Source organism: Ktedonospora formicarum (genome assembly GCF_016587355.1).
Classification (GTDB): domain Bacteria; phylum Chloroflexota; class Ktedonobacteria; order Ktedonobacterales; family Ktedonobacteraceae; genus Ktedonobacter; species Ktedonobacter formicarum.
In genome coordinates this window covers 2,131,302-2,177,500 of the sequence record NZ_BNJF01000001.1, presented here as the reverse complement: position 1 = coordinate 2,177,500, position 46,199 = coordinate 2,131,302, and the positions used below count along the sequence as shown (strand labels likewise).

Annotated in this window: 35 protein-coding genes, 1 rRNA gene and 3 pseudogenes (2 of these 39 cut by a window edge); 21 read left to right on the top strand and 18 right to left on the bottom strand. The window is 51.5% G+C overall.

The genetic code is table 11. From position 1 onward, the window contains the following. The 3 genes and pseudogenes from K3T82_RS09390 to K3T82_RS09375 all read left to right on the top strand — a co-directional run. Positions 1 to 1,321 (top strand): 23S ribosomal RNA (locus tag K3T82_RS09390); it begins 1,658 nt to the left of the window's first position. A gap of 185 nt (positions 1,322 to 1,506) precedes the next feature. Continuing rightward, positions 1,507 to 2,393: pseudogene (locus K3T82_RS09385) on the top strand (amidohydrolase family protein). A gap of 33 nt (positions 2,394 to 2,426) precedes the next feature. After that, a complete protein-coding gene (locus tag K3T82_RS09375) occupies positions 2,427 to 3,422 on the top strand; it encodes an MBL fold metallo-hydrolase (protein WP_220193213.1) in 996 nt (331 codons plus the stop codon). A gap of 11 nt (positions 3,423 to 3,433) precedes the next feature. Here the strand turns inward: K3T82_RS09375 and K3T82_RS09370 are convergent, their stop codons facing one another. After that, positions 3,434 to 7,276 carry an ATP-binding protein gene (locus K3T82_RS09370; protein ID WP_236031073.1) on the bottom strand — a complete coding sequence of 1,281 codons (3,843 nt, stop codon included), beginning with the start codon at positions 7,274 to 7,276 and terminating at the stop codon, positions 3,434 to 3,436. A 45-nt stretch (positions 7,277 to 7,321) separates the two neighbouring features. Further along, positions 7,322 to 7,459 (bottom strand): annotated as a pseudogene (locus K3T82_RS49835) (zinc-ribbon domain-containing protein); the annotation flags it as partial. A gap of 584 nt (positions 7,460 to 8,043) precedes the next feature. Between K3T82_RS49835 and K3T82_RS09365 the strand changes: the two are divergent. Together K3T82_RS09365 and mce are read left to right on the top strand one after the other, a co-directional pair. Then, positions 8,044 to 8,610 carry a ribonuclease FAU-1 family protein gene (locus K3T82_RS09365; RefSeq protein ID WP_220193211.1) on the top strand — a complete coding sequence of 189 codons (567 nt, stop codon included), beginning with the start codon at positions 8,044 to 8,046 and terminating at the stop codon, positions 8,608 to 8,610. Between the two features lie 26 nt (positions 8,611 to 8,636). Further along, a complete protein-coding gene (gene mce, locus K3T82_RS09360) occupies positions 8,637 to 9,062 on the top strand; it encodes a methylmalonyl-CoA epimerase (RefSeq protein ID WP_220193210.1) in 426 nt (141 codons plus the stop codon). A 95-nt stretch (positions 9,063 to 9,157) separates the two neighbouring features. Here mce and K3T82_RS09355 read toward each other — a convergent pair. Beyond that, positions 9,158 to 10,749: pseudogene (locus K3T82_RS09355) on the bottom strand (acyl-CoA carboxylase subunit beta). A gap of 157 nt (positions 10,750 to 10,906) precedes the next feature. After that, the gene (locus tag K3T82_RS09350) at positions 10,907 to 11,749 is read right to left on the bottom strand and encodes a sulfurtransferase (RefSeq protein ID WP_220193208.1); all 843 of its coding nucleotides are present in this window, start codon (positions 11,747 to 11,749) and stop codon (positions 10,907 to 10,909) included. 345 nt (positions 11,750 to 12,094) lie between these two features. On the opposite strand from K3T82_RS09350, the gene K3T82_RS09345 reads away from it, so the two are divergent. Next, positions 12,095 to 14,152, top strand: coding sequence for a GMC family oxidoreductase (locus tag K3T82_RS09345; protein ID WP_220193207.1), 2,058 nt, complete (start codon positions 12,095 to 12,097; stop codon positions 14,150 to 14,152). Between the two features lie 2 nt (positions 14,153 to 14,154). On the opposite strand, the gene K3T82_RS09340 is transcribed toward K3T82_RS09345, so the two are convergent. From K3T82_RS09340 to K3T82_RS09315, 6 genes are all read right to left on the bottom strand, one after another. Beyond that, on the bottom strand, positions 14,155 to 16,911 hold the full coding sequence (locus tag K3T82_RS09340; RefSeq protein WP_220193206.1) for a peptidase domain-containing ABC transporter: 2,757 nt from the start codon (positions 16,909 to 16,911) through the stop codon (positions 14,155 to 14,157). A 125-nt stretch (positions 16,912 to 17,036) separates the two neighbouring features. Further along, positions 17,037 to 17,609 carry a hypothetical protein gene (locus K3T82_RS09335; RefSeq protein ID WP_220193205.1) on the bottom strand — a complete coding sequence of 191 codons (573 nt, stop codon included), beginning with the start codon at positions 17,607 to 17,609 and terminating at the stop codon, positions 17,037 to 17,039. A gap of 281 nt (positions 17,610 to 17,890) precedes the next feature. Next, on the bottom strand, positions 17,891 to 18,130 hold the full coding sequence (locus K3T82_RS09330; RefSeq protein ID WP_220193204.1) for a bacteriocin: 240 nt from the start codon (positions 18,128 to 18,130) through the stop codon (positions 17,891 to 17,893). A 595-nt stretch (positions 18,131 to 18,725) separates the two neighbouring features. Beyond that, positions 18,726 to 19,799 (bottom strand): dipeptide epimerase, encoded by a 1,074-nt coding sequence (locus K3T82_RS09325; protein WP_220193203.1) that lies wholly within the window; start codon positions 19,797 to 19,799, stop codon positions 18,726 to 18,728. A 69-nt stretch (positions 19,800 to 19,868) separates the two neighbouring features. Continuing rightward, positions 19,869 to 21,014, bottom strand: a complete 1,146-nt coding sequence (locus K3T82_RS09320; RefSeq protein WP_220193202.1) for a D-alanine--D-alanine ligase — start codon at positions 21,012 to 21,014, stop codon at positions 19,869 to 19,871. Between the two features lie 84 nt (positions 21,015 to 21,098). Next, the gene (locus tag K3T82_RS09315) at positions 21,099 to 22,484 is read right to left on the bottom strand and encodes a UDP-N-acetylmuramoyl-tripeptide--D-alanyl-D-alanine ligase (RefSeq protein WP_236031072.1); all 1,386 of its coding nucleotides are present in this window, start codon (positions 22,482 to 22,484) and stop codon (positions 21,099 to 21,101) included. 344 nt (positions 22,485 to 22,828) lie between these two features. Between K3T82_RS09315 and K3T82_RS09310 the strand changes: the two genes are divergently transcribed. Together K3T82_RS09310 and K3T82_RS09305 are read left to right on the top strand one after the other, a co-directional pair. Further along, on the top strand, positions 22,829 to 23,350 hold the full coding sequence (locus K3T82_RS09310; RefSeq protein WP_220193200.1) for a YceI family protein: 522 nt from the start codon (positions 22,829 to 22,831) through the stop codon (positions 23,348 to 23,350). A 315-nt stretch (positions 23,351 to 23,665) separates the two neighbouring features. Beyond that, positions 23,666 to 24,643 carry an NAD(P)H-quinone oxidoreductase gene (locus tag K3T82_RS09305; RefSeq protein WP_220193199.1) on the top strand — a complete coding sequence of 326 codons (978 nt, stop codon included), beginning with the start codon at positions 23,666 to 23,668 and terminating at the stop codon, positions 24,641 to 24,643. A gap of 77 nt (positions 24,644 to 24,720) precedes the next feature. On the opposite strand, the gene K3T82_RS09300 is transcribed toward K3T82_RS09305, so the two are convergent. After that, positions 24,721 to 24,933, bottom strand: a complete 213-nt coding sequence (locus K3T82_RS09300) for a 2-phosphosulfolactate phosphatase (RefSeq protein ID WP_220193198.1) — start codon at positions 24,931 to 24,933, stop codon at positions 24,721 to 24,723. A gap of 86 nt (positions 24,934 to 25,019) precedes the next feature. Here K3T82_RS09300 and K3T82_RS09295 point away from each other — a divergent pair, with 86 nt between their 5' ends. Then, a complete protein-coding gene (locus tag K3T82_RS09295; protein WP_220193197.1) occupies positions 25,020 to 25,451 on the top strand; it encodes a DUF983 domain-containing protein in 432 nt (143 codons plus the stop codon). Positions 25,452 to 25,466: 15 nt separating this feature from the next. Here the strand turns inward: K3T82_RS09295 and K3T82_RS09290 are convergent, their stop codons facing one another. From K3T82_RS09290 to K3T82_RS09275, 4 genes are all read right to left on the bottom strand, one after another. Then, positions 25,467 to 27,968, bottom strand: coding sequence for a protein kinase domain-containing protein (locus K3T82_RS09290; RefSeq protein ID WP_220193196.1), 2,502 nt, complete (start codon positions 27,966 to 27,968; stop codon positions 25,467 to 25,469). Between the two features lie 99 nt (positions 27,969 to 28,067). After that, on the bottom strand, positions 28,068 to 28,613 hold the full coding sequence (locus tag K3T82_RS09285; protein ID WP_220193195.1) for an O-acetyl-ADP-ribose deacetylase: 546 nt from the start codon (positions 28,611 to 28,613) through the stop codon (positions 28,068 to 28,070). Positions 28,614 to 28,953: 340 nt separating this feature from the next. Then, positions 28,954 to 29,265 (bottom strand): HU family DNA-binding protein, encoded by a 312-nt coding sequence (locus K3T82_RS09280; RefSeq protein WP_220193194.1) that lies wholly within the window; start codon positions 29,263 to 29,265, stop codon positions 28,954 to 28,956. A gap of 307 nt (positions 29,266 to 29,572) precedes the next feature. Continuing rightward, positions 29,573 to 30,607, bottom strand: coding sequence for an MBL fold metallo-hydrolase (locus K3T82_RS09275; RefSeq protein WP_220193193.1), 1,035 nt, complete (start codon positions 30,605 to 30,607; stop codon positions 29,573 to 29,575). Between the two features lie 436 nt (positions 30,608 to 31,043). On the opposite strand from K3T82_RS09275, the gene mraZ reads away from it, so the two are divergent. The 12 genes from mraZ (at position 31,044) to ftsZ (ending at position 44,985) form a co-directional block, all read left to right on the top strand. Next, positions 31,044 to 31,451 carry a division/cell wall cluster transcriptional repressor MraZ gene (gene mraZ / locus K3T82_RS09270; protein ID WP_220193192.1) on the top strand — a complete coding sequence of 136 codons (408 nt, stop codon included), beginning with the start codon at positions 31,044 to 31,046 and terminating at the stop codon, positions 31,449 to 31,451. 75 nt (positions 31,452 to 31,526) lie between these two features. Then, on the top strand, positions 31,527 to 32,486 hold the full coding sequence (rsmH, locus tag K3T82_RS09265) for a 16S rRNA (cytosine(1402)-N(4))-methyltransferase RsmH (protein ID WP_220193191.1): 960 nt from the start codon (positions 31,527 to 31,529) through the stop codon (positions 32,484 to 32,486). An 11-nt stretch (positions 32,487 to 32,497) separates the two neighbouring features. Next, entirely contained in the window at positions 32,498 to 32,893 is a 396-nt protein-coding gene (locus K3T82_RS09260) for a hypothetical protein (RefSeq protein ID WP_220193190.1), read from the top strand. A gap of 161 nt (positions 32,894 to 33,054) precedes the next feature. After that, the gene (locus K3T82_RS09255) at positions 33,055 to 34,800 is read left to right on the top strand and encodes a peptidoglycan D,D-transpeptidase FtsI family protein (protein WP_220193189.1); all 1,746 of its coding nucleotides are present in this window, start codon (positions 33,055 to 33,057) and stop codon (positions 34,798 to 34,800) included. Positions 34,801 to 34,851: 51 nt separating this feature from the next. After that, a complete protein-coding gene (locus K3T82_RS09250) occupies positions 34,852 to 35,193 on the top strand; it encodes a hypothetical protein (protein WP_220193188.1) in 342 nt (113 codons plus the stop codon). Between the two features lie 191 nt (positions 35,194 to 35,384). Continuing rightward, a complete protein-coding gene (gene ftsW / locus K3T82_RS09245; RefSeq protein ID WP_220193187.1) occupies positions 35,385 to 37,037 on the top strand; it encodes a putative lipid II flippase FtsW in 1,653 nt (550 codons plus the stop codon). A 47-nt stretch (positions 37,038 to 37,084) separates the two neighbouring features. Next, entirely contained in the window at positions 37,085 to 38,245 is a 1,161-nt protein-coding gene (murG, locus tag K3T82_RS09240) for an undecaprenyldiphospho-muramoylpentapeptide beta-N-acetylglucosaminyltransferase (RefSeq protein WP_220193186.1), read from the top strand. Next, the gene (gene murC, locus K3T82_RS09235; RefSeq protein WP_220193185.1) at positions 38,242 to 39,735 is read left to right on the top strand and encodes a UDP-N-acetylmuramate--L-alanine ligase; all 1,494 of its coding nucleotides are present in this window, start codon (positions 38,242 to 38,244) and stop codon (positions 39,733 to 39,735) included. Before murG ends, murC begins: the two co-directional genes overlap by 4 nt. 131 nt (positions 39,736 to 39,866) lie before the next feature. Further along, entirely contained in the window at positions 39,867 to 40,892 is a 1,026-nt protein-coding gene (murB, locus tag K3T82_RS09230) for a UDP-N-acetylmuramate dehydrogenase (protein WP_220193184.1), read from the top strand. Next, positions 40,889 to 42,094: a cell division protein FtsQ/DivIB gene (locus K3T82_RS09225; RefSeq protein WP_220193183.1), complete on the top strand. Its 1,206-nt coding sequence runs from the start codon at positions 40,889 to 40,891 to the stop codon at positions 42,092 to 42,094. Before murB ends, K3T82_RS09225 begins: the two co-directional genes overlap by 4 nt. Positions 42,095 to 42,232: 138 nt before the next feature. After that, complete coding sequence (gene ftsA / locus K3T82_RS09220) at positions 42,233 to 43,477, top strand: cell division protein FtsA (protein ID WP_220193182.1); 1,245 nt, start codon at positions 42,233 to 42,235, stop codon at positions 43,475 to 43,477. 86 nt (positions 43,478 to 43,563) lie between these two features. Then, positions 43,564 to 44,985: a cell division protein FtsZ gene (gene ftsZ, locus K3T82_RS09215; protein WP_220193181.1), complete on the top strand. Its 1,422-nt coding sequence runs from the start codon at positions 43,564 to 43,566 to the stop codon at positions 44,983 to 44,985. A 92-nt stretch (positions 44,986 to 45,077) separates the two neighbouring features. Here ftsZ and K3T82_RS09210 read toward each other — a convergent pair whose 3' ends face one another. From K3T82_RS09210 to K3T82_RS09200, 3 genes are all read right to left on the bottom strand, one after another. Continuing rightward, complete coding sequence (locus K3T82_RS09210) at positions 45,078 to 45,620, bottom strand: BON domain-containing protein (RefSeq protein ID WP_220193180.1); 543 nt, start codon at positions 45,618 to 45,620, stop codon at positions 45,078 to 45,080. Positions 45,621 to 45,679: 59 nt separating this feature from the next. Continuing rightward, positions 45,680 to 45,874, bottom strand: coding sequence for a hypothetical protein (locus K3T82_RS09205; RefSeq protein ID WP_220193179.1), 195 nt, complete (start codon positions 45,872 to 45,874; stop codon positions 45,680 to 45,682). Positions 45,875 to 46,121: 247 nt separating this feature from the next. Further along, positions 46,122 to 46,199: the 3' portion of a GAF domain-containing protein gene (locus tag K3T82_RS09200; RefSeq protein WP_220193178.1), read on the bottom strand. 924 nt of this gene lie beyond the right edge of the window; only the last 78 of its 1,002 coding nucleotides appear in the window; its start codon lies beyond the right edge, outside the window; its stop codon occupies positions 46,122 to 46,124.

Below are 46,199 nucleotides of genomic sequence, written 5' to 3'. Positions count from 1 at the left end.
CGCCAGAAGACTGTGCGCCCGTACCGCAAACCGACACAGGTAGGCAGGGGGAACTCTCCCCAGGTGATCGAGCGACCCTCTGTTAAGGAACTCGGCAAATTGACCCCGTACCTTCGGAAGAAGGGGGCCTGAGTAGCTGTCTCTTGGTAAGACAAGAGGTGGTGAGAAGGCTGCAAAAACGAGGCCCAAGCGACTGTTTACCAAAAACACAGGTCTCTGCGAACGCGAGAGCGGAAGTATAGGGGCTGACTCCTGCCCAGTGCCGGAAGGTTACGAGGAGTGGTGAGCGTAGCCACGAATCTAAGCCCCGGTGAACGGCGGCCGTAACTATAACGGTCCTAAGGTAGCGAAATTCCTTGTCGGGTAAGTTCCGACCCGCACGAAAGGAGAAACGACTTGGGCACTGTCTCGACAGAGGACTCGGCGAAATTGAAGTACCCGTGAAGATACGGGTTACCCACGACAGGACAAAAAGACCCCGTGGAGCTTTACTACAGTTTGGCCTGGAAACGAAGTATGGTGTGCGTAGGATAGGTGGGAGCCGAGGATTTCGCCCTTGTGGGGGCGGAGGAGGCAACAGTGAAATACCACTCTCACCATGGTTTGTGTCTCACACGCATCCGTGAGCCGGAGCGTGAACAGGGCCAGATGGGTAGTTTGACTGGGGCGGTCGCCTCCCAAAGAGTAACGGAGGCGCCCAAAGGTTCCCTCAGGGTGGATGGACATCACCCTCTCAAGAGTGTAAAGGCACAAGGGAGCTTGACTGCGAGGCAGACGCGCCGAGCAGGGACGAAAGTCGGGCTTAGTGATCCCACATTCCCGAGTGGAAGGAGTGTGGCTCAACGGATAAAAGCTACCCCGGGATAACAGGCTTATCTTGCCCAAGAGTTCACATCGACGGCAAGGTTTGGCACCTCGATGTCGGCTCGTCGCATCCTGGGGCTGGAGTAGGTCCCAAGGGTTGGGCTGTTCGCCCATGAAAGCGGCACGCGAGCTGGGTTCAGAACGTCGCGAGACAGTTCGGTCTCTATCCGTCGTGGGCGTAGGAGAAGTGAGGGGAGTCATCTTCAGTACGAGAGGACCGAGATGGCTTGACCGCTGGTGTGCCAGTTGGGGGGCCTCCCCCAGAGCTGGGTAGCTACGTCAAGAAAGGAGAAGCGCTGAAAGCATCTAAGCGCGAAGCCGACCCCAAGACGACTTGTCCCACCTATTCTTCGGAGTAGGTCAAGATCCCAGGAAGAAGACCTGGTAGATAGGCTGCGCGTGGACGACTGGTAACAGGCGAAGCGGAGCAGTACTAATGATCGTACGGCTTGTTGCCACCAACGTGTATGTGTGTGTGTGATCCTGTTGGGAGCGGTTCTCATGGACTGCTGTGAGGGAGAGGCGCACGTGTGGGAGGCAGGCAGGAGCGTGGCTCAGCAAAATTGAGGGAAACATGATTGAGTTAGTTCGAGGAGACAAGAGGGTTCCGAGGTCGCAGCGCGACATCGCGAACTCTTTTTTGTGTGTGAAAAGATATCTCATACAGAGGGATTCCACGTGATTATTGACTTTCACACCCATATATTTCCTCCTCATATCCGCGATTTACGAGCAGCATATTGCCAGCGGGATCCCTGGTTTAACGAACTGTATGGGAATCCCCGAGCGCGAATGGCGACGGCTGAGGATTTAATCGCCGAGATGGATGCTGCTGGTGTGGATGCTTCTGTCACCTTCTCCTTTGGTTGGAGCGATTCAGGTCTGATCGAAGAAACAAATAGCTATGTTCTTGAAGCTATGCGGAGATATCCCGGTCGTCTTTATGGTATGGCTGTGCTACAACCTACCGCTGGTAAACGTGCCTGGCGTGAGCTTGAACGGTGCGCTCAATCTGGCATGATTGGCTTAGGTGAGTTAATGCCACATGGTCAGGGATATCGCCTTTCCGATTCGACTTTGCTCGCTCCTATCATGGATGTCGTACGTCACTATCAATTAGTGGTACTCTCTCATTGTAGCGAACCGGTTGGTCACCGCTATCCTGGGAAGGGTGATGTGTCTGTATCAGATATTATTACTTTTCTGACAGCCTTTCCTGATATTCGCTTTATCGCTGCGCACTGGGGGGAGGCTTGCCTTTTTACGCGCTAATGCCAGAAATCGAGCGCGTAACGGCTAATGTATGGTATGATACAGCCGCAACCCCCTATTTGTATCGCCCCGCAATCTTTAAGGCGGCGGTGAGTATGATAGGTGCTGAGCGAATTCTCTTTGCCAGCGATTATGGTTTGTTACGCCAGCAGCGAGTTATCAATCATATTAGGGAGAGTGGCCTAAACGAGGCTGAAGTAGAGAGAGTGCTGGGTGAGAACGCGCGTGAGCTGTTGCAGCCTAAGAGTACAATATAGCGGCTTCATTAAGATGATAAGGTTTATAGGCTTATGCGTGTGGTTTCATTAGCAAGCGGCAGTAGTGGCAATGCTCTATTTGTTGAGGCTGGCCCTCAGGGGCGAACCAAAATCCTGGTCGATGCTGGATTGGGGGTGCGCGTGCTCCGTGAGCGCCTGCAATTGATTGGTGTTAGCCTTGAACAATTGAGCGGTGTTCTAATTACTCATGAGCATAGCGATCATGTGCTGGCTTTACCTTCCCTTATCCGGCGCTATCGCCTCCCTATTTTTACCAATGCCGAGACTTTTGCTGCCGTTGAGGAGGGCCTTGCCACAGGTGCCTGGCGTAGTGATTCTGGGAAATTGGTGAATTCACCTGCTGATGTTGAGCTAGGGATAACACACCTCATTGAAAGCGAAGTAGCACTTCTTGAAGAGCAGGGAGGAGTACAAGTAACGGCGCATGTGAAAGAAGCCGCTAGTGTTAATCACCCTCCTGATGGCCTTCCCGCGCATTTTCTTACATCTGGCAAGATTCATGTGCTTGGCGATATTGAAATTACCTCTTTTCCTACTTCACATGATGCTGTCTCTCCCTCTGGCTATCTCTTAAATGCTGGTGGCTGCCGTATTTGCGTTGTGACTGATACAGGTGAGGTAACACCTGAGATGCTGACTATGATGCACAAAGCTGATCTGCTGGTATTGGAATCGAATCATGATCGGCAGCGACTTTTGCGTGGCCCCTATCCCTACAAACTCAAGCAACGCATTTTTGGCCCTACTGGCCATCTTTCAAATGACCAGGCTGCGCAAGCTGTACTTCAAACGTGGCATCCCAATGGTGTACGTTGGCTCTGGTTAGCGCATTTAAGCCGAACTAATAATACTCCCACCCTGGCGCTTACCAGTATGCGTGAGCGGCTTCAGCACGCAGGTGCGAACCTCTCACAGGTCCATATTTCTGTACTCCCACCTGGCATGGGAGGTACCTGGGATTCAACCCAGCTGTGGCATGCCCCATCTCTCTGGGATCTTCAGCCTTGAGGAGATTGCTGTTATGTGCGTGAGGTTGTGTATTGAGTAAGTACCACGTTCAAGCGATCAATTTGGGGCCGTGCCTTGAGCGCTTCAAAGAAGCCGAGCGCACGTTCGAAGTGATAGCGAGCACGGCTAAGATATGCGTTGCGCTTCTGCGCTCCTTCTTCGTTGGCTTCAACCTTTTTTGTGTAGAGCATACCCAGATAATAGAGTGTTAAGCCATGTTCCCAGGGAAGATCCAGCACCTCACAACGACTTAGCGCTTGTTTTAAGCAATCTTCAGCAAGCTGCCAGTCATTACGCTCCGTATAGAGACGACCTTTGGCTCGTAGCGCGACAGCTACACTTTTCCGCGCTCCCGATTCTTCTGCGGCTGCGATAGCACGCTCACAAAGTTCCTCTTGCTGTTCTATTTCTTCTCCTGTGGTCACCAGGAGTTCTGCCAGCGTGGAGAGGGTTTCGGGTGTTGGTAGCGGCTCGCTGATACGTAGCTTCTCTCGATAGTCGGCAGTTGCAAGCGTCCAGTCTTCGCGCGCGAGATGAATCGCGTGCAATCGCGTGGCTTGAAGGTTTCGGCCCTGTTCGTCTCCGCGTTGCATCTGCTGCTCTATCAAGCGCTGGCATTGGCGATAGTAGCGCCTTCCCTCCTTATGTTGCCCGCGACGGTAGACAATAGTGGCGAGCGTTTCCAGTGCCCAGAACTGGAATTTTTCGTTTTCTAGCTGGTGCTGCTCCATAAGGGCCAGGATATCATAGGCAACCTGCTCTGCCTCATCCCAGCGATTCCATTGTCGCCAGGCTCGCATACGCCCAACCATACTATCGAGCAGAAGTACGGGGCTCTCCATGGTTTGAGCATTGCTGTAAGCACGCCCGAACCACATTAAGGCTGTGGAATAGTCACCGATCTCTTCATGGATTCGGCCAAGCGAGCTGTAGAGATCGAAAAGCTCCTCTCGATCAGTAATCCTGCTTTCAAGTTGGTAGCGGCGATGCTGAAGCGCGTGCGCCTCGCGGTATTTGTTGTATTGACGATAGATGAAACTGAGCGCGTCTAAGGCGATTGAGAGTGCCCCTGCGTGGTTTAACTCTTCGGCTAGGCTGAGTGCTTCGTGTCCACTGGAGAGCGCTCGCTCGGCTAGATCCGCTTTCTGCGTAAAAGTAGCGGTTTCTAGCTGTCGAATATACCAGAGCGACTGATATGTCAGGAAGTAGACTCGCTCTTTGTGGAGAGATGAGTTTTCATCTATCAAACTCAGACCTCGCTCAATGTACTCAGACACTTCCTGAATAGATGGAGGATTACGGAAAAGTGAGAGCATGCGGGTGGCTAACTCACATAAACGCTCGAGAATATCGATCAGATCCGAGCTATCAATATGTACAGGTTTCTCTGTGTCACCTACTATACGTAGAGCCTTGCGATATTCTTGCCAGGCCTCGTCCGCGTTACCACGTTGCCAGTGCGCGTCTCCTAGTTTGGTGCGCATATGGACCATCTCTAGTGGTTCTATTTCACCTTCAAGCAACAATTCAAAGGCGTCATTATAAGCTTGCAGCGCGCGTAAGGTATAGTAACTATGAAGAGCCTGGTCACCTGCCTGCGTGAGATAGGTGATAGCGCGTTTTCGTAGTTCTGAACGATTGAGTGTATCGCCACTATTTCTCGTTGAATTGAGAGGGCTAAGATTGGCGTTGATCGACCAGTTGAGTAAGGCTTGTTGATAGTGGTATGCCAGCAATTCAATATACGTGTCTCGGTCATTCAGGGCTCTCTCCTCAAGCCAGCGAGCCAGGATTGCATGCTCACGGGAGCGTCGTGAGCGTGGAATATTATTGTAAACAACATCGCGGATAAGCACGTGTTTAAAGACGAACGTGCGATCATCAGGCAATGTCGGATTCGTATTCTTCTCTATGGCTGTGATGAAGTCGCGGTTTAATAGGGCTCTAAGCGCGGCTTCCAGCCCCTCTTGAGAGATATCTGGTGCAAGCTCACGCAATTGAGAGAGCCAGAATGTGCGCCCAATAATTGCCGCGTGTTGTAGTACATGCTTCTCGATGGGTTTGAGCAGGTCCACACGGGCCGCGAGTACTCCTTGAATGGTATCTGGTAGATGCGTTAGAGGCAGCAAGTAGGCCATATTTGATGTATCGTCGGGATGCTCGGAAAGCGAGGCAAACTCACCAAAAGCGAGATCGTTATAGCGCCCAACTCGCCAGCATTCATGGCCGGTTTTCTGGTCCTCCTCTCTGATCAGTGTGCCCTGATCGATGAGCATACGAATGATCTCTTCTACGAAAAAAGGGTTCCCTTCTGTGCGTGCCAGGATAGAGTGGCGTAAGGCTTCGGGAAGCTCCTCGTTATTGAGATAGGCATCTATGAGTTCGTTGCTCTCCTCTGTTGAGAGGGCATCAAGTTCAATCGTAGTAAAGTTACGTCGCCCACCTCCCCATTCGCGGCGACGCTCTAAGAAGTCAGGCCGTGCCGGGCAGAGGAAGAGAATTGGTACATTAACGATGCGGTCTGTCAGGTATTCTAGCAGATCGAGCAATGCTTCGTCGGCCCATTGTAGATCGTCGACAACGATGATGAGAGGTTGCTCTTCGGCTAATGCTTCCAGGAAGATGCGCCATGCACGTAAGAGGGGCGCGGCTGGGCTGCTGATTTGTTTGGTTCCCAGGTCCTTAGATTTCTCTTTGTCGAGATTATCAGGACGCCCGTCTAACCCTCGCCCAACGCTGCGGATAATTGTATTCAAGATATCATCCGCCGACTCGGTACGGCGTGCGCGTTGCAGTATTTGTTTGATAAGATCTGAGAGTCGATCTAGATAGTGTTCGCTGCTCTCTCCTTCATCCATGTTGAGCAATGAGCGTAGAATCTCAATGAGCGGCCAATAGGTGATACCATCCCCATAAGGAGGACAGCGCCCTTTGAGTACGCGTGGTACAACGAGTTTCTTATAAGCTGAGGCGCTCTTCACCTTCTCCTGTTCGCGCTTAATAAACTCGCGTACCAGGCGTGACTTGCCAATACCGGGTGTTCCTAGAATAGTAATCAGGTGAGGCTGGCGTTCGGCGATGACGCGCGCATAATTTGCGTGCATCAGGGTGAGTTCGAGGTTTCGCCCAACCAGGCGTACCTGACGTCCTCTAATGCCGCGAGGATGCTGGTCTCTGGGCGACAGGCCTTTGAGCTCGCCCAGAACGACACTGGCCGCGATGGGCTCAGCCTTACCCTTGAGATGTAGAGGGGCCATTGGATGGAACTCGAAGAGATCACGTGTCGTCAGATACGTACGCTCTCCAATCAGGATGGTGTCTGGAGCGGCGGCCTGCTGTAAACGGGCCGCTACATTAACGGCATCTCCTGTGATCAGAAAGTCCTGGCGTTGATGGGTGGCGGTATTGGGTATGGCTACCTCGCCAGTATTGATACCGATACGCATTTGCAGGCGTGTGGCCTGAGGATCAAGTTTGGTGCGTTGCTCATTGAATTGCGTCAATGCAGCTTGCATGTCTAGAGCCGCGCGAATGGCGCGGTCAGGATCATCTTCATGTGCGATAGGCGAGCCAAAGACCGCCATGACGGCATCCCCAATGTATTTCTCGACCGTGCCACCATGTTTGCGGATTTGTTGTGTCATCAGGTTGAAGTAGCCTGTGAGGATGGCACGCATATCCTCGGGATCCAGGCGATCCGCCAGCGGTGTAGAGCCAGTGATGTCGGCGAACATAATACTGACGACGCGTCGCTCTTCTGGGGGGAGTAGCAGGGATAGTGGGGACGTTGTAATCGCTGGTAACGAGGCTGTTTGGCTCTTTGGGAGACTGGAATCGGCGCGAACGCTAGGCATGGGCGTAGTGTGCCCCCCTGTGCCAGATTGCGAGGTTTGTAGTTTTGTGCCACATTCAATGCAGAATTTGGCGTAGGGAAGGTTGACCGTTTGGCAATTTGGGCAAACGAGAAGACGATTGCCGCATTCGAGACAGAACTTGGCGTTGGCAGGGTTGATTGTTTGACAATTGGGGCAGCGCATGACCTTCTCTATGTCTATATGCTTGTTTCCTCGGCATGCCGGGACGTTGTCTCTCAAAGTTGGAATTTTAGTATGGATAGAAGTGAAAAATAAGTAGACACTCCTATATCTATCAGCTTTATTGTACAACAACAGGGGATCTGAAGAAAGATCTTGAGATCAGTTGCACTGTATTTGACCCCCCTTTTGGGTATGATGTAACCATAAATAGGACATCAATTACTCGCAGCGTACTTTGGGTTAAAAGGGATTATCATGTGGTCACATCCTATGCATAATTTTATATGTTTATGGGAATAAAAAGGGTTTAAAAGGAGTTCTTTTCAAGGGATATGTGATGTTTGTTCATATTTATGGGTAGTAATTAGTGGTAGGATTATGTGTGATGTGTTGAGTCTGGATTGCCTGGATTGAGGGCTGGCGCTACTATAAAGAGATGACACTATTGATTGATTGAGCAAGGGAAGCGAAGACATCATGATAATACATGCTATGTGCTGAATGTTATGGGAAGAATTGCCTTTTTCGCTTGACGTTTCTTTGGAAGTTCCGTACTATGGTGGTCGACGGAAGGGAGAGTTTGTATGCGACAAGATTTTTTAGTCGAATGTCGTAGCTATGATAAACTGTTGCGGGGGTCGTGGAAAGCATATCAGTTAAGCGAAGCTATGCGCCTGGGTGATGAGAAGCCCGAAGAGACTGCTAGGGGGGCTTTGCGGTTATGGTTGCCCGCTGGAACCGAGATGCATTGGGCAAGTGGTACACGTCCTTTACGCTATAACTGTGTTCAGTTTTTCTGGCCGGGGCGCTGGTATATGCTCAGTGCGTTTTTTGATAAAGAAGACTTGATTCACACATACGCGACTATTATCCAGCCTGCAAGCTTGGGCTTTGAGCGCCTCTCCTATGTAGATCTGGATCTGAGCTTGCTGGTCAAGCCCGATCTTTCTTATGAAGTTTTGACTCAGGCCGAGTTTGACCAGGCTGCTGAGATGCTTGGGTATGATGAAGATACACGCATTAGCGCGTTGATGGCGCTGCGCACGATAAGCAGTTCAATTCAAAGGAGTCTGGGAGCCTTCTCGGCTGTGCCATACCATTTGAATCAGGCTGAGCTTCATCTCTCACACTGTGGCGAGAACTATCACTAGCGCTGCTGGAGAAGGAGATCCTTATAGTGTCTAGCCAAATGACGCCTAGCCGCATTGACCACGTCGCTATCATTGTGCGTGATATCGAACAAGCGCTGCTGTTTTATCGTGATACACTGGGTCTTGTGCCGCGCGAAATCAAGGATGTTCCTACTGAGCAAGTTCGTATTGCTTTCTTGCCAGCGGGAGGACCCGGCGGTAGCGAATTGGAACTGATCGAGCCAACTGTGGCCAATACTAGCCTACTGAAGTTTCTTGAGAGGCGTGGTGAGGGGCTACATCATATCTGTATGGAGGTCGAGAATATAGATGCGGCCTTGCATGAGATGCATGAGCATGAGACGCCTGTGCTTGATCAGCAACCTCGCATTGCCGCCGAGGGTCGCGCGATATTTGTTCATCCCAAGGGTACGAACGGCGTGCTTCTAGAATTGCTTGAGAAGAGTAAATAAGTATCGCTTTGATAAGAAGACATTCTCTTGCCGAAGATGACAGAAGTGGAAGTGCTCAGAAAGCATTTCCACTTCTCTTTGTTTGGAACCTGTGGCTACAGGGGAATATTACCATGCTTCTTGGGGGATTGGAGTCGCGTTTGTTTTTGAGCATCTCCAGGGCGTTGATAAGTTTGACGCGTGTGTTACGAGGCTCTATGACCTCGTCTATGTAGCCCCGGCTAGCGGCAATGTAAGGATTGTTGAACTTCTCCGTGTATTCGGCGATAAGTTCCTTGCGGCGTTGCTCCGGATCGCTGGCGCGCTCAATTTCGTCCTTGAAGAGGATATTGACAGCACCCTCGGCTCCCATGACGGCGATCTCGGCAGTGGGCCATGCATAATTGATGTCGCCGCGAATGTGTTTACTACTCATGACATCATAGGCACCACCGTAGGCTTTGCGTGTGATGACTGTCAGCTTGGGGACAGTTGCCTCGCAGTAGGCGTAAAGGAGTTTGGCACCGTGACGAATAATTCCTCCATGCTCCTGACTTACCCCAGGTAAGAAGCCGGGTACATCCACAAAGGTGATGATTGGGATATTAAAGCAGTCACAGAAGCGAACAAAGCGTGCGGCCTTATCCGAGGCATTAATATCGAGGACGCCCGCTAGAGCGCGTGGCTGCTGTGCAACAATACCCACTGAGCGTCCATTGAGGCGCGCGAAGCCAATAATGATATTTTGCGCGAAGTGTTCTTGTACTTCAAAGAAGTTTTCTTCATCAACGATATGTTTAATAATCGTTTTCATATCATAGGGCTTATTGGAGTTATCAGGGATGATGCCGTCCAGCACTTCGTCAACGCGGGTGGGGCTATCGCTGGCCTCAATGCGAGGTGGATCCTCCATGTTGTTCGCTGGTAGATAACTGAGCAACTGGCGAATCTGGCGAATGCATTCTGGCTCACCAGGGCAGGCAAAGTGCGCGACACCGCTGGTACTATTATGGATCTGGGCGCCACCTAACTGCTCAAAAGTGACATCCTCATGCGTGACCGATTTGACGACGTTGGGGCCGGTAACAAACATATAGCTTGTTTCTTCGACCATAAAGATAAAGTCGGTGATGGCAGGCGAGTAGACTGCGCCTCCTGCGCAGGGACCCATGATCGCTGAGATTTGCGGTACGACACCAGATGCCAGAGTGTTCTTGAGAAAGATGTCGGCATAGGCTCCAAGGCTGACAACGCCCTCTTGAATGCGCGCGCCACCTGAGTCATTGAGGCCGATGATGGGGGCTCCGTTCTTCATGGCGAGATCCATGATCTTACAAATCTTTTCGGCATGCGCCTCCGAGAGTGAACCCCCAAATACGGTAAAATCCTGAGAGAAGACGTAGACCAGGCGTCCATCAACCTGCCCATAGCCAGTGACAACACCGTCACCGGGTATCTTCTGTTCATCGAGCCCGAAGTCAGAGGCACGATGGGTCACAAACATATCCAGTTCGTTAAATGTACCTGGGTCGAGCAGCAGATCAATGCGCTCGCGGGCTGTGAGCTTGCCCTTTTTATGTTGTGTCTCAATGCGTTTGGGTCCGCCACCCAGCTTTGAAGCTGCCTGGGCTTCCTGGAGTTCCGCCAGTTTTTCCCGCGTCCCCTTAGTGCTACTTGTTTCTTGTGAACTGCGTTCGCTAGTGGTCATAAGACAATCTCCGTTGATCTAAGGCAAGAATAGAGGGTACGTATGGCAGTATATCACAGGGGACTTTTTTGGGACTAATCCAGCCTTGTCAATAGAGTATTTCAACAAAAAAGAGCGCTCCCAAAGGAGAGCGCTCTCAATCGGACGCAAGAGGAACTCACCGCTCGATGGGGGAGCGGACCAGGCTTCCCCATTCTGTCCAGGAGCCATCGTAGTTACGCACGCTTGAATAGCCCAACAGCTGGGTGAGTATAAACCAGCTATAGGCTGCACGCTCACCAATACGGCAGTAGGTGATGACGTCGTTTTCTGTGGCGATGCCTTTGTCTTCGTAAAGCTTGCGTAGCTCATCCGCTGATTTGAATGTGCCATCTTCGCGGGCGCCAGTGGCCCATGGGATACTCTTTGCGCCAGGAATATGCCCGGCACGCTGCGCACCCTCTTGCGGATAGCTAGGCATGGCAATCAGTTCGCCACTGTATTCCTGGGGTGAGCGAACATCAACCAGGCGCAGGTTTGGAGCCTGGAGTTCCGCTAGCACCTCGTCGCGGAAGGCGCGAATATTTCCATTGGCTTCCTTTGCCTGGTAGTGGGTTCGCTCGTAGCTGGGAACTTCCTGTGTATAGGCTTTCCCGGCGCGCTCCCAGGTCGCTCGACCACCATTGAAGAGGCGCAGATCGGCATGCCCATAGAGGCTAAAGAGCCAGAATGCGTAGGCTGCGTACCAGTTGTTACGGTCACCATAGAGGACGATAGTGGTGTCATTCGAGACTCCCCAACGACTTAGGAGATTTTCGAAGCCCTCTTTATCAATGAAGTCGCGTGTCAGAGGATTCTGGACATCCACGTTCCAATCCAGTTTGACCGCTCCCGAAATATGCCCAACTTCATATAGCTGAACATCCTCATCGGCCTCGATAAAGCGTACGTGAGGATCTTGCAGGTGATCTTCTACCCAATTCACATCGACGAGCACCTCTGGTCGTGCATACTCTGACATCTCACTGGCTCCTTTTAAAAGTTGATTAAATAGATCAACAAAGTATTTTTCTCTTGAGCTAAGTATATGTTCCGATGTGGCGAGATGTCAACCTTAAAACGTGGAATTTTCGTGTTGGCTTGAAATGTTTGGCGGAATAACCATCGAATGCCTGCGTAGGCATATGCTATACTTGCGTAAAGCGATAGGTTGAGCGACTTTTCAAGTATTTTTCTGCGCAAGGTTTCCTAGAGCTTCCAGCGCTTTAAGATGGCGGAAGATGCGACATAGATGATGCCATCACATAAACTCGATGAGCAAACGCATATAGAGAGGACTTCTGTTCTTTCAAGGAAGGAGCGTCATATGCTTGGAACCACGCCCGTTGAAGGGCAGGGTGCATCGAAGCGCAGCGTGGACTGGCTCAGTGAGGAGGCGTTTCGTGTTTTGGAGTCAGTGTGTGAAACACTCTTTCCATCACAACTGCCACCAGAGGGATCTTCTGAGGAGGTTGCAGCCTATTATCAGCGTAGTGCCTCTGATCTCCAGCTTGCCTTGCTGGTTGCCGAAATGCTGGAGCAAGAAGATGCTGAGACCCAGGCGCGTTTTCGCCAATTCTTGACCTTGCTCTCCAGTCCGTTCATAAGCCTCCCGTTAGTCGGGAGGGCTCGTTCTTTCCCAGATCTACCTCCTGCGTCCAGGGAGCGCTATCTATTGAGTCTGGCTAATAGTCCCCTTGCGGCGCTACGTCAGGGCTTTCAAGCGGTGAAGCGCTTGGCTGGCTTCCTCTATTTTTCTATACCTGGCGTTGATGGTCGCAATCCCAATTGGAGAGCGCTGGACTATCAACCAGTGAGTTCCGATAATCCAACTGTAGCTCCTGAGCCACTTAAGATTGAAGCGATTGCTGCGGATTGTACTCTAGAATGCGATGTGGTTGTGGTGGGATCTGGCGCGGGTGGTGGCGTAGTCGCAGGCGAGTTGGCTCTGGCTGGCAAGAGTGTGATTGTGCTCGAGAAGGGTGGTTATTATCGCGACGAAGAGTTGAATATGCCAGAGGCGCAGGGGACGAGCGAACTCTATCTTAAGCGTGGCCTGCTGACCTCGCGTGACCTGGGGGTGGTGCTTCTAGCAGGTTCTACCGTGGGTGGGGGAACGGTGGTCAACTGGACTACATCGCTACATGCGCCATCTCATATCCTTGATGAGTGGGCTGCGTGCTCTGGCTTGGACTTCTTTACACATGACACTCTTCAAGAGAGCTTTAGCGCTGTTGAGCAACGTGTATTGGTCAATAGTGATAATAGTTCGCATAATCGGCAGAATAATCTGCTATTAGAAGGTGCGAACGCGCTAGGTATACAGGCGGGAACATTGCGGCGTAATGCTATGGGCTGTGAACAGCGCTGCGGCTCATGTGGCTATGGATGTCGTTATGGAGCCAAACAATCGACGACGAAGACCTATTTGCATGATGCCTGTGAGCATGGGGCACGTATCGTATCGCGTTGCGATGTGCGTCGGGTCATGATTGAGAATGGTCGGGCCGTGGGTGTAGAGGCGCTGGTACGGGATGTGGAGAGCGGCAATCAGTATCGTGTTGCGGTGCGCGCGAAGGTGGTCGTGGTCGCGGCGGGTGCCCTGAATACGCCTGCTGTCTTGCTGCGTTCGGGAATCGAAAATCAGCATATTGGTCGACACCTACACCTACATCCTACCTCAACGGTCAGTGGCTATTACCGTGAGAAGGTCGAGCCCTGGAATGGAGTAATGCAATCAGCGTATAGCAACCAGTATAGCCATCTGACGGATGGGTATGGTTATATTCTGGAGGTTCCGCCGGCGCATCCAGGACTGTTGGGCCTGTCCGTGCCATGGCGTGGTGCTCGCGAGTATCGTGAGCTCATGGCTCGCGCTGCCTACTTCGCGACCTTTATTGCCATTACACGCGATAAAGGCGCGGGTACTGTGATGATCAACCGTCATGGAGAGGCGGAGATTGAATATGTGACCTCTGTTTTTGATCGTCGCCACCTGTTGCATGGATTGAGGCAAGCCGCGCGTATGCATTGCGCGCTCGGCGCGGAGGGTATTACCTCATTGCAGAATCGCCCGACACTCATGAGGAGCATAGATGGGAAAGCATTGACTGATGAACAGCTTCACGAGTTTGAACGGCGCCTGGAGCGTCATGGTCTGGGGCCAAACCGGATTATGCTTTTCTCCGCGCATCAGATGGGAAGTTGTCGCGCGGGAGCTGACCCGCATAGGGCGGTTGTCGATGAGCGCCAGCAAGTATATGGAGTCAAGAACCTTTATGTTTGTGATAGCAGCGTTTTCCCGAGTGCGCTGGGTGTGAATCCGATGCTAACGATTATGGCGCTGGCCCATCGCGCTGCGCAGGAGATAAAACGCGAATGCTAAATTTACGCAGCTTCAATTTCACCACTCTCAATCTGGCTCTGAATTAAGTGGGCGTAATAGCCATTACGGCGCAGAAGCATCTCATGAGAACCTTGCTCTATGATGCTGCCCTCATCCAGTACGAGAATCACGTCCGAATTGCGAATAGTGCTTAAGCGGTGCGCGATGATGATCTGCGTACAGGAGAAGCGTTCAAGATTTTCTTCCACTGCGCGCTCGGTCGCCACATCAAGAGCGCTGGTCGCCTCATCTAACAGGAGGATTGCTGGCTGGTGAGCGAGCGCGCGAGCCAGCGCCATGCGTTGCCGTTGCCCTCCAGAGAAAGCGCTCCCTCCCTCGGAGACGAGCGTCTCGTATCCCATTGGCATCTTCTCGATATCCTCATGGATAGCAGCCGCCTGGGCCGCCTGTATGACCTGTGCCATATTCATTTCGGGATGATTAAAGGCAATATTTTCACGCACTGAGCCGCTAAAGATAAAAGACTCTTGTAAGACAACACCGAATTGACTACGCACCTCACGATAGTTTAAATCTTGCAAGGATATTTTATCGAACGAGATGGTGCCCTGTGTTGGTGTAATGAGGCCAATTAAGAGTTTTCCCAGTGTGCTCTTGCCTGAACCAGTTCTCCCTACCAGAGCTACCCGCTGCCCAGGAGCAATCTTCACATGTATGTCCTTGAGAATGAGATTTGTTTGTGGCGCGTACTGGAAACTTACATTGTTGACCTCAATACTGCCTGTCAACTTTGGTGGTGTACGTACCTGCTGGAGATCTTGCTCTGGCTCTGCTTCGAGTACATCAGCGATCCGCTCAAAATGCGCGCTAGCGATTTGTAGCTTCTGACCGCCTGATGCCAGAGAACTAAGTGGTGAGAGAAAGAAATTTGCTAGCGTATTCAGCGCAAACATGGTGCCAATAGGCATAGTGCCGTTGATAACCTGTGTTGCTCCTATCCACAGCAAGAGCATAGGGGACAGGCCAAACAAGAGCTCGAACACAATGCCGATGAAAGACACAAGATAATTGCGACGAGTCGAAATATTCATCTGATCGAAGTAAAGGTTTGTCCATCGTTCGAGTGCTCGCTCTTCCGCACCAGCAGCTTTAAGCGTAGCGATTCCTGCCAGCGTTTCATTCATGTACCCTTGTGCTTTTCCCTGAGCCATGAGTTCGTGCTGCATAAGCCTGCGTATAGCCGGGGCTGTCAGCAGTAGTAGACCAATCTGGAATATGCCAATGAGTACAGTCGCACCAGCTATGAATTTTGACAGACAGATCAAGGCGATCAGAGAAATAATCACACTGCTACTATCCAGCACCGTCGAAATGAGCTGACTGGAGAGCAGGTCACGAATGGCTGCATTACTGCTCATGCGGGAGAGTAAATCGCCACTTAAACGAACCTGGAAGAAGCGATATGGCAGGCTCAGCATATGCGTAAAGAAATGCAATGTCATTTGCACGTCGATGCGCGTTTGCAGGTAGATAATCAACGTGGCTCGCAAGAGCTTCGCGATGCCTTGCGCGACAAGCAGTAACAGCATGCCGATACCGAGCAAAACGAGCAGATTCTGGTTTGACGAAGGAATAACCGTGTCCACTATGACCGCTGTCAGAAGTGGTGTGCAGAGTCCAAACATCTGTAGTAGGAATGACGCACCAATGATTTGTGCCAGGATACCACGCATAGACAGCATAGAGCGTGCATAACTCATTAACGATAGGGAACTCTGCGCTGACTGTCGTGTGAATTGTGTCCCAGGCTCAAACATGAGCACTACACCCGTGAAACCTTCATCAAATTCTTTATGTGTGATGCGTCTTCGCCCAATAGCGGGATCGACAAGGTCGACATATTTCTTTGTCCAGCGCTCAACCACTACAAAATGATTAAACTCCCAGTGAATAACGGCTGGAAGCTCAACAAAGCGGAAGTCCTCTAGCTTCAATGAGACCGCTCGCACTTTCATACCATAAGAGCGAGCGGATTTCGCGATCATAAGCGCATTTAAACCATCTCTACCAACTTCACAGCGTTTCTGGACATCCGAGATGCTTGTTGCATGCCCATAGTACGAGAGAATCATCGCCAGGCAAGCTGCCCCACACTCCACAGCCGTCATCTGCCTCATTTCGGGAACCCTGCGGCGGCGCTTTACGCGATGTGGGCGAGTGGATGTCTGGGTATTCGTTGTTGGCGCCGCTTGTGCTTGCTGGGGCTCCTGTGAAGCTTCTTGCCTGACTGAAGGATCGTTGCTGATGGGAGTACAAGATGGGTTGACCCCCTCAACGCGAGGGATATGTGCCGATGTGGTGATTTCTTTCCGTCGACTGGGCAACGTGAGAATGGCAGGCTTTGTCGTCGTATGCTTGTCTGTCAGTGGCCCTGTCGAGGACAAAGAGGAGGATTGAATACTTCGATGGGGGCGCGAGGAGATGAACACTGATGATCTTGAGCTTCTCTGCTGATTCTCTGAGAACAGGCGTGCAGGATCAATTACCAGCGTTTTAAGTGACGTGATAGGACGCGAAGATTCATCGACAAGGTCTTTTAGCACCTTCATAGGATTAGTGGAAGCTGTAGAGTGAGCTGGCGTTGGTGATGTCATTTCACGCTGCGAATCCTCGCCCTTTTCTTGCTCATGACTAGGGAGTGACAAACGGGGCCGTACAGCTTTCTGGCTTTTGCTAGTCTGATAAGCATCATATATTGCTCGAGCAGTATCGTAACCTTGCGGTTTGTATTCATCCATAAACACATCGCCTCCCTTATGTGTATTAATCCTCCTGGCAACGAAGAAAAGCTAGAAAAAGGTTAGGTTTATAACACTCGATACCCAGACGTATAGTTGCCGTCCATGGCCGTTTGCTTGCCTGCTTATGTGAGTATTTGATTGAGACCCGGTAACAGAGAAAGCGCGCTTTGAGATCCAACCTGGATACGAGCTGAGAAGGCACTACCTGCATAGAGATTGCCTGAAGCCTCCGGTTCAAGGCGTATGATAACTACCACAGAAGGTCCGGATACTAATTGCGTATTCTCACCTTGAAGGCCAAACCGTGTACGTATATTGAGGGGACTCTCGGTATGCGCTTCAATATGATCTATAGTGCCGTGCAAGGGTGTCGCGGTTGAGCCAACGCTGAGTTCGGTGGGCTGACCAGGGTGGATGTGCGTTTGCTTAATGGATGCTAAAAAGAGCGCCGCGCTGACGTATTGGCTCTTCTCATTGGCGGTTTCCTGTTGTATTAAGATACCCTGTCCTGTGACAAAAACAGGAAGCCTTACTAGCCAGGCTAGAATTGTCGCACCCAGGAAAAGCACTAAGAGGAGCCAGAGAAAGATCCATGTTGGTGGAGCAACCAGGCGTAATACGATGCCTTGCTCTTGTCTTTGAAGATACCTTTTATAGGCGTCTTCGCGAAAGATGTTATTTTTTGTAGAAGCCATAAATAACACATGATACGCTAAAATATCATTTTGATCTTTGAGATCAAATAGTAATAATATCTTAACGCATATTTTTTATGTACTATAACTAACTTTATGAATAAGTTGATGAAAATGAGGGGCCCCTACTTAAAGGGTAATACAAAGTAGTCAGTTGGTAAGAGCAATGAACTACTTACCAACTGACTGCGCGAGCCCTGCTCACAGTGCATCTTTTTAATGTAATGCCTGTAAGTAGAGATGCGCTTTAGGCATCAGGCACTATTAATTAGCGTGCCTGATTAGAGGCCGAGGTCTGTTCCAAGGGTGACGTTCACGCTAGCAACCGGCGTCTCCGCGTTGATGGATTCACCTGTAGTCGTGTGTGGTAGCCCTGGAACGAGGCTTTTTACACCTGGAACGGTGCTTGTTACAGTGTTCAAAGTCTGACCAACAGTACCCAGCAATCCATTGCCGCCTGTTACCTGATCCAGTTCGGAATCGGTCAACTCTTGAAACATTGGCTTTTTCTCGTTGAACATAGAAACAAATCCTTCTGTTAGACTATGTGCATTTAGCAGTTTCCACCCGGTGAAAGATGGAGCTACTATTCACACTCGACTGACCTGACTTACCCGCAATATGTAAGAGAGACTGTCTCCAATCTCAAGATATCTTACGGAAAGCGGTCTTTCCACAATTGTTCAAGTTCGCCTGGTAAATAGACGTTCTCGGAACTATGGATAGTATACACGTCTCGAAATAGTCTCTTGCTCACGTCATTTAGAGTGTAGTAGGATGGTACTATTATTAAAAGATAAAATCCATAAGTGCTGTGCTTATTTTTAAAAGCACATCCGTAATTATGATATACTGTGTCGCTTATTTATCACTATATAAGTAAAATAACCTCTACATTATGACTGAGAGGTAGCAAACGGCAAGTAGATAGCTCATTTCTGATTTGATCTCTGATTGGTGAGTCTTATACCCTTAAGGTAATAGTAGCAAAAGGCTTTGCCAAAGCTGGACACTTGTTGTCTGACACCTGGAATTGGCTGTCAAGCAAAAGAGGATGGAAGCGATAACTTGGTCGTCGCTTCCATCCTCTTTTGAGTGTAGTGTGAAATACCTTTGTTAGCGGCGCTCAATGCCCAGGCCACTTCTGACAGAGGAGAGGTCATATGTGCCGGCGCGTTGATCATAGCCACCCTTGAAGGGATCCTCTGCCAAAAGCATGGGAGTATCCAGATCGATAAACGTAAAGCCGCCCAGGCCAGCTGCCAGGTGCGCAGCCGCCGCGATAGCTAGGCGAGACTCGATCATCGCTCCGATCATGAGCGGAACATGCATAGAGCGGCAGAGGGCTGCAATGTCGAGGGCCTCTACGATACCCGCCTTCATCAGTTTGATATTCACGGTATTGACCGCACCCATCTTGAGCAGGCGCGCGACGGATGAGGCATTGGCTGCGCTTTCATCGGCGGCGATGGGGACAGTCGTATGCTCAGTGACATAGCGTAGGCCCTCATAGTCATCCTTGTGTACTGGCTGTTCTAGTAGCAGGGGTCGGATGTCGCGGTTGTCCAGCGCTTCCAGGCAGAGGAGGGCCTCGTTAGCGGTATAGCCCTGGTTGGCGTCGAGCGTCAGGCTAATATTCGGCGCGGCATTACGAATGGCCTCGACGCGGTCGACGTCCTCACGTAAGTCGCCTCCCACCTTGACTTTGATGCAGGTAATGCCACGTGCGGCTGTCTCGGCGGCAAGTTCATAAGCTCGCTCGGGAGAGACCATTGGAATGCTCATGTCCGTAGTAACGTTGGTGCTGGCTCCTCCCAGAAAGACATAGAGTGGCACCCCATAGGAGTGAGTTAGCGCGTCAAGGACTGCCATCTCGATGCCAGCGCATACAACTGATTGCGCATAATACATGCTATGGACGAGATGGGAGATCTGACGCCAGTGAGCCGCATCCTTTCCTTTCAATAAGTCAATGCAACCTTGAGCTGCCGCGAGGGCGGTCTCTTGCGATTGACCTGTGCTCGGTGGCAGAGGAGCACATTCGCCATAACCAGTGCTTCCATCCTGAAGTGTGATGGTGATGAGCACATTACGCGCGGCATTAACGCTACCAGTGGCGATGGTAAAGGGCTCCAGGAGCGGAATGGTCAAAGGCTCGACGACGACTGAGGTGATGGTTGTACGTGACATTGTATACCCCTGCGAAAATAAGTGTGTGGTTCGCGCGTACCAGTATGCGCGAACCACGGCAATGGACGACTATTGAGCGAAATTAGTACGATTGCGCTGGAGATCCGAGTGGCGCTCAAGTGCCAACTCGATCAGGCGGTCAATGAGTTCTGCGTAGGAGAGGCCACTAGCCTCCCAGAGCGTAGGATACATACTGACCTTTGTAAAGCCGGGTAGTGTATTGACCTCGTTAATATAAATTTTGTTAGCCTCCTTCTCCAGGAAGAAGTCGATACGCGAGAGCCCACTAAGATCAAGTGACGTGAAGGCAACAAGTGCCTGACGACGCATCTCCTGTGAGAGTTCCTGCGAAACGGGGGCCGGGATAATGACCTGGGATTTACCATCGACATATTTGGCCCGGTAATCATAGAACTCGTTGCTGGGAATAACTTCTCCCATGACAGAGACGATAGGCTCATCATTGCCCAGGACCGCGCACTCAAACTCGCGACAGTTGATATTGCGCTCGATGATGATCTTGCGGTCATACTCGGCTGCAACATTGATGGCATGGGCTAGTTCTGCTCTGTCATGAGCCTTGTTGATACCCACACTGGAACCAAGATTGACCGGCTTAACGAAACAGGGATAGCCGAGTTTCTCTTCAATGGCGTTCATAATAGGCTCAGGATCGCGCTCCCATTGATTGCGACGATAGACGAGATAGGGGCCAACGGGTAAACCAGCCTGCTCGAAAATCATCTTCATCTTCTCTTTATCCATACCAAGTGCAGAACCAAGGACACCACAGCCTATGTAAGGAATATTTGCCATCTCGAGTAAGCCTTGCAGAGCGCCATCTTCACCACTGGTGCCGTGCATAACAGGCAAAATAACATCCAGAGCGCCATCGTCTTTGAGTGACTCGCCCTCTTTGACGGATATAAGGCGGCGTAGACTGGGATCGCCGGTGAACGTCACAGCTGTTGATTGCTCAAGCTCATGCTTGGCCTGAGTGTTTTTCTGCGCCTCGATCATACGTGCGGGTTCGACGCCAAGGAGCCACTGGCCAGCTTTGTTGATGGCGATGGGGACGACCTCGTACTTATCCTGGTTGATGTTAGCAATAACCGACTCCGCTGAAGCGAGAGAGACCTCATGCTCGCCAGAGCGGCCCCCGTAGATCAGGCCGATGCGGATTTTCCTGGTGGATGGCTCCTGTTGCTGGGTCATATGAATGATCCTTTCCATGGGTTGGGCTGGTGTACCAGTGGTGAGCAAGATACAAAGGACAGGCCATGATCTGCCCGAACCGCGTTAAAGCTGATTGATAAGAGTATCCATCGCGAGCCCGAGAGACGCTTTGATAAGTACAAGGTCGCTGCTGCGTATCTCTGCTTTCAGCAGGTCTGCGGCTGCACGCTTTGCTGCTTCTAGCTCGGCGGAATTCTCGATATCAGCACTATAGAAATAGGCATTCTCCGAGGGCATTCCGGCGTCGAGCGCACCTTCAACGTAGAAACGGGCCTGCTCGCCGATGGCAACGAGCGAATCCACCAGGGGAGCCAGGGCCGCTCCACAGGCCCGGTGTTCCTCGCGTGAGTATTTCCCTAATTCCAGAATATCACCTAACACTGCCCAACGTCTGCCTCCAGATGCGAGTGTGGTATCATGCATTGCCTGAGCGATAGCGAGGATCGATTGGCGGTTGGCATTGTATGAGTCATCAATGAGCGTACTACCATTGGGGCCGGGTTTGATCTCGCCACGTCTCTTTGCAGGTTTGAGTGCTTCGAGTGCCTGACGTATTTCGTCCAGGGAGATACCTGCTGCGCAACCCACAGCAGCGGCAGCCAGAGCAATCGTGATGCCGTGCTCACCTGGAATATGAAGCTGAATAGGCATCTCCTCTCCCTTGTAGCGCAAGGTGAAGCGCCGACCGAAGAGTGAATCGCCTGCAATATCAGTCGCGCGCACGTCTGCGCCCTCGCCCTGTCCATAGTAGAGGACTGGGGCTGAGGTCTGAGCGCTCATGGCACGAACGCGCAGATCATCATAGTTGAGCAGTGCGAGGCCATCTGGGGCCAGCGCCTGAACCAACTCGCTCTTGGCTATAGCGATCTGTTCTGGTGAGCCGAAATAGCCTAGGTGAGATGAACCAACATTTGTGATGAGTGACCAAGTAGGGCGGGTCACGCGACTAAGCATGGTAAGCTCTCCCACCCATTGCGCACCCATTTCCAATACCGCATAGCGGTGTTGGGGCTCCAGGCGTAGGAGTGTTAAGGGGTAGCCAATTTCGGTATTATAGGAGGCAAGGGTCTTGAGTGTAGGGGCGGAGCGCTCAAGAATGGCCGCGATTGCCTCTTTGGTGCTGGTCTTGCCATTGCTGCCAGTAATGCCAAGATAAAGTGTTTCCGGCTGGCGCTGGGTGCGAGCATGGGCAGTAGCGTGCAGGGCCTTGATAACATCGGGAACAATGATTTGCAAGAAGCCTGGCGGGATGTCCGCTACGGGGCGTGCGCAAAGCGCGGCCCTGGCGCCAGCCCTGGCGGCGCTGGCGATATAGTCGTGCCCATCCACTTTTTCGCCTTTAAGGGCGATAAAGAGGTCGCCTGCTTTAACCTGACGGCTATCGTGATGTGCCTCCCGAAAGATCATCTCTGGATTGGGCGCGAGTGTGCCGCTGATATGAACAGACATATCTTCCTTGTTCGCCTGTTGTAGGATATCGCCGAGGGTGAACATATAGAAGAAAAACCTCCACTCACTACATTTTGGTGCATTATATCATGGCTGTGAGCTAAATTTCGTGAATTTAAGTTGCTTGTCAGAAGTGTTGTAGAAGTTATATATGCCTCTGCTTACTCGCTATTCGCTGTGCCCGCCTATCACAAGCTATGTGGCGATAAAATAATTTGAAGGGTATCAGATTCGGACTATTTTTAAGTAAGTGTCTTGACAATTGCAAGTTGCATATGATAGAATGCAACTATCTTAAAGATAGTGACTAATAAAAGCATATTTGCTTTTAGGAGGAAATACAAATGGCTTGGGAAATTGATACAACTCATTCACACGTAAACTTTGCTGTGAAACATATGATGTTCAGCACCGTTCGCGGTAAATTCAAGGTGTTCAGCGGTAAGCTTAATATTGATGAGCAGAACCCAGCGAATTCATGGGTAGAGGCGGAGGCCGACGCGGCCAGTGTGGATACCAATGAACCCAACCGCGATAACCACCTGCGCAGCGGCGATTTCTTCGACGTGGAGACGTTTCCCACCTTCACCTTCAAGAGCACAAGCGTCGAGAAGAACGGCGATGGCTATAAAGTTGCGGGCGATCTGACCATCCACGGTGTTACCAAGCCAGTTGTCTTTGACGCCGAGTACCTGGGTCAGGGTAAGAATCCCTGGGGCCTCACTGTGGCAGGCCTGAGCGCGACTACCAAGATCCGCCGCAGCGAGTTTGGCCTAAACTACAATGCCGCGCTGGAGGCTGGTGGTGTGCTGGTTGGCGACGAAGTCAAAATCGAGCTTGACCTGGAGACCATCAATAAGGACTAAGGCTATTTAGTTCCCCGAGAAGGTTTGTCAGCATATATTAAATGGCGAAGGTTGCTTGTCCCTTTAGTATGGGGGGATAAGCAACCTTCGCCATTTTTGGTGTCCATGTAATAAAGCTGCCTCTTTGCCCATCTCTCATACGTGTTTCTGATAGACATAGCTTGAGTGCAAGTAGGTATAGACCACATCTACGAGAGTTGTAGAATTAGTATATCATCAATGCAAAGATCCGAGTCCGCATTGTACAATAGAGGCAACATCGGCTAGTGTATGGCTATTACAGATGCCGGAGGGACAGATAAAGGAGTCTTTAGAATGAGAGCGGTAATCATTACCAGGGCAGGGGGTCCAGACGTTCTGGAAGTACAGGAGATTGCAACTCCAGAGCCCACAGGGGAGCAGGTGCTGGTGCGTGTGCGCGCGGCTGGCTTAAATCGCGCCGATATTACACAACGCCTGGGGCGTTATCCGGCTCCTCCTGGATATCCAACCACTGTACCCGGTTTGGAGTTCGCAGGTGAGGTTGTCTCATCAGGACCGATGGCGCGTATGTGGCGTCGGGGTCAGCGTGTGATGGGGATTACGGGTGGTGGTGCCCAGGCGGAGTATTTGCTCGTACCTGAAGGGCTGTTGGTGGAAATACCCGAAAACCTGGACTTTGTTCAGGCGGCGGCGGTTCCGGAGGTGTTCATCACGGCACATGATGCTCTCTTCACACAGGGGGACTTAAAGATGGGAGAGAGCCTGCTGGTACATGCCGTTGGTAGTGGTGTTGGAACGGCTGCTGTTCAACTCGCGCGTGCGGTTGGCTGTACTGTCTATGGAACCTCGAGGACACCCGATAAGATTGAGCGTGCCAAGGAACTGGGGTTGGATGCGGGACTTTCCGTTGAGAAGTTTGCCGCCGAGATTAAAGAGGTCACAAGAGGCCAGGGCGTACATGTTGTGCTGGATTTCATTGGTGGCCCTTATATGGCAGGGAATCTGGACGCACTTGGCCTATGGGGACGCCTGGTCTTTCTGGCGACACTAGGTGGTGCGGAGGCACAGGTTGATCTGGGCAAGGTGATGGCGAAGCGCCTCAGTATTCGCGGCTTTACGCTCCGTTCGCGTTCTATGGAAGAGAAGCTCACAGCGACACGTCATTTCGCGACCCAGGTTGTGCCATTGCTCGCAAAGAGCAAGGTCCGCCCTATTGTAGAAGAGGTCTTTCCGCTGGAGCGCATTGTGGATGCCCACAAGACGATGCAGGAGAACCGCAACTTTGGTAAATTAGTTCTCACACTGGATTAGAGCAAGATGAGGGGTCCTCGCGTGCGCCTGTGCCCCTCTGTATTTTCTAGGCCCGAGTAATGATTAGCAAGCCAGTTTTAGCAATCTTGGCCTGTGACATGTGGAATAGCCTGTGAACGATTGACTTGCATACACAGCTCCAGATCCTCAGTAAGACCAGCTGAGCTGACGGCATGTGCAGCATAACAATATTTGAGCAAGCGAGTAGAAGGGAAGGCTTCATAGAGCGCAAGAGCCGCATGCGCACTCTCCTCTGGTTTCTCACTTTCTGATCGTGGCACAATGTTCATTCCAGGCTTCTCCCTTAACGTTGCAGCGTGAAATAGAACTTGCTACAATTTGTCTATAAATTGTATATAAGGGGGCCTGTCAGATTATGCACATTAAGTTATCGTCACTGTTGTGGCGCGGTTTGATATTGCGGTGTCCCATCTGTGGGAAGGGGTGGATTTTCCGCCTCCCCTTCAAGATGTATGAACAATGCCCACGATGTGAATTTCCCTATGACCGGGGCGAAGAGGGCTACTTCACAAGCTCTATGGCAATCAATATGGTTCTGAGTGAATTGATTGTAGCGGCTCTAGCGATTCCAATTGCTGCGAATCAGTCTATCCCGCTCTCGCTGCTCTGGTATATTGGCATTCCATTGGCTATCTTGTTGCCTTTCATTTTCTTCCACCATAGTCGAAGCTTCTGGATGGCGATGGATCATTTCTTTCATCCTGTTTCACGTGAGCATCTTGAGCAGAAGACGCGTATTTTTCAGCTTGATGCTGAAGAAGCACGTGCGGATAGTATGGAACCTTAAAGCACTAAAGGAGGGCTAGTCCTCCTTCTGCGCTTTTTCTTCCTTCTCCTCGGCTGCCTTCTTCTGGCGTCGTATGCGACGTTTCGCTGACTCACGAACTTCCTTCGCCAGTGTGTCATGTGGATTGAGCTCTAGAGCCTCTTCAACACAAACCAGTGCTTCCTCCGAGCGCTTCATTGTATTAAGCACATCTGCCTTCTCACGGAGTGTCCAGGCGTCGTGCGGAGCCAGGTCTAGAGCTTGATTGTAAGCCTGAAGCGCCTCTTCTTCACGCTTCAACTCCTTGAGAGCGAAGCCTTTGCGCCCATAAGCAAAGGCGTTATGTGGCTCAAGTTCAATGGCGCGTTCGGCTTCTTGCAATGCCTCATCATAGCGCTTAAGTTCGTTCAATACAAAGGACTTCTCTCGATAGAACCAGGCATTATGCGGATCGAGCGCCTGAGCTTGTGAATAAGCCTGTATGACCTCCTCATACTGCCCCAGGTTCTTGAGGGCAAACCCCTTCTGTACGTAGGCGAAGACATCGCGCTGATTGAATTGGATGGCTTTATTCGCGGCCTGAATGGCCTCATTGTAGCGCTTGAGGATATTGAGGACATGCGCCTGCTCACGATAGGTCCAGGCGTCATCATTATCCAGATCCAGAGCTTGATCGTAAGCTTGAAGTGCTTCTTCGTTGCGACCTAGATTCTTGAGGGCAAAGCCTTTACGTCCATAGGCGAATTCGCTCTGGGGATCAATCTCAAGCGAGTGATTGATGCATGTCAATGCTTCTTCATAGCGCTTGAGAGTATTGAGGAGATGTCCCTTCTCACGAAGTGTCCAGGCGTTATCTGCATCCTGGGTTAGGGACTGATCGTAGGCTTGTAGGGCTTCGGGATAGTGGCGAAGCTCCTTCAGAGTATACCCTAGATAAGCATAGATCCAGCCATTATTGGTATAGCCAAGTTTAATGGCAGCGTTAAGTGCCGTCAGTGCCTCTTCATAGCGTTCCAGGCGGTAAAGAGCAAGACCTTGGCCGCCGTAGAGCCAGCCGTTCGCAGGGTCAAATTGCAGTGCTTGCTCAAAGTAGGTCAGCGCTTCCTGGTAGCGCTCGATATCATTAAGTTTGTGTGCGGTCTCACCGTATAGCTTCGCTTTATCGGGGTCCAGAATGAGTGTAGGTTGCTGTGTGACAGGTGTACCCTGTGTTGGCAATGGGGGGAGTGATGGTACCTGTTGGTTGGGGGTGCTCCCCAGGCTTTGATATGCTGCACCCTGTGCCTGTGAGATGCTAGGAAAAGGTGCCTGAGGCATCCCTTGATGTGGCGGTAGTGTCCCGGTCATTAGAGATGCCGTCGGTGATGTTATTGCTTGTTCGTTATTTGGAGTGGAGATTTGCTGATCAGCACCTACCGTTGGATTGATGGGCGGATTACTAGCTGTAGGTGGAACCATTACTGTTGGGTTGATTGGCGAGGCTGATTGTGGCTCAACATTGACTGTTGGATTCAGGGCCGTGTTACTGTTAGGTGGGACCATGATGGTTGGCGTGAGTCCCTGAGCAGGAGCGGGCGGCGTATAAATAGTTTGTGTGGTGTAGCCTGAATTCAATGCTAGCAGAAAATCGGCCACACTCGGAAAGCGTTGTTCCCGGTCTTTGGCGAGCGCGCGTAGAATGGCCTGTTCAGTATAGGATGGGAGGCTCGCATTTATCTGGGTTGGTGGTGTGGGCTGCACCTTGGCGTGTTGGAACCACATTGCCTCAATACCAGGGTCGTTGAACTGGAAGGGCATACGTCCAGTGAGGAGTTCATAGGCAATGCAGCCAAGCGAATACTGGTCGCTCTTGATACTACTATAGCCTTCAAATTGCTCCGGTGCCATGTAGGCGGGTGTTCCACTCCGGTTCGCGAGACGTGTATGTGTCGATTCCAGTGTTACGGCGATGCCGAAGTCGGCGAGTAGTGCCTCACCTTGATTTCCAAAAAGAACATTCTCAGGTTTGAGATCACGATGAACCACTGATTGTTGGTGTGCATAGCTCAGACCATCGCCAAATTGGTTCAGGATGCGTAGCGCATCAGCGACCTGCAATGATGTGCCCTGCTGCTTAATTAGTAGATCGCGTAAAGAGCCACCCACAGCGTACTCAGCTACAAAATAAGGTACACCTTCATTGAGCCCGGCATCTAGCACTGGCAGGATATGAGCATGTTTTAAGCGGCGTAAGAGACGTGCTTCATCAAAGAACTGTTGCTCCGAAGCTGGATCACTGAGATTGGTGTGCAGAATTTTGAGGGCTACAATTGGCTCATCGGCGAAAATGACATGCTTCGCCTGGAAGACGCTGCCATATGAGCCGCTCTGCACCTCGGATTGAATTACATAGTTTCCAATCTGACGCCCAACGTAATCTTCAGCGCTGGGGCGGCCATGATGTGTATTGTTGCTGGTCATTTCTCGCTCCTGATTGGTATTTAAAGCAGGCCGTGTATTGTTAGGTGGAGTGGTGGGCACCCATAATGGGTGATGCATGCGAATAGAACCTTGTTACGACCTTTATTATAGTGAGCGTGATGGTAATCAGGCAAGAGGGGACGACTTCGCAGACTTTATTGGGAGAGAGGTGGAGTATCAGGGGGTGGGGCGAAGTATACGCTCAAGCTCTTGAGCATAAATCTTAAAGGTGCGCTCATCAAAAAGCACGAAAGCAATTTGGCGTAGCGTCGTGGGGGCTTGCCCGATATGTTCGATAACGGTTTGCAGCGCGATGGGGGCGGCTTCCACGACTGGATAGCCATACGCGCCAGTGCTGAGTGAAGGGAAAGCGATACTCTCAAGTTGATATTTCTCAGCAAGGTCTATGCACGCATCATAGGCGCTGGCGAGAAGTTGGGCGGCATCGGCATGATGTCCATAGATAGGGCCAACAGCGTGAATGATGTAACGGGCATGAAGTGAACCCGCAGTCGTCACAACCGCGCTGCCTGTGCGACAATGTCCGATCTGGCGACACTCTTGCATTACAGTCGGGCCAGCGGCTCGATGGATCGCGCCATCCACGCCCCCGCCGCCAGCGAGTGCGGAATTAGCCGCGTTCACTATCGCATCAGCGGAAATCTCAGCGATATTGCCACGCATAAGCATCAGCGTCACATTGTCGATAGCCTGAGAAATCATCACACATTTCCATTTCTGGCGTCTATCTGGAATCTGCAGTTGAGTCTCAATCTCTTCTCAATCAATAGTATGATCAGCGTGACAAAACGGGAGCATAGAGAAAGGCGCCCGACCTGCAATTGTGGGTGGTTTGATAAGAGCTTGGGTGCAGGTAAACAGGACGCCTGTATACTGTGACTGATAGTATGTAGAGTGCGTTGGGATTGAGAAAGGCCGCATTCTCGCACTTCTGATCCATATAGCGAGGGGCGTCTGGTTCGTTCTACCGTAAGACTTCCCAGAGTTATCCACCGCTTGCCCAAAAGAGCGGGATTGGCAGTGAGAATCACATGAATATCAACTATTTCTTGACGACAGCATCTGAGAGTTCTTTGCCAGGGGAGAAGCGCACTCGCTCCTTGGCAGGAACAACAATCTCTTTACCATCGCGGGGATTGACGCCCTTGCGTGCGGCACTGGTGCGAACTTTGAAGGACCCGAAACCAACCAGGCGTACTTCGTCGCCCTCCTGGAGTGCCTCGCGAATAGAATCGAGGGTGGCTTCGAGCACTTCGGCAGCCTGTTTCTGCGAAAGTTTTGCTTGTTTGGCGATCCGCCGTGAAAGCTCTTGACGACCGATAGTTTGCGCTGTAGCAGCTTTTTCTTTAGCCATAGGTACTAATCCTCCTTGCAACTATCAACACGTGCCGCCTGCCAATTGAGTTTCAAAAACCAAATATGGCCTGGTGCTTCACTCTGTACAAGACTACGAAGCCCCTGAAGCGGCATTATAACCTCACTGCCGTTAGGCAGTATAACATGCGAATTTAAGAAATACAAGCGTGTCACTATGGCTGGATAATTGAATATATATAGTAAAACCGCTCTACAGGCCGATTGAAGCGGTCATTGGGTAGCGAAAATAGGCTTGAAAAGCGGCCTGCCTTGCCTTCATTTTTGAGACGATTTTTTACAGTGTTCTATACCACTGAGTATCGAATAGTCCCATCATTTGCGAGTTGTTGTGTGACTTGATTCGTATAGCGTAGATATTCGAGATGCGAGAGTACTTCCGCAACCGCCATCCGGCGTGCCTCGTCGCTCTTTAAACGATCCTGAAAAAGCTGTGCTGTAATTGCTGCGGCGTGTTGGGAGCGGGGCGCTAATAAAGTCAGGATGAGTTGTAGACGCTCCTGATGATGATCTATGATCTCTTGCGCACGCTGAGTAAGGCCCGGAAATGGGTTGCCATGTCCCGGGAGCACCAAACTAGCAGGCAGAGTAGAAACGCGACGTAAGGAATGGATGAAATCATCGAGGGGATTAGGACGATTCTGAGTTGAATAGAGGCCGATATTGGGCGTGATACGTGGCAAGACATGGTCTGCTGACAGGTATATGCCGTCGCTCTCACGCAAAAGGCTAATTTGTCCATCCGAATGACCGGGGACCCAGAGCACGCGATAGCGTTCGCCAGCCAGAGTCAGATGTGTGTCATCCTCTACCAGGCGAAAGGCTTCATGAGGAGGAACGCTTATAACCTGCCGCCTTTTGTCCGGATCTTCGCTAGTATACCAGAGATCAGTTTGAGGCAGACCATGTTGTGCGAAAAAGGTGGATACTGTATCAAAGCGTTGCCCCATCGTGTTCTTCCAGATGATCTGGACCGCAGCCTCATCGATGGGATGCATGTAGACGGGGACATCAGTAAGTGCCTGGAGCTCGCCTGAGAGTCCCACATGATCAGGATGATGGTGAGTGAGTACAATCGCTTGCAGGTCTTCAAGAGCCAGGTGGGCGTCCTGTAACGATGTGTTAAAGGCTGCACGCGCCTCAGGCGTGCCGAGTGCTGTATCGACCAGAACCCAGCCATCGGGACCTACAAGAGCATAGACATTGACTGTGCGCAAAGGAAAAGGGATGGGGATGACGAATTGCCAGATACCTGGAGCGACCAGGCGAGCAGCAGTACTTTCTGCGTGCCCTGGCTTATGATCTGATGGTTGTTGTGGCATATGTTTGCTCCACCTCAAATGCATTGACCTGGATGTCGTTTGTAGATGTACATGTAGATGTGCCTGTTCACGTTTGATTGTAGGCTGGATGCCTAATACCTGTCAAATAAGAGCCTTGTTTAGTTAATCTGTTATACGCCATTAATTAATAGGAGCTTTCAGCAACTTGGTTAGAAACTTCTTAGCATTCAAGCATTTTGTAAGGCGGCATAGAATCCTGAAGAGTAAGTAGAGAAGAAGTTTAAATAGGATAGCTTTGAGATGCCAAAACTAAAATTGGCTAAGAAGGCTCTTTTCCGATATACCCTTTAAGTGCTACAATGTAGTGGGGGAAAGTGGGTCAAAGTGGGGAAATTTTGGCAAAGAAGTTGTTCTATAGAGTAGCATCGTCGTTTGGTCGAATCAGCACGTTAAGAGCGTGAGATGGTCATAGGCTATGTTTCTGGGAGAGTACGAACATACAATAGATAGTAAGGGTCGTATGGCAATACCGGCACGTTTTCGCACACAGTTGGATCGGGGTGCGGTGCTAGGTAAGGGCATGGGGACCTGCCTCTCTCTGTACACTATGGCTCGCTGGGAAGAAAAATCCAATGAACTGATCGCAGGCAAGTCAAGTGAGGAACTACGCGACTTTGAGCGGCGGATTTATCCTAGCGCAAGTGAAGTGGAATTAGATGGGCAGGGACGAATTGTACTTCCAGCAAAATTACGTGCCTATGCTTCATTTCGTACAGAGGTTACGATTGTTGGCGTACGCGATCATGTAGAAATCTGGGATCGTGCGACTTGGCGTGCCTATCAAGACCGACTTGATGCTGAGGGTAGCGGTATACCCTTTTAACAGGTAACTACTTCGTCGTTGGCTGGCACATCTCGTACTGGCTCCAATGACCTTTTAACATAAAGATGTGTTGGCATGAATAGAGAGCAAACGCAACATATACCTGTGATGCTGGACGCGGTTATGGAGTATCTGCGTCCTACACCAGGTGGACATTACATTGATGGGACTCTGGGGGGAGGAGGCCACACCAGCGAATTGTTGAGGCTTTCCGCACCCGATGGGTGTGTGCTGGGCATCGATACCGATAGCCGGGCTCAGGAGCGCGTAAAGGCTCGACTTCGCGAGGAGATCGCGCAGGGACGCCTGGTCCTCAGCCACGGAAACTTCGCCGATATGGAGCGCCTCGCACGCGAGGCTAACTTCACTGGAGTTGAGGGTATTTTGCTGGATCTGGGCTTCTCTTCGGACCAGATGGATGATCCGCAACGAGGCTTTGCTTTTAGCGCCGATGGTCCGCTTGATATGCGTCTCAATCAGGATCTTGCTATTAACGCGACGGATATTGTGAATAGTGCAAGTGAGGAAGAATTGGCTGATATCTTCTGGCGTTATGGTGAGGAGCGTCGTTCGCGCTTGATCGCACGTCGTATTGTGCGCGAGCGCGAGAAGCAAGCGATTACACACACTGGACAGTTGGCGAGCATCGCTGCGGCGGGAGTGCCTTATAAACACGGTGCGATTCACCCTGCTACGCGCGTCTTTCAAGCCTTAAGGATCGCGGTCAATCAGGAATTGGAGCGCCTGGAAGCGGTATTGCCACAGATGCTAGCGCTTTTGCAAGCAGGCGGTAAGCAGGGCAGGCTCGCTATTATCTCTTTTCACTCGCTGGAAGATCGCATCGTTAAAGCCTTTCTTAAACGTGAGGCGACGGATTGCATCTGTCCTCCGCGTATGCCGGTCTGCGTATGCGGTCATAAGGCCAGTCTACGCATTCTGACCAGCAAACCAGTGTTTCCAACTGAACAGGAGATAGCGAGCAATCCACGGGCTCGTAGCGCGCGCCTCCGCGCGGCGCAAGTGCTCACAGAGTGAAAGGATACAGCATGGACAGCAAGCAGGACCAAAGGGACGAAACCAGAAAACATGAAGAGGAACCCATCATTGTCGCCTCACGTCGCGGTCAGTTTCGCCCATTTTTCTTTCGCATGGGTCCTACCTCGCTTTTTGTTGCCAGCGTCGTCCTGATTAGTCTCATGGCTGTTCTCTATCTGAGCCAGCTTGGGCAGGGAGTTGCAACCAATCAGCAGTTGCAGAGCACGCGTGTGAACGAGAGTAAGATCGAGCGTCAAAACCATGATCTGTTGCAAAAATTGGCTGAGGAACGCTCACCAGCCTATATCGCTGAGCAAGCACGCAAACAGGGTCTTCAGCCCTCTGATCCAGATGATATTCAGATCATTACTGTGCGTGGTCTGGAGTCGGTACCAGGTGAGCCGTAATTGAAAGATCACAGGCCTTCCGCTTTTCAGTTGGAGGGATGTATGAACTATATTAAGCAGACTCTGAGGGCACAGGGCTATTTAGGCCCACAGTTCTCTCTTTCTATGACCTGACAACTCTCTATTTCCACCTAAGAAACGAGGATGCAAGGAGAAATCGAATGAGCCCAGAGCTACAACGAGCGCGCCGCAGGCAAACAGTTATCTTCTTGCTGATCTGTGTTGCGATGGTGGTGTTGTTGGGACGGCTCTATTATTGGCAGGCCATCCGATCAGACCAGCTTACCCGGTGGGCCAATGCCGAGCACACACAAAATCAGGTCGTTGACGCGCCGCGTGGTACTATTTATGATAGCGCTGGCATCGTCCTTGCTACCAACGTCATTCGGGATGATGTGTATATTGAACCGCTGCAGTTTGCTAGCGATAATCTTGACGCTGAGCAGAGCAAGATCGAGCTTCAGAAGATTGTCTCCAAGCTGCATCAGGCACTTCCCTCACTCTCGGAAGCCCAACTGAGTGCTGACTTTGCTTCTGGGCGTTCTACCATACGTATTGCAACCCTGGTTGATCCTGCACAGAGTCAGCAATTGCGCAATTTGCAAGTCCCGTATACCTTTCTGGAGCCGCGTACGGTGCGAGTGTACCCCAGCAATGATCTGGTGGCGCAAATTCTAGGCTATGTCCAGCCTGACGAGGGGGGACTGTATGGCATTGAAGGGACGTTTGATAAACTCCTGGCAGGTAAGCCGGGAAGTTTCACGGCTGAGACTGACCTGAATGGCAACCCACTAACTGTAGGTGCTAGCTCCGAGCAAGCAGTTATTAATGGTGCGAACCTGACGCTCTCTATCGATAGCACAATGCAGTATATTGCGCAGCAGGCGCTGATGAGTCGAATCAAAGAGACGAGTGCTCTTGGCGGGACAGCAACTATCGTTGATGTCAAAACAGGAGCGCTTGTTGCTATGGTTGGTGCGCCAACCTTTGATCCCAATAGCTATAGCAAATATTACAATAAGCGGGGCTGTCTGGATACGTTGAGCGTCTATTTCAATCCAGTGTTGATGTGTACTTATGAGCCTGGGTCAACCATGAAGGCGATCACTTTGGCAGCGGCCCTGGATCAGGGAGTAGTTACTCCAACAACTACTATTGAGGATAATGGTACTGTCACTTTTGATGATGCGGTATTGGTCGCGAATTGGGAGCATCAGGCGCATGGAACTGAGAGTATGACTCAGATCCTCGATTACTCCGCCAATGTAGGGGCCGCCACGGTCGCACATGACTTCCTGACAGCCAAGCGTTATTATCCCTATCTGGAGCGTTTTGGTTTTGGTACGCGTACCAATGTTGGCGGTATTGAGGCTCCAGGTGGGTATCGAACTCCTACATCGCAGGGATGGACGCCTAGCGACCTGACACGTCAGGCATTTGGGCAGAGCATTACTGCCACGCCTCTCCAGGTTGTGATGGCCTATGCCGCAATCGCTAATCAAGGAGCTATGATGCGGCCATATCTGGTCTCACAAATCGATGACAATGGCAAGCTGACATCTACGAAGTCGCAGGTGTTCCGTCAGGTTATCAGTAAAAAGTCCTCCCAGGAGTTAACGCAGATGCTCACTCACGCAGCCGATTATAATAAGCAGGTTGTTGTGCCGGGCTATAGCGTTGCGGCGAAGAGTGGAACCGCGACTACACAGGGTGTTTCTGAGGATCAGACGGAAGCCTCAATCGCGGGTTTCCTGCCCGCGTCGAATCCGCGCTTCGCTATCCTTGTGACGCTCGACCGTCCTCAGAGCACCATTTATGGTGGGACGGCGGCGGCACCATTATGGAACAAGATCGCGCAGCAGTTAATGTGGCGTTATCATGTCGCATCGGACCGCCCTGTGAAGTAGCTTGTAATGCTCCACAGATCGTTAGTCGATGAGAGGTTGAGAAGGAACGTTATGCAGGAAAACAAGGAAGAGCCGCCACAAAGGCAGCACAAGCTAGAGAATGAACTCAGCAAAGCCTGGCAAGAGTTGCTTGGCATGGAGGTAGAAGGAGTGGAAGAAGGTATGAACCAGGAGCAGCAGGGCGCTATTGGAGTACCCTTGCTTGCAAGCGATCCCTGGCAAAAGCTTGTTCAGGGCAAAGGCAATGAAGAGCTTGATCTGCAAAAAAACCACCTGCATATGAGCGATCAGGATGTTGAGCAAGCCTTGCAGATTATGCAAGAAGACGAGGTGCAGCAGAGAGGCGCACCTCTACCAGAGGATAGGGGAAAGAATACCGAGGAGAATGCCTAGCGATGCTATGTCCGCCAGGAATGGATGGTTACTAGAATCGCTCTGACTTAGTGGGGAGGTGTTGAGGTGAGGAATGAGAAGAGCCAGATACAAGCGCTTCTATATGGACGTAGGAGCTTGAGCGCCCAACTAGAGAGCCGAGTCGAAACGTCGATCCGCATCGGATCTTGTTAGGGAAAGACGAGCATCTTATGGAACGAGATACATATAAGCAGAGACGATATGCTAAGGCTCAATCTGAGAATGGGAGCCGTGCCCGAACGCATAAGGGTCAACGCTCGTCGCTCTCGGTACGCTCGCCAGCCTTACAAGCAGCCGAGCGGCAGCGCGAAAGACCTCCAGCCAGGAAGAAAAGCTTCTGGGAAGAGCTTTGGTCAGGGAGTGCAGAGGAGCGCCAGGTCGGAATGAGTTACGCTGCCGAAGAGACCCTACCGCCACAGGCACAGCGAAGGTTGCCACCTTTGAAGCGGGGAACAGGCGTCTCGGATGCATATAACAGTCGACCAGGCGTGCGGAGAGAGAGTAATGCCGGGCTTGGGCATAGCTGGCGGAAGGATAAGTCATCCTTCGCCCAGAGTATTGCCCAGCGTCTTCAAATGGAGCGCAAAGGGGCTACCGTTATCGAGCGTGAGCCCGTGCAAGTCATCAGTGAGGAAGAAAAGAGTAAACTTCGTGAGCTAGAGATGCGCCTCCAGCGCACTCCAGGTAAAATGGACTCACTCTTGCTCATCTTTACATTGGCTCTGCTCTGCATAGGTCTGATCATGGTCTATAGCGCGAGCTCGTTTCTCTCTGCGCGTACTTATGGTGATGCGTCACATGATTTCCAAAGGCAGGCGATTTCAGGTTTTATGGGAGTTGTGGCAATGCTAGTGGCGTCGCGGATTGACTACCGGCAATGGAGACGATTTTCTCTGATCGGTCTGGTGGTTGTGTTACCGCTACTGGTATTGGTTCTGTTTTTTGGGACGAGCAATTATGGAGCTTCGCGCTGGTTTACAATTGGTAGTTCTTTCTCGTTTCAACCGAGCGAACTGGCGAAACTTGTCCTGGCGCTGTATATTGCAGATTGGTTAGCACGCAAGGGCAATCAGGTAAGCTCATTCTTATATGGACTCACTCCCTTCGTCATACTGGTAGGGCTGATTCTTGGTCTGGTCTTGCTCGAAAATGATATGGGAACTGCTATTGTGATTGCTGGCCTCTCAACGGCCATGTTCTTCACGGCTGGGGCTAATATCGTTCAGTTCTTGCTGGCGGTGGGTTGTGGTGCCCTGATCTTTATGACGCAAGCTTTTAAGGGATACCGTTTCTATCGCCTGATGGGCTTTCTCGACCCGTTTCAGCATATTACGAGTATTAACTTGCAGCTCTACCAGTCGTTGCTGGCATTAGGATCAGGTGGTATTTTGGGTTTGGGGCTTGGGGAGAGTCGGCAGAAAACAGGTTATCTACCCTTTCCGCATATTGATTCGATCTTCGCCATTCTTGGTGAGGAGTTAGGGTTCATTGGCGGCGCACTGGTGATCATCTTGTTCCTGGGACTGGCCTTTCGAGGCTTTCGCCTGGCGCGGCGCTCACAGGATATGTATGGCGCTCTGCTCTCAACCGGTATCACAACCTGGCTAGTTTTGCAGGCTGCCGTTAATATCGGAGCCACCACGGGAACCATTCCTTATACTGGTGTTCCCTTGCCTTTTATCAGCTTTGGTGGCACCTCGCTTGTCATCTCGATGGCCGCGATTGGTGTCCTGCTGAACATTTCACGCTATATTCGCGAGCCGGAAGATCCCGCGCTCTCGCGTCAGACTATTACCAGAGCTTTTAAGAAAAAGAAAGTATAGGACTCGCTCCCGTCTTGCGTGCGGAAGCGTCTCCATAAAGAGGTAGCATGCGAATTTTAATATCGGGCGGAGGCACCGGAGGGCATATTTATCCAGCCCTGGCGGTGGCGACGTACCTTCGAGATACATATAACGCGGACATCCTCTATCTCGGGAGCGACGATGGGCAGGAGACTGAGGTGATTCCCGCTGCTGGTTTTAAGCTGGCGACCGTGAAAGCTGGCAAGCTCCAGCGCTTTGTCTCCTGGCGAACGGTTAAGGGCGTAGCGCGTGTCCCGTTAGGGATGGTGCAGGCCATCTCTATCGTGCGTGAGTTTCATCCCGATGCAGCCTTTACAAGCGGTGGCTATGTCGCCGTTCCCGCAGGCTTGGCGGCAAAGATTAATGGGGTGCCACTGCTGATGCATCAGCAGGACGTGCCGCCCAATCTCTCGAATAAGCTCATCTCTCCTCTCGCAGCGAGAATTTCAGTTGCCTTTGCCGATTCTATCCGCTACTTCTCTGCGGAGAAGACAGTGCATATGGGGAATCCACCACGTCAGGAGATGCTGGACATTCGTTCAGTGCCCCCGGAGGAGGCCCGTACACGGCTTGGAATGAGATCCGATCTTCCTTTGTTGCTGGTTACTGGAGGCAGTCAGGGGGCGCGGGCACTCAATCAGGTCGTCTGTAAGGCGCTTCCTGAGTTGCTCAAGCATTGCCAGGTTCTCCAGATCAGTGGCAAGAAGCTCTATAACGAGACACAAACCCTGGCAGAAAGTATCCTGGCTGGAGCCGATGAGGAGACACGACAACGTTATAAGTTGGTCCCCTATATGTCGGAGGAGATGCCACTAGCGATCCAGGCAGCGCAAATTGTGGTCTGCCGTTCAGGTGCGTCTACCCTCTGTGAACTGGCTTTGTTGGGGAAACCAAGCATTCTGGTCCCACTTCCGCCAGGTATAGGCGCTTCACCCCAGGAGGCGAATGCCGCTATGTTTGAGCGTGAGCAGGCGGCGGAGTGTGTGCTCAATGATAAAATGACGCCAGAACTGCTTGCTGAGCGAGTCGCACATATGCTAACCACACCATCTTACTTGCAGACTATGGCAGAGCATGCGCGTGGCCTTGCCAGGCCGGACGCAACGCAGGTCATTGCGGAAGCGATTGTAGAGATCGCACAGAAAAGTCGAGGCAAAACAGTAAAACGTGAGGCGGTAAACATTTGAACAGGTCGCACTTACATTTCATGGGTATTGGTGGAAGCGGCATCTCCTCGGTGGCGCAGATCGCGCATAACCAGGGAGAGATCGTGACTGGTTGTGACCGGCAGGAGTCGGCGAATACACGCGCGCTGGCGCAGGTAGGGATTCCTATCCAGATTGGACATAGCGCAGAGCACCTACATGAAGCGGATTCGTTGATTATCAGCCCCGCTGTGCCTGCGCTAGATCCGCAAAATCCCGAATTGCTTGAAGCACGCCGTCGAGGTATTCCTGTCAAAACCTGGCAGGAATTGCTTGGAACCCTGACAGAGGGGAAGTGCTTGCTCTCTGTGTGTGGTGTCCATGGCAAGAGCAGCACCACCTCAATGCTCTCTTTGATGCTGGTTGATGCTGGGTTGGACCCGACCTGTGAGATTGGTGCGGTTGTGCCGCGTTTTGGCGCGAACTATCGCCTTGGGCAGAGCGACTACTTTGTCAACGAAGCTGATGAGTTTAACCATAACTTCTGGCATTATCATCCTCGGCTGGCAGTGGTCAATGCTATAGAGTTCGAGCATCCAGAGTTCTTCAGTAACTATGAGGATTTTCTGTACGCGTTTGAGCATTTCATTCGTGGCATGGATATGGAGAGTAATTGGTCTCTGCCAACGACGATCATCGTTAACGGTGATAGCCCTGGTTGTCATGAACTTTGTGCACGCCTCAACGATTGGACTGGGACAATTGTTGAGTATAGTATCCAGGATTATGGCGCTCGGCAGGGGGAGGGACGCCTGACGTTTGAGGCGTACGATATTCAATTGGAGGGGGAGACCAGTTTCCGGGTCCGATTGCATAACGCTCCCGAAGGAATGACCTTCCCTGAGATGCGTTTCCATCTCCCTCTGCCAGGTATTCACTATGTCCAGAATGCATTGGCGGCACTGGCGGCAGCCTACACTGTGGGAATAGATGCATCATCTATCGCGCGTACTCTTGAGGGCTTCACAGGCGCAAGGCGGCGCTTCGAGATCCGTCACCAGGGGGATCTGGCATGTGGTGAGCATATCTGTCAGAATGTACTTCTGGTCGACGACTATGCGCACCATCCTACCGCTATCGCGCTTACCCTGGAGGCGGCCCGTAAACGCTATCCAGGGCGACGCGTGGTTGCGGTCTACCAGCCACATATGTATAGCCGAACCAAAACCTTTTTCAATCAATTCCTGGAGGCTTTCGATTCCGCTGATATCGCTATTCTGAGCGATATTTTTCCAGCGCGTGAGGTCGACACTGGCTTGATACATACGCGCCAACTGGTTGAGGCCATTGAGAAGCGTGAGCATTTTAATAGCGGGCAGGCACGTATCCTTTACGGAGGCAACGTGCGGGAGACAGCGGCCTTGCTCCAGGAGACGCTACTCTCAGACGATATCGTCCTGCTCATGGGAGCCGGAGATGTCTATACCATCACTGAAATGTTGAAACAAAACCGGGCACCAGGTCGCGCCTAGCTCCCAAGGCTTCGCGTTACCCTCCACTAAGGTCTTATGCGAAAACCAAACCTCATACGAAGGCGCAGCGCAGCTAGTGCAGGCGCACCCAGGTTTTCGGATAAGGAGTTTATACAAGGAAACACATATTTATGGCGTTTGATAAAGAGACAGCTTATAGCATTTTACGAGATCGTTTTGGGGAGCGCGTGCGTTGTGATGAGCCGCTGGCGCGTCATTGTACCTTTGGTGTGGGTGGACCGGCTGACATTTGGATAACGCTAGAGTCGCGAGAAGATCTGGTGGCACTGGTAAGCGAATGTTCGCAGAGGCGTTGGCCCCTGCTCTGCCAGGGGAATGGCACCAATGTCCTGTATGCCGATGCTGGCGTTCGAGGCATTGTGGCACGCATTGCCTTGAATACCTATACCATTGAAGAGCGGAGCGATGGCACTGCTCTCCTCAACGCAGGCGCGGGTGTTAGTTGGCCTAAACTGCTCAATGAACTGGCGACGTTGGGTTGGGGCGGGTTAGAGTTTGGCCCTGGTATTCCTGGTACCCTGGGTGGAGGTGTGATTAGTAACGCGGGCGCACACCATGGCAACATTGGTGAGGTATTGGAGTGGGTCGACGTGCTTGATGCTCGTGCTTGCGAGGAGAACCCGGTAGAGCCGCTTGTCGAGCATTATGTGCATGCGGATCTGGACTTGCGCTATCGTCATAGCCGTTTCCGCGCCCAGCGGCGTGTTCAATTCGATGAAGAAGGAAATCCTCTCGCGGCTGAGCGTCGCTTGATTGAGCCAGGCGAGATCATTCTGCAATTGGGCGTGAGGCTGCACCGTGCAGAAACCAATGCTCTACGCGAGACGATCAGCACCTATAAACAGCATCGTAAGCGGACTCAGCCCCCACAACAGAGTGCAGGCTCGGTCTTTAAGAATCCTGATGGTGACCATTCTGGTCGCCTGATAGAAGCAGCTGGCCTGAAGGGCTGGACAATCGGCAGGGCGCAATTGTCAGAGCGTCATGCTAACTTTATTGTTAACCTTGGTGGAGCGAAAGCAGCGGATGTAGCAGCGCTCATACGGGAAGCCCATATGCGCGTGCGAGAGCAGTTCAACATTGATCTAGAAATGGAGGTTGAACTGCGTGGTGAGTGGAAGGCTTCAACCCAATGAAACATCGGCAACGATTACCAGAGCAAGTCGCGGCCCATAGCTATAAACGAGCGCTTGGGAAGCGAAACGACAAAGCGAAAAGCGATGAAGAGCCGCAGGCCATTCAATCTATCCTCAGGCCTGCGGTCCTGCGGCGTGAGGTGAAAGTTCCTGAAACCGACCCCACGGTAGCCTGGGGAACCTTCGCGAAAAGACGAGATCATTTGCGCAGAACGCGCTCTCAATCTTCCCAGAAGCAGATGCATCAGATCGCGCCCAGAACCTTCGCTCAGACAGGGGCATGGGCCACAAATGGGCGCCTAAAGAGCATACCCAGGCGCTCAGCAAATAAGGCCCCCTCTGAGATTCCATCACGTAGTGGGCGTCGGAAGAGCCGGAAGGGGTTTATCTGGCGCCTGATGAGCCTTGTTATTAGTATAATTGTGCTTATTGTTGCGGTAAGCTTTGCGCTTACAGGCAACGCGTTTCGGATAGCGCAAGTGCAGGTCACAGGAACGCACAATAGCGCCTTAATTGAGGCGATACAGAAGCAGGGGATGCAGGGGCAGAATATCTTTCTGGTGAATGTACCCTCTCTTGAAGCACAGGTGATGGTTCTGCCCCTGGTGCGCACGGCAAATGTCAGTAAGCAATGGCCCAATCAACTGACAATAACAGTTTCGGAACGCGTTCCAGTCTTGCTCTGGCAGACGAGCCAGGGAAGTTATAGCGTTGATAAAGATGGGGTGTTCATAGCGAAAGCTAGCGAGACGCCAGGGAGTGGGCGCCTGCCTACGGTTATCGCGCCTACAACGGTTATCGCTCAGGAGAATGCCAAATCTGGAAAGGGGAGTGGTGGACAGGGTATTAAGCCTGGAATGCAGATAAACGCGAGAGAAATCCAATTCGCGAGAGACGTGTTTGAGCATTTGCCTAAAGTAGCTGACATGCATGCGTTTCAATTACGTTACGATGGTACAATGTATGCTAATACTATTGATGGGCGAGGGATACAGAAACAAAATAATGGCTCGTTTGTTGTTGTGAGTCCGGCTGGTTGGAAAGCGTACCTGGGAGACGCGAATGATACGAATTCGCTGAACAACCGTCTGTTAACTCTCAAGGCTATAGTAGACATGGCGGAAGAGCAGCAATTATCCTTAGCCAGTATTGACCTGCGTTACGGGCTGCGTCCGGTATATACGCTTAAAACACACGCTTAAACTAGGAAAAGCGATGAATGTTATATGAAAAACATGCAGCACATATCTATGACAGTCTTGACAAAGGTCCACTGTCAGAATGGAAAGCGTCTTTGTAGTGCGTCTCACAGTTGGACCGCCCAATAGGAGCGTAAAATCGTGCAAGAGCGGGTGATCGTCGGAATTGACGTTGGAACAACAAAAGTTTGTGCCCTGGTTGGCGAGCTGGATCGTGACGGGAAGCTGAACATTGTTGGCGTTGGCACCTGCCCTTCGCAGGGCTTGCGTCGCGGAGTGGTGGTCAACATTGAAGAGACTGTCACTTCTATTACAGCGGCGTTAGACCGTGCGGAGCGCCTTTCAGGAAAGAGGATCTCTGCGGCCTATGTGGGTATCGCGGGTAGCCATATCGACTCACAAAATAGCAAAGGGTTTGTTGCCATCTCGCCGAACCATCGCGATATTGTGCAGGATGACATCAGTCGTGCTATTGAGATCGCGCAAGCCATTGCTATCCCTGCTAACCGCGAAGTGATTCACGTTATCCCTCGTGGCTATGTAGTGGATGGGCAGGAGGGTATCAAGAACCCTATAGGAATGTCGGGTTTCCGTCTGGAAGTAGAGACCCATATCATCACGGGCGCCGTCTCTTCTATTCATAATTTGATTAAGTGTATCCATCGTGCGCATGTTGACATTGAAGATTTGGTTCTAGAGCCTCTAGCATCGAGCGAGGCTGTCTTGGCCGAGGGTGAGACTGAGCTTGGTGTGGCTCTGGTTGATATTGGTGGTGGTACAACTGATATTGCCATCTTTGCTGACGGTGCAATCTGGCAAACCGTGGTCCTGGGTGTGGGTGGCAATCATATCACCAACGATATTGCCATTGGTTTGCGCTTACCGCCAGCTGTGGCAGAGGAACTTAAAGTCATGTATGGGCATTGCGACCCTTCGAGCATTGATGAGGACGATATGATCGACCTGTCACAGTTCATGCCTGATTGTAATGACCTTGTTCCACGCAAGTTATTGGCAGAGATTATCCAGGCCCGTGTCGAAGAATTATTTGGCATGGTGCATGAGGAGATCAAGAAGTCTGGCTATGATGGCTTGTTGACAGCAGGCATTGTCATTACAGGTGGCTGTGCCGAACTGCCAGGCATTCTAGATATAGCGGCGCATACGCTGGATGTACCGGCGCGTATAGGTTCTCCTCTGGGAATGCATGGGCTGGCGGACTCAATTAGCCGTCCGGCATTTTCGACGGCGGTTGGTTTGCTGTTGTGGGGATTGCGCCATACCTCACTGATGATAGATGAAGATGCTAATTATGGTGAAGGGCAGGCCGATATAAAGTCGCCCTTTGGTTTTCTGGGGCGTCTGATGCGCGCATTTTTGTCTTAGCATGAGTTTCTAGTAGAAAAGGTGTAAGAGAAATTGCTTCTCGTCCGTTCTACCTAATAGAGACTCGAAAGGGGGCCGCGAAACGAATGTTACCTATCGATAATGAACAACTTGAAGGTTTTGCCCAAATCCGTGTGATTGGAGTTGGTGGGGGTGGAAGTAATGCTGTCAATCGCATGATTCAGGCCAACATGACAGGCATTGAGTTTATCGCTATTAATACTGATGCCCAGGCCCTGCTACGCACCGATGCTCCAACGCAAATACACATTGGTCAAAAGTTGACCCGTGGCCTCGGGGCTGGCGGGAATCCTGGCGTCGGATGCAAGGCCGCGGAAGAGAACGCGGAAGAGATCTATGAGGTCCTCAAAGGCTCCGACATGGTGTTTATCACGGCTGGAATGGGTGGTGGAACCGGGACTGGAGCGAGTCCAGTGGTTGCACAGATCGCGCGTGAATTGGGTGCGCTTACCGTGGGTGTGGTGACAAGACCCTTCATGTTTGAGGGCAAAAAGCGCCAGCTTTCTGCGGAAGAGGGCATCGCGAATCTAAAGCAGCATGTCGACACCTTAATCACTGTACCTAATGATCGCCTGTTACACATCGCCGATAAGCGGACGCCTCTCTCCGAGGCCTTCAAGCTTGCGGACGATGTACTGCGTCAGGGCATTCAGGGTATCAGCGACCTAATTACTGTTCCGGGCCTGATTAACCTGGACTTTGCGGACGTTAAGACGATTATGTCTTCGGCGGGCTCGGCTCTAATGGCGATTGGCGAGGCTACTGGCGACGCGCGTTCAGTGGAGGCTGCGCAGATAGCCATTGCTAGCCCCTTGCTGGACATCGATATTAGTGGTGCGCGAGGCGTACTCTTTAATATCACTGGCGGCATGGATATGACCCTCTTTGAGGTGCATGAAGCTGCTGAGATCATCAGTCAGGCCGCACATCCTGACGCGAACATTATCTTTGGTGCTGTACAAGACCCTGCGTTTGATGGGCGCATGAAGATTACCGTGATCGCGACAGGATTTGATGGGGTAACTACGGGTCGTGGCGTGCCGACTGGTACCTCGTCATATCCGTCCATACAGTCAAATCGCCAGGATAGCCGCCATCCCGATGGGCGTATGTACGCTAGCAATAATCTGCCAGCTGCAAGTGTAAACGAGGGGAGTTTGCGCTTTGGGGAGGCTGATATGCCGCCGGTCACACCACCAATCAGTGTTAATCTGCCAAATCACCCAACTGGACAGATACCGGTGGTACCAGCGACTCGTGAGCCAGAGGATGACTTCCTTGAGGACGAGGAAGAAGATTATGATCTGGTGGACGAGGAGCCAATGGGAACAACGAATGGGAAATTGCCTGGGCCGGAACCAGATGTGCAGCCAGTGCGTCCAAACCCAGATCGACGCAGGGTGCGCGGCCTGAACCCTGATCTGAATAGTAAGAACCGGGGTGATGTGATTGATATTCCCGCCTTCTTGCGCCATCGCAGAACATGATTTAGATCTGAAGAAATGGAAGAGAAGGAGAAGGGGACAGTCTTTTGACTGCCCCCTTCTCCTTCTCTTCTTGTATGGCCTCTTAACAAGGTTTATACATTACGTGTTTTGCCCAGGTTGCCGGGGATGTTTTTGTTCAGGCCAATGTGATTGACCACAACCTTGACACCGGTAATGCCCACCATCTCGCGCTCTAGGGCATACTTCATATCCTTCTGGGGAACATCTCCATACAAATGCAGGATATAGTTCTCTACCAGAATGGAAATGTTCTGCGCGTCTTCAAGCTTACCCTTGGCACGCATCGCGTCGAGGCGTTGATAGGCGGTGCGCAGAATTGTGTCTTCTGCGATCATGAAATTCTTGACTTCTAGCACGCCAGGGATCTGACGTATCTCTGTGGCTAATTCCTCGCGCTGGGTCTCCAGTTCGACTTTACCATAGAGCGCCAGAATAACGCCCTCAACACTTTCACCCTCAATTTCAACTTTCGCAGCGTGTGTGCTATAGGCGGTGCTGCTCACTGTCACGGAGCGCTCCGCGATTTCGCGCGCACGCTCAAGGATCTGCTGAGCACCTTCACTGGTAATCTGTATATTTGGCGTGGACACTTCCTCATGGGAATGTCCTGCCATTGGATTTTCTAAAGCCCAACCCATAATTCCAACTATGATGAAGGGTGCGCCAATGATGGCTAACAAGGGCTATCTGGCAGGCCGAGCAATCCAGCGACGGTCACCAGAATCGCGGCGCTCAAAACAAGCGGCCACAGGCTGGGACTTGGCAGATGGATATGCTGCTCGGCCTCGGTCACTTCTGCCTCTTGTGCCACTTCAAGGTCCTGTACCTTATCCATAGTGAGATTGGTACCTTGAAGAGAAGTATCCATAGGCTCTCGCTCTCCTCTGAAAAGAAATTATATTATGAGGACAGAGTTTTCCCACCTTTGCCCTTACTCCTTATACGAAAGCCTGAGCGCTTTGCGCTAGCCGCGAGCAGCGGCGTTGAAAATTCGTATAAGGCTTTGAAATAAGCATACCAAATATACAGATTTCGTGCAAGCAGACGAGGTTTTGTTCGGCCTGCAAGCTAGCTTTGTAAGGAAGATGCAAGGTGTGATGGATATCTCATTGAGATCAGGCTTGGGAGAGTAAAAACTCTTCTATTTCGTGCCAGATATGGGCTTCGGCAAGTGTGCGTGTCGCGCCCATCTC

What these genes read in the sequence shown, in the direction of transcription:
- K3T82_RS09375 (WP_220193213.1), top strand. Translation starts at nt 2,427, where the DNA reads ATGCGTGTGGTTTCATTAGCAAGCGGCAGTAGTGGCAATGCTCTATTT.
- K3T82_RS09370 (WP_236031073.1), bottom strand. Translation starts at nt 7,276, where the DNA reads ATGCCTAGCGTTCGCGCCGATTCCAGTCTCCCAAAGAGCCAAACAGCC.
- K3T82_RS09365 (WP_220193211.1), top strand. Translation starts at nt 8,044, where the DNA reads ATGCGACAAGATTTTTTAGTCGAATGTCGTAGCTATGATAAACTGTTG.
- K3T82_RS09350 (WP_220193208.1), bottom strand. Translation starts at nt 11,749, where the DNA reads ATGTCAGAGTATGCACGACCAGAGGTGCTCGTCGATGTGAATTGGGTA.
- K3T82_RS09345 (WP_220193207.1), top strand. Translation starts at nt 12,095, where the DNA reads ATGCTTGGAACCACGCCCGTTGAAGGGCAGGGTGCATCGAAGCGCAGC.
- K3T82_RS09340 (WP_220193206.1), bottom strand. Translation starts at nt 16,911, where the DNA reads ATGGATGAATACAAACCGCAAGGTTACGATACTGCTCGAGCAATATAT.
- K3T82_RS09335 (WP_220193205.1), bottom strand. Translation starts at nt 17,609, where the DNA reads ATGGCTTCTACAAAAAATAACATCTTTCGCGAAGACGCCTATAAAAGG.
- K3T82_RS09330 (WP_220193204.1), bottom strand. Translation starts at nt 18,130, where the DNA reads ATGTTCAACGAGAAAAAGCCAATGTTTCAAGAGTTGACCGATTCCGAA.
- K3T82_RS09325 (WP_220193203.1), bottom strand. Translation starts at nt 19,799, where the DNA reads ATGTCACGTACAACCATCACCTCAGTCGTCGTCGAGCCTTTGACCATT.
- K3T82_RS09320 (WP_220193202.1), bottom strand. Translation starts at nt 21,014, where the DNA reads ATGACCCAGCAACAGGAGCCATCCACCAGGAAAATCCGCATCGGCCTG.
- K3T82_RS09315 (WP_236031072.1), bottom strand. Translation starts at nt 22,484, where the DNA reads ATGTCTGTTCATATCAGCGGCACACTCGCGCCCAATCCAGAGATGATC.
- K3T82_RS09310 (WP_220193200.1), top strand. Translation starts at nt 22,829, where the DNA reads ATGGCTTGGGAAATTGATACAACTCATTCACACGTAAACTTTGCTGTG.
- K3T82_RS09305 (WP_220193199.1), top strand. Translation starts at nt 23,666, where the DNA reads ATGAGAGCGGTAATCATTACCAGGGCAGGGGGTCCAGACGTTCTGGAA.
- K3T82_RS09300 (WP_220193198.1), bottom strand. Translation starts at nt 24,933, where the DNA reads ATGAACATTGTGCCACGATCAGAAAGTGAGAAACCAGAGGAGAGTGCG.
- K3T82_RS09295 (WP_220193197.1), top strand. Translation starts at nt 25,020, where the DNA reads ATGCACATTAAGTTATCGTCACTGTTGTGGCGCGGTTTGATATTGCGG.
- K3T82_RS09290 (WP_220193196.1), bottom strand. Translation starts at nt 27,968, where the DNA reads ATGCATCACCCATTATGGGTGCCCACCACTCCACCTAACAATACACGG.
- K3T82_RS09285 (WP_220193195.1), bottom strand. Translation starts at nt 28,613, where the DNA reads ATGATTTCTCAGGCTATCGACAATGTGACGCTGATGCTTATGCGTGGC.
- K3T82_RS09280 (WP_220193194.1), bottom strand. Translation starts at nt 29,265, where the DNA reads ATGGCTAAAGAAAAAGCTGCTACAGCGCAAACTATCGGTCGTCAAGAG.
- K3T82_RS09275 (WP_220193193.1), bottom strand. Translation starts at nt 30,607, where the DNA reads ATGCCACAACAACCATCAGATCATAAGCCAGGGCACGCAGAAAGTACT.
- mraZ (WP_220193192.1), top strand. Translation starts at nt 31,044, where the DNA reads ATGTTTCTGGGAGAGTACGAACATACAATAGATAGTAAGGGTCGTATG.
- rsmH (WP_220193191.1), top strand. Translation starts at nt 31,527, where the DNA reads ATGAATAGAGAGCAAACGCAACATATACCTGTGATGCTGGACGCGGTT.
- K3T82_RS09260 (WP_220193190.1), top strand. Translation starts at nt 32,498, where the DNA reads ATGGACAGCAAGCAGGACCAAAGGGACGAAACCAGAAAACATGAAGAG.
- K3T82_RS09255 (WP_220193189.1), top strand. Translation starts at nt 33,055, where the DNA reads ATGAGCCCAGAGCTACAACGAGCGCGCCGCAGGCAAACAGTTATCTTC.
- K3T82_RS09250 (WP_220193188.1), top strand. Translation starts at nt 34,852, where the DNA reads ATGCAGGAAAACAAGGAAGAGCCGCCACAAAGGCAGCACAAGCTAGAG.
- ftsW (WP_220193187.1), top strand. Translation starts at nt 35,385, where the DNA reads ATGGAACGAGATACATATAAGCAGAGACGATATGCTAAGGCTCAATCT.
- murG (WP_220193186.1), top strand. Translation starts at nt 37,085, where the DNA reads ATGCGAATTTTAATATCGGGCGGAGGCACCGGAGGGCATATTTATCCA.
- murB (WP_220193184.1), top strand. Translation starts at nt 39,867, where the DNA reads ATGGCGTTTGATAAAGAGACAGCTTATAGCATTTTACGAGATCGTTTT.
- K3T82_RS09225 (WP_220193183.1), top strand. Translation starts at nt 40,889, where the DNA reads ATGAAACATCGGCAACGATTACCAGAGCAAGTCGCGGCCCATAGCTAT.
- ftsZ (WP_220193181.1), top strand. Translation starts at nt 43,564, where the DNA reads ATGTTACCTATCGATAATGAACAACTTGAAGGTTTTGCCCAAATCCGT.
- K3T82_RS09210 (WP_220193180.1), bottom strand. Translation starts at nt 45,620, where the DNA reads ATGGCAGGACATTCCCATGAGGAAGTGTCCACGCCAAATATACAGATT.
- K3T82_RS09205 (WP_220193179.1), bottom strand. Translation starts at nt 45,874, where the DNA reads ATGGATACTTCTCTTCAAGGTACCAATCTCACTATGGATAAGGTACAG.